At 61.9% G+C, this 56,686-nt stretch carries 55 protein-coding genes (1 of these 55 cut by a window edge); 25 read left to right on the forward strand and 30 right to left on the reverse strand.

What is annotated here, in order from left to right; genetic code table 11:
- The coding region (locus AC0L2M_RS00005; protein WP_473533697.1) for a hypothetical protein at positions 1–190 on the forward strand (190 nt) is incomplete at its 5' end.
- Between the two features lie 106 nt (positions 191–296).
- On the opposite strand, the gene AC0L2M_RS00010 is transcribed toward AC0L2M_RS00005, so the two are convergent.
- On the reverse strand, positions 297–2,816 hold the full coding sequence (locus tag AC0L2M_RS00010; protein ID WP_473533698.1) for a caspase family protein: 2,520 nt from the start codon (positions 2,814–2,816) through the stop codon (positions 297–299).
- 1,292 nt (positions 2,817–4,108) lie between these two features.
- Positions 4,109–4,327, reverse strand: coding sequence for a hypothetical protein (locus AC0L2M_RS00015; protein WP_473533699.1), 219 nt, complete (start codon positions 4,325–4,327; stop codon positions 4,109–4,111).
- A gap of 220 nt (positions 4,328–4,547) precedes the next feature.
- On the opposite strand from AC0L2M_RS00015, the gene AC0L2M_RS00020 reads away from it, so the two are divergent.
- Positions 4,548–4,787: a hypothetical protein gene (locus AC0L2M_RS00020; RefSeq protein WP_236388269.1), complete on the forward strand. Its 240-nt coding sequence runs from the start codon at positions 4,548–4,550 to the stop codon at positions 4,785–4,787.
- Between the two features lie 642 nt (positions 4,788–5,429).
- Here AC0L2M_RS00020 and AC0L2M_RS00025 read toward each other — a convergent pair.
- A complete protein-coding gene (locus tag AC0L2M_RS00025; RefSeq protein WP_473533700.1) occupies positions 5,430–5,789 on the reverse strand; it encodes a response regulator in 360 nt (119 codons plus the stop codon).
- Positions 5,786–8,884: a CheR family methyltransferase gene (locus AC0L2M_RS00030; RefSeq protein WP_473533701.1), complete on the reverse strand. Its 3,099-nt coding sequence runs from the start codon at positions 8,882–8,884 to the stop codon at positions 5,786–5,788. Before AC0L2M_RS00030 ends, AC0L2M_RS00025 begins: the two co-directional genes overlap by 4 nt.
- Positions 8,885–9,250: 366 nt before the next feature.
- Between AC0L2M_RS00030 and AC0L2M_RS00035 the strand changes: the two genes are divergently transcribed.
- Complete coding sequence (locus AC0L2M_RS00035; protein WP_287050427.1) at positions 9,251–9,847, forward strand: response regulator; 597 nt, start codon at positions 9,251–9,253, stop codon at positions 9,845–9,847.
- A gap of 115 nt (positions 9,848–9,962) precedes the next feature.
- On the opposite strand, the gene AC0L2M_RS00040 is transcribed toward AC0L2M_RS00035, so the two are convergent.
- Positions 9,963–10,232: a hypothetical protein gene (locus AC0L2M_RS00040; protein ID WP_473533702.1), complete on the reverse strand. Its 270-nt coding sequence runs from the start codon at positions 10,230–10,232 to the stop codon at positions 9,963–9,965.
- Positions 10,233–10,470: 238 nt separating this feature from the next.
- Between AC0L2M_RS00040 and AC0L2M_RS00045 the strand changes: the two genes are divergently transcribed.
- From AC0L2M_RS00045 to AC0L2M_RS00135, 19 genes are all read left to right on the forward strand, one after another.
- Positions 10,471–11,577 carry an NAD-dependent epimerase/dehydratase family protein gene (locus AC0L2M_RS00045; RefSeq protein ID WP_287318724.1) on the forward strand — a complete coding sequence of 369 codons (1,107 nt, stop codon included), beginning with the start codon at positions 10,471–10,473 and terminating at the stop codon, positions 11,575–11,577.
- Entirely contained in the window at positions 11,574–12,641 is a 1,068-nt protein-coding gene (locus tag AC0L2M_RS00050; protein ID WP_473533703.1) for an NAD-dependent epimerase/dehydratase family protein, read from the forward strand. Before AC0L2M_RS00045 ends, AC0L2M_RS00050 begins: the two co-directional genes overlap by 4 nt.
- A complete protein-coding gene (locus tag AC0L2M_RS00055; protein WP_473533704.1) occupies positions 12,638–13,930 on the forward strand; it encodes a TIGR04295 family B12-binding domain-containing radical SAM protein in 1,293 nt (430 codons plus the stop codon). Before AC0L2M_RS00050 ends, AC0L2M_RS00055 begins: the two co-directional genes overlap by 4 nt.
- Positions 13,915–15,015: a glycosyltransferase family 4 protein gene (locus AC0L2M_RS00060; RefSeq protein ID WP_287258434.1), complete on the forward strand. Its 1,101-nt coding sequence runs from the start codon at positions 13,915–13,917 to the stop codon at positions 15,013–15,015. Before AC0L2M_RS00055 ends, AC0L2M_RS00060 begins: the two co-directional genes overlap by 16 nt.
- 2 nt (positions 15,016–15,017) lie before the next feature.
- The gene (locus AC0L2M_RS00065; RefSeq protein WP_128245351.1) at positions 15,018–16,148 is read left to right on the forward strand and encodes a CgeB family protein; all 1,131 of its coding nucleotides are present in this window, start codon (positions 15,018–15,020) and stop codon (positions 16,146–16,148) included.
- Positions 16,145–17,239, forward strand: a complete 1,095-nt coding sequence (locus tag AC0L2M_RS00070; RefSeq protein WP_128245350.1) for a CgeB family protein — start codon at positions 16,145–16,147, stop codon at positions 17,237–17,239. Before AC0L2M_RS00065 ends, AC0L2M_RS00070 begins: the two co-directional genes overlap by 4 nt.
- Positions 17,236–18,345 carry a CgeB family protein gene (locus AC0L2M_RS00075; RefSeq protein WP_473533705.1) on the forward strand — a complete coding sequence of 370 codons (1,110 nt, stop codon included), beginning with the start codon at positions 17,236–17,238 and terminating at the stop codon, positions 18,343–18,345. The genes AC0L2M_RS00070 and AC0L2M_RS00075 overlap by 4 nt, the downstream gene beginning before the upstream one ends.
- 23 nt (positions 18,346–18,368) lie before the next feature.
- Positions 18,369–19,415 carry a UDP-glucuronic acid decarboxylase family protein gene (locus tag AC0L2M_RS00080; protein WP_287066492.1) on the forward strand — a complete coding sequence of 349 codons (1,047 nt, stop codon included), beginning with the start codon at positions 18,369–18,371 and terminating at the stop codon, positions 19,413–19,415.
- 107 nt (positions 19,416–19,522) lie between these two features.
- Positions 19,523–19,741 (forward strand): hypothetical protein, encoded by a 219-nt coding sequence (locus AC0L2M_RS00085; protein WP_473533706.1) that lies wholly within the window; start codon positions 19,523–19,525, stop codon positions 19,739–19,741.
- 161 nt (positions 19,742–19,902) lie between these two features.
- Positions 19,903–21,006, forward strand: a complete 1,104-nt coding sequence (locus AC0L2M_RS00090) for an inositol-3-phosphate synthase (RefSeq protein ID WP_473533707.1) — start codon at positions 19,903–19,905, stop codon at positions 21,004–21,006.
- A complete protein-coding gene (locus AC0L2M_RS00095; protein ID WP_128180233.1) occupies positions 21,003–21,599 on the forward strand; it encodes a histidine phosphatase family protein in 597 nt (198 codons plus the stop codon). The genes AC0L2M_RS00090 and AC0L2M_RS00095 overlap by 4 nt, the downstream gene beginning before the upstream one ends.
- A gap of 13 nt (positions 21,600–21,612) precedes the next feature.
- Entirely contained in the window at positions 21,613–22,728 is a 1,116-nt protein-coding gene (locus tag AC0L2M_RS00100) for a CgeB family protein (RefSeq protein ID WP_287141308.1), read from the forward strand.
- Complete coding sequence (locus AC0L2M_RS00105) at positions 22,728–23,534, forward strand: sugar phosphate nucleotidyltransferase (protein WP_027153514.1); 807 nt, start codon at positions 22,728–22,730, stop codon at positions 23,532–23,534. The genes AC0L2M_RS00100 and AC0L2M_RS00105 overlap by 1 nt, the downstream gene beginning before the upstream one ends.
- Before the next feature lie 2 nt (positions 23,535–23,536).
- Positions 23,537–24,298 carry a TIGR04290 family methyltransferase gene (locus AC0L2M_RS00110; protein ID WP_027153515.1) on the forward strand — a complete coding sequence of 254 codons (762 nt, stop codon included), beginning with the start codon at positions 23,537–23,539 and terminating at the stop codon, positions 24,296–24,298.
- Positions 24,291–25,223: a glycoside hydrolase 5 family protein gene (locus AC0L2M_RS00115; protein ID WP_128245345.1), complete on the forward strand. Its 933-nt coding sequence runs from the start codon at positions 24,291–24,293 to the stop codon at positions 25,221–25,223. The genes AC0L2M_RS00110 and AC0L2M_RS00115 overlap by 8 nt, the downstream gene beginning before the upstream one ends.
- Before the next feature lie 7 nt (positions 25,224–25,230).
- Positions 25,231–26,082 carry a PIG-L deacetylase family protein gene (locus AC0L2M_RS00120; RefSeq protein ID WP_287185310.1) on the forward strand — a complete coding sequence of 284 codons (852 nt, stop codon included), beginning with the start codon at positions 25,231–25,233 and terminating at the stop codon, positions 26,080–26,082.
- The gene (locus AC0L2M_RS00125; protein WP_473533708.1) at positions 26,079–27,143 is read left to right on the forward strand and encodes a glycosyltransferase; all 1,065 of its coding nucleotides are present in this window, start codon (positions 26,079–26,081) and stop codon (positions 27,141–27,143) included. Before AC0L2M_RS00120 ends, AC0L2M_RS00125 begins: the two co-directional genes overlap by 4 nt.
- A gap of 9 nt (positions 27,144–27,152) precedes the next feature.
- Positions 27,153–28,142 carry a GNAT family N-acetyltransferase gene (locus tag AC0L2M_RS00130; RefSeq protein ID WP_473533709.1) on the forward strand — a complete coding sequence of 330 codons (990 nt, stop codon included), beginning with the start codon at positions 27,153–27,155 and terminating at the stop codon, positions 28,140–28,142.
- The gene (locus tag AC0L2M_RS00135) at positions 28,139–29,173 is read left to right on the forward strand and encodes a class I SAM-dependent DNA methyltransferase (protein WP_128180219.1); all 1,035 of its coding nucleotides are present in this window, start codon (positions 28,139–28,141) and stop codon (positions 29,171–29,173) included. Before AC0L2M_RS00130 ends, AC0L2M_RS00135 begins: the two co-directional genes overlap by 4 nt.
- A 662-nt stretch (positions 29,174–29,835) precedes the next feature.
- On the opposite strand, the gene AC0L2M_RS00140 is transcribed toward AC0L2M_RS00135, so the two are convergent.
- The 7 genes from AC0L2M_RS00140 to AC0L2M_RS00170 form a co-directional block, all read right to left on the reverse strand.
- Complete coding sequence (locus AC0L2M_RS00140) at positions 29,836–30,399, reverse strand: sigma-70 family RNA polymerase sigma factor (protein ID WP_128180217.1); 564 nt, start codon at positions 30,397–30,399, stop codon at positions 29,836–29,838.
- 142 nt (positions 30,400–30,541) lie between these two features.
- Positions 30,542–31,144: a hypothetical protein gene (locus AC0L2M_RS00145; protein WP_473533710.1), complete on the reverse strand. Its 603-nt coding sequence runs from the start codon at positions 31,142–31,144 to the stop codon at positions 30,542–30,544.
- Between the two features lie 226 nt (positions 31,145–31,370).
- A complete protein-coding gene (locus AC0L2M_RS00150) occupies positions 31,371–31,898 on the reverse strand; it encodes a YciE/YciF ferroxidase family protein (protein ID WP_473533940.1) in 528 nt (175 codons plus the stop codon).
- Between the two features lie 480 nt (positions 31,899–32,378).
- The gene (locus AC0L2M_RS00155) at positions 32,379–32,600 is read right to left on the reverse strand and encodes a hypothetical protein (RefSeq protein WP_023799490.1); all 222 of its coding nucleotides are present in this window, start codon (positions 32,598–32,600) and stop codon (positions 32,379–32,381) included.
- Between the two features lie 20 nt (positions 32,601–32,620).
- Positions 32,621–33,025, reverse strand: coding sequence for a SpoIIAA family protein (locus tag AC0L2M_RS00160; RefSeq protein WP_473533711.1), 405 nt, complete (start codon positions 33,023–33,025; stop codon positions 32,621–32,623).
- Between the two features lie 55 nt (positions 33,026–33,080).
- Complete coding sequence (locus AC0L2M_RS00165; RefSeq protein ID WP_473533712.1) at positions 33,081–34,235, reverse strand: DUF3182 family protein; 1,155 nt, start codon at positions 34,233–34,235, stop codon at positions 33,081–33,083.
- A 385-nt stretch (positions 34,236–34,620) separates the two neighbouring features.
- Complete coding sequence (locus tag AC0L2M_RS00170; protein WP_287345921.1) at positions 34,621–35,220, reverse strand: metallophosphoesterase family protein; 600 nt, start codon at positions 35,218–35,220, stop codon at positions 34,621–34,623.
- Between the two features lie 113 nt (positions 35,221–35,333).
- Between AC0L2M_RS00170 and AC0L2M_RS00175 the strand changes: the two genes are divergently transcribed.
- Entirely contained in the window at positions 35,334–35,588 is a 255-nt protein-coding gene (locus tag AC0L2M_RS00175) for a DUF982 domain-containing protein (protein WP_091590175.1), read from the forward strand.
- 106 nt (positions 35,589–35,694) lie between these two features.
- Here AC0L2M_RS00175 and AC0L2M_RS00180 read toward each other — a convergent pair whose 3' ends face one another.
- The 17 genes from AC0L2M_RS00180 to AC0L2M_RS00260 form a co-directional block, all read right to left on the reverse strand.
- A complete protein-coding gene (locus tag AC0L2M_RS00180; protein ID WP_473533713.1) occupies positions 35,695–38,241 on the reverse strand; it encodes an NAD-dependent epimerase/dehydratase family protein in 2,547 nt (848 codons plus the stop codon).
- Between the two features lie 250 nt (positions 38,242–38,491).
- Complete coding sequence (locus AC0L2M_RS00185; protein ID WP_128180203.1) at positions 38,492–38,761, reverse strand: hypothetical protein; 270 nt, start codon at positions 38,759–38,761, stop codon at positions 38,492–38,494.
- 82 nt (positions 38,762–38,843) lie between these two features.
- On the reverse strand, positions 38,844–40,154 hold the full coding sequence (locus tag AC0L2M_RS00190; protein ID WP_287394672.1) for an HlyD family type I secretion periplasmic adaptor subunit: 1,311 nt from the start codon (positions 40,152–40,154) through the stop codon (positions 38,844–38,846).
- On the reverse strand, positions 40,154–41,908 hold the full coding sequence (locus tag AC0L2M_RS00195) for a type I secretion system permease/ATPase (protein WP_287394673.1): 1,755 nt from the start codon (positions 41,906–41,908) through the stop codon (positions 40,154–40,156). Before AC0L2M_RS00195 ends, AC0L2M_RS00190 begins: the two co-directional genes overlap by 1 nt.
- An 84-nt stretch (positions 41,909–41,992) precedes the next feature.
- Positions 41,993–43,384: an endo-1,3-1,4-beta-glycanase EglC gene (gene eglC, locus AC0L2M_RS00200; protein ID WP_128172282.1), complete on the reverse strand. Its 1,392-nt coding sequence runs from the start codon at positions 43,382–43,384 to the stop codon at positions 41,993–41,995.
- A gap of 267 nt (positions 43,385–43,651) precedes the next feature.
- Complete coding sequence (locus AC0L2M_RS00205; protein ID WP_473533714.1) at positions 43,652–44,473, reverse strand: D-glutamate cyclase family protein; 822 nt, start codon at positions 44,471–44,473, stop codon at positions 43,652–43,654.
- Positions 44,474–44,634: 161 nt separating this feature from the next.
- On the reverse strand, positions 44,635–45,447 hold the full coding sequence (sctT, locus tag AC0L2M_RS00210; RefSeq protein WP_128245332.1) for a type III secretion system export apparatus subunit SctT: 813 nt from the start codon (positions 45,445–45,447) through the stop codon (positions 44,635–44,637).
- 9 nt (positions 45,448–45,456) lie between these two features.
- Positions 45,457–45,726 (reverse strand): EscS/YscS/HrcS family type III secretion system export apparatus protein, encoded by a 270-nt coding sequence (locus AC0L2M_RS00215; protein ID WP_023799503.1) that lies wholly within the window; start codon positions 45,724–45,726, stop codon positions 45,457–45,459.
- A gap of 18 nt (positions 45,727–45,744) precedes the next feature.
- Entirely contained in the window at positions 45,745–46,398 is a 654-nt protein-coding gene (gene sctR / locus AC0L2M_RS00220) for a type III secretion system export apparatus subunit SctR (protein ID WP_128245331.1), read from the reverse strand.
- Positions 46,391–47,365 (reverse strand): type III secretion system cytoplasmic ring protein SctQ, encoded by a 975-nt coding sequence (sctQ, locus tag AC0L2M_RS00225; RefSeq protein WP_473533715.1) that lies wholly within the window; start codon positions 47,363–47,365, stop codon positions 46,391–46,393. Before sctQ ends, sctR begins: the two co-directional genes overlap by 8 nt.
- 151 nt (positions 47,366–47,516) lie before the next feature.
- Positions 47,517–48,005 (reverse strand): hypothetical protein, encoded by a 489-nt coding sequence (locus AC0L2M_RS00230; RefSeq protein WP_473533716.1) that lies wholly within the window; start codon positions 48,003–48,005, stop codon positions 47,517–47,519.
- Entirely contained in the window at positions 47,992–49,350 is a 1,359-nt protein-coding gene (locus AC0L2M_RS00235) for a FliI/YscN family ATPase (protein WP_473533717.1), read from the reverse strand. The genes AC0L2M_RS00230 and AC0L2M_RS00235 overlap by 14 nt, the downstream gene beginning before the upstream one ends.
- Positions 49,347–49,967 (reverse strand): type III secretion system stator protein SctL, encoded by a 621-nt coding sequence (sctL, locus tag AC0L2M_RS00240; protein ID WP_473533718.1) that lies wholly within the window; start codon positions 49,965–49,967, stop codon positions 49,347–49,349. The genes AC0L2M_RS00235 and sctL overlap by 4 nt, the downstream gene beginning before the upstream one ends.
- A 5-nt stretch (positions 49,968–49,972) precedes the next feature.
- On the reverse strand, positions 49,973–50,545 hold the full coding sequence (locus AC0L2M_RS00245) for a SctK family type III secretion system sorting platform protein (protein ID WP_473533719.1): 573 nt from the start codon (positions 50,543–50,545) through the stop codon (positions 49,973–49,975).
- A gap of 47 nt (positions 50,546–50,592) precedes the next feature.
- Entirely contained in the window at positions 50,593–51,432 is an 840-nt protein-coding gene (gene sctJ / locus AC0L2M_RS00250; protein ID WP_473533720.1) for a type III secretion system inner membrane ring lipoprotein SctJ, read from the reverse strand.
- Between the two features lie 9 nt (positions 51,433–51,441).
- Positions 51,442–52,104, reverse strand: a complete 663-nt coding sequence (locus AC0L2M_RS00255) for a hypothetical protein (protein ID WP_473533721.1) — start codon at positions 52,102–52,104, stop codon at positions 51,442–51,444.
- 20 nt (positions 52,105–52,124) lie between these two features.
- The gene (locus AC0L2M_RS00260; protein ID WP_287209898.1) at positions 52,125–52,601 is read right to left on the reverse strand and encodes a type III secretion protein; all 477 of its coding nucleotides are present in this window, start codon (positions 52,599–52,601) and stop codon (positions 52,125–52,127) included.
- Between the two features lie 16 nt (positions 52,602–52,617).
- On the opposite strand from AC0L2M_RS00260, the gene AC0L2M_RS00265 reads away from it, so the two are divergent.
- Both AC0L2M_RS00265 and AC0L2M_RS00270 read left to right on the forward strand, forming a co-directional pair.
- Complete coding sequence (locus tag AC0L2M_RS00265; RefSeq protein ID WP_473533722.1) at positions 52,618–53,715, forward strand: L,D-transpeptidase; 1,098 nt, start codon at positions 52,618–52,620, stop codon at positions 53,713–53,715.
- A 39-nt stretch (positions 53,716–53,754) separates the two neighbouring features.
- The gene (locus tag AC0L2M_RS00270; protein ID WP_473533723.1) at positions 53,755–54,714 is read left to right on the forward strand and encodes a LysR family transcriptional regulator; all 960 of its coding nucleotides are present in this window, start codon (positions 53,755–53,757) and stop codon (positions 54,712–54,714) included.
- On the opposite strand, the gene AC0L2M_RS00275 is transcribed toward AC0L2M_RS00270, so the two are convergent.
- On the reverse strand, positions 54,690–56,686 hold the 3' portion of the coding sequence (locus AC0L2M_RS00275; protein ID WP_473533724.1) for a LysM peptidoglycan-binding domain-containing protein. It continues 8,926 nt past the right edge of the window; the window shows 1,997 of its 10,923 coding nt (coding positions 8,927–10,923); its start codon lies beyond the right edge, outside the window; its stop codon occupies positions 54,690–54,692. The two genes, AC0L2M_RS00270 and AC0L2M_RS00275, sit on opposite strands and share 25 nt — an antisense overlap.

The following is a 56,686-nucleotide window of genomic DNA, read 5'->3' on the forward strand; positions in this document are numbered from 1 at the left end:
CCCGCCACCCCCGCCTCCTCCCGAAGAAGGAATGATTACGGGAGGTGCGGCAGCAGGCTCGTCCGCAACCGGTTTGACCACTTTCCTGGCGGCCACCGGTTTGGGAGCCGGGTTGACGATCCGCGGCGCCGCGGCTCTGCGAACGACCTTCGGCGCCGGCGTGGGCGTTGCCACCAGCGGCGTCGGCTGAAGGGGCGGCCAGGATGTGCAGCCCATGACCCCCGCCAAGGCGATGGACAGAGTTATCCCGATTGTTGCCTGCTTCAGATTTCTGCCCACCATTGCCTCCTTGCTGATCAGAACAAATCCCGACGCGGATTGGCTTGTTCCCAGACCGCCCTTGCCACTTTGACCAGTTGCTTGTCGACAGAACCGCTCAACGGAATCTTCGACTTGAGTTCCCCACGCAGTTGCTTCAACGCTGCCGCTTTCGCCTTGGTCCCGAATTTTGCCAACGTCGCCCGGGCATCAGGCAGCTCATTGCGCAGATCTAGCGCAACTGTGAATGCCAGGAAACGCACGGCGACGGCCTGGTCGGCCTTGTCGCCCTTTTGCATCTCGAGGGCCGCGCGATCATAGGCGCCGGACTGGTCACCGCGCGAGGTTGCCAGTTCAAACAGGCGTTGGGCTTCATCAAGGTTCTGCTCTACGCCAACGCCATCACGGTACATGCGCGCAAGACTGCCCGGCGCATAGGGCTGGCCGAGGTCCATGGCCTTCTGAAAAAGCGCCAGCGCAGCCTTCGGATCCTTTTCGACGCCCCGGCCGCTGAGGTAATTGCGACCGAGCAAGTTCATCGAATACATGTCCTGGCGCTGGACGCCGGCCTCCAGGAACGCAACGGCACGGGCCTGATCGGCGGGCACGCCGCTGCGGCCTTCGGTGAAGATCGCCGCGAGATCGTTCATGGCATAGGTATGCCCCATCGATGCCGCCTTGAGCAGCAGATCCAATCCTTTGCCGGTGTCGCGCTCGACGCCGTAGCCATGGAACAAGGCACGGCCCCACGATGTCATGCCGTAGGGATCGCCCTTGTCGGCCGCAGCGGCGTAGAAGGTGTTGGCCTGCTTGCGGTCGACAGCCAGGCCCGTTCCCGTCGCGTAGAGGTAGCCGAGCTCGAACACTGCGCGCACATGCCCCCTGTCGGCGGCCTGTTGTATGGCTTTCCTGGCCTGGTCGACCTTGCCGGCTGCAAGCAGCGCGCGGCCCAGTTCATAACGGAAGCGGGCGACATCGGGATACGCCTTCACCGCAGCCTCGCACAGCTTGACCGCGTCGGCGCCGATTTCATTCGGCAGCAGGCCGGGGACGACGCCTTGAAGGTCGAGAGGTTCGCCGGCAGCCAGGTCGCACGGATCGACGCTCGGCGACAGTTTCATTTTGGCGGGTTTGGCTGCTCCGCTGTCCGCCCGAATTTCGAAGGCGATCTCGACCGGTGCGCTGGCGCCGATCTGGGGTTCATAGCGCAGCCCCTCGACTTCGCCGACCGTCAAGCTCGATTCGGGCGACAGGGTCCGATCCGGCAGGGAGAGTGTCCCCGTTGCCGGATAGTTTGTGACTTTCAGGCTGACCGCCGCATCATCTGTCGGGACATCCAGGTTCAGAGCAACGGCGCCGACGCCGACCGGAACGTCGACGTCCCGGTTCTCGATCGCCTCGGCCGCACCGGTGACATGAATGCCGCGCTGCAGCACCTGCTGCTTCTGCTCGGCTTCGAGCGCGGCCATCACCTGTTCGCCCTCGGCCCCTTCGCCGCTCTTGACCCGGAACACCAGCATGCCCCTGGCTTCGCCGCCCCAACTGTCGCGTGCGGCGTAGGCCAGCATATCCATCTCTTCCGGCTGGCCGGTTCCCTTGGGGACATCCAACTGCAAACGCGGCAGATCCTTGCCCTGGATCAGGTCTCCCGCCTCGACGACCTTGCCGTCCAGCATCAGGCGTCCCAAGGCGGGCGGTCTTTCGATGCTGACGGTTATCGTCCCGCCATCGACCTGGACCGGTTCCGGAAGGTCCAGATCGACGGGGCCGGCCCCTGACAGCACGACCTTCTCCAATACCGGCGGCAGCGATGGGCGGCTGATGCGGCGCATCAGAACGACTTCGTCGATCAGCGACGAGTTCTCCCAGGGAACCTGCAAGCCCTTGGTCGCCTCAACCACATCCCGGCGGACGGCCGACATGACCGTGCGGATCTCCTGGTTCGGGGCGAGCGCGCGACGAGAAAACGCCGATGAGAAAGGACTGAGGTCGCCGGCGCCGTCATAGGCGACCGCGCCGGGTTCGGTGGCGAAAGCAATCAGTGTGTTCAGTGAGCTTCTTACTTGCGCAAGGCCGGTGCCGCTGGCGGTAAGAAGCTGGTCCCTGAGCCAGTAGTCCTTGCGAGGGAATGGATTGTTGCGGCAGGCATCGAGGATGATCACCTGGATCTTCGATTTCGAACGCATCTGCTGCAGCACATCGTTCAGCTTGATTGCCTGGACCTCGACGTCCGCCGCATCTTTCAACGAGGCATCGACAGGGATCAGGAAATTTTCGCCGCCGATCTGAAAGCCGTGGCCGGAATAGTAGACGACAGCCACATCAGCGCCGTCCACGGCGGCAAGATAGTTGCGAAACTGATCTTCAAATTGCAGCTTCGTAAGATTGCTCGCGACGAAAACATCAAAACCAGCCGCTCGAAACGTGTTGGACACGTCCACCACATCCTTGGCCGGGTTCTTAAGGGCCGAGATTTCCTGGTAATCGGAGTTGCCGATTACAAAGGCGACCCTTCGTTCGACTGCAGAAGCGTCGAAAGTCGCGACGCTTGCGAGCATCAAGGCCGCAACGAATCCGCAACGTCGGAGCATGGCAAATCCCTTAACCGTCGTTACCTGGCGACCACAAGAACACAGCTTGCAGTGCCAAGGTCCGTTAGAGAGCATGCTATCTGCCGAGACAGAAAAGAGAGAAAAGCCGTCGCGACAGCGGTATATTCCTCACTTGATCGATCCCTAAATTACATCAGAGGCCGAGTGTCCGCAATGATCGTCAATCGGATTCTCGAGCTGGCTATTTTCCGTGGTCGATACGGTCCCCTCGGGCCGCGCGCGGCCGGCATAGCCTTGACTTGCGCATGCATCACGCGTCAGGGCGCCTGAGGTTTTCCACTGCTAATGTCGGCCTGCCCCTGATTTTTCCTAGCCACCATTTCCGCGACTCAATTAGCGTCTGCTTATGGAGCATCGGCACGCCATTCGACGGAACAAGGAAGGGCTTTGGGAGGTCTACGATATAGACGACGATAGGGTGGTCTTCGCAGAAGGGGTGGCTCTGACAGATTTGCTGGATGAGGAGGCCCTCGACGCCCTGGAGTTGCTAAAGGGTGGATTCCTGGTCCCGAGCAGCGCTCCCAAGGCCAGTTGACAGTTCCCCAAGGGATACGCCGAGGCGCCGCGAGATGGGGCACTGAAGGCGGATCGCCGACACGCAAAGGCGCCGCCGCCTGGCGGGCTCCTGGATGCGTTCTTTCGTCGAGATCTGCCACCTATTTTCGGCCACGTCGCAGCCGCGATGCGGAAGGTTGGATTAATTCGCAATGCTCAGCGCGCCGCAGCGTGTCAAAACGAAAAATTCTCCTTCGTTTGGTTGATGCCGGAACAGTGCTCCGTCCGTAAGTTCGTGCTATATATTAGCAGGAGCTGTTATGAGGTTTTTGCCCGTTCAGGAACCGACCAACACATGGGCCGTGTTCGATACGACCGTGGATGTGCCTGCGTACTTCGCTGGTATTTGCCTTATCGGCTTGCCGCGGGAGCGGGCGGAGTGGCTTGCAGCAAGGGCCAATCAAGATGCGTTGGCAAGAAGCAGCAGGATCGGCCGGCTTTCGTCTCCGGAGACTGAGCACGCCGTGCTTCCCATGCGCAAATGCCAGAAATCGCTTACATCAGCAGCAGGGATTTCAACGACGGAGGAAGAGGCCGCTGCGTTGGCAGCCAGGCATCAGCAGCCACAGTAAGTCCGACATCACCAGCAAACCGATACAGCGATTGGTTGCCGGCGTCGGGCGAGGCCATCCAGCTTGTCGCCAATGCGCTCCCCCGGTTTGTAGCTCTGCCAGGGATCGCGGTTATTGCTGATCCGGCATCTCGGTATTCTCTTGGGGGTTCTTCTCGACGCCCGCGGCAGGCGAGGTGTCGGCCGGGGCGTTCCCGCCTTGGTTTTGCTCCTGGGCTCTTTTGAGTGGCGAGGTGCGCCAGCCCATATCGGCATACAAAAAGCCAATGAGAAAGCCGACGATAATGATCGCTGCTATCGCAAGCGAAAGTATAGCGTTACGTCGCTCCATGTCCGGCTCCTTCCTGCGAGCCGAACAGCCAGTATCGAAAATGGTTCCCATCTACCATGGATGCGCGGGATCAATGCCTTGCCGCATAAATTGCACACCGAAGGAGACTCCTGAAGCCGCAGGTCGTGGAACTTCGCACCGTGCCGGCGGTTGAAACGTAGGCGCTGTGAGCAACGAACGAACCCATCCGTTGTTTCCGTCGCAGCAGGAAGGAGACACCATGGCCAACAAGAATACCACATCGAAGCCGGCAATCCGGCAGGCAAATGCCGCCGGCTTGCGACGTCCAAGGCGGGACGCTGACGATACGGATACCGGAGCGAGGCCGCCGACGCCGAAAACCGCGGGAACATCGAAGCCCTCGACCGCTCCGCTGGACAATCCGGTGGCGAACCGCAACGCCGGCCGGCCGCGCCAGAAAGGCACCACGCCGCGGCCGACCGAAAAGCCGCTGGACTGAAGGGCGATGGCAGCGGCTGCTGAAACGAGCTAGTTCGGCGACACAGTGATTTGACAGATCGGCGATCGGCAGCGAACGTCGATAATTCGCGTCAGTGACAAACCGCAAACCTTGGAGATTGGCCGAAACACCCCTCCACTTCGTCATCCCAGGGCAAGCGAGGAGCGAAGCGACGCGGCGCAGACCCTGGGATCCATGCCGTTACCTCAGCCGAGGAATACAGCGGACCAGAATAAAAGCGCTCCGTAGCGATCCTTCGCGCCCCCCTCTGTCCTGCCGGACATCTCCCCCACTTGGGGGGAGATTGGCAGCTTCGCGGACAGCGTCCTTTTTGCAAAGGTTGGTGGTTGCGAAATCAGTGATGAAGGCCAATCTCCCCCCTTGTGGGGGAGATGTCCGGCAGGACAGAGGGGGGCGCTGGCCCTCGGCGATCAATGGGTCTGCACCGCAGCAGCGCTCCGAGGTAATGGAATGGATCCTAGGGTCTGCGCCGCGTCGCTTCGCTCCTTGCTTCGCCCTAGGATGACGAAGTGGAGGGGTGCTTCGGCTAATCTCAAACGTTTGCACTGAGATCGGCCGTTTGCGGGGGTTATCGACGTTCGCTGCCGATCGCCGATCTGTCAAAATCACTCTGTCGAGGAACTAGGACGTCGGGACCAATTCCGCCAAGGCTCTGAGAATGGCCGCCTGATCTGCCGGCTTGCGAACAAATCTAGCGTTGGCGAACGCGGATGGAACATCGCGCGGCCCAAAGCCGGTCAGGCACGCGAACGGAATATGGCGGGTTTTTAGTTCTTCTGCGATCGCCAGGCTCGTTTCGCCATGCAGTTGAACATCCAGCAGCGCCACGTCGACAGGATTTTCGCCGATAAGACGAAGGGCCGCCGCCACCGAAGGGGCCGGGCCGATCACCTGATGTCCCCAATCGCGCAGACAAGCAGCGATGTCCTCGGCGATGAGCCATTCATCCTCGACCACCAGAACGCGCAGCGGGTCGCTCACGGCGCCTCCTTGCGCATCATCGGGAATGTGATCTGGACCTCAAGACCGTCACGATTGAAGGTGGTCTCGACGTTTCCGCCCAGCCGGTAGGCGATCTCGCCCTGCAACAGCGAAAGCCCGAAGCCGTTAATTTCGGGCTTTCTGACCGGCGGCCCACCTCTCTCGCGCCAGGCAAGCCTGAAAATGCCGCCATCTGCCGACCACGTCAGCGCCACCCTGCCCTCGGGCTTCGACAGCGCGCCATATTTGGCGGCGTTGGTCGCCAGTTCATGAATGGCCATGCTGAGGGAAAGGCCCTGTTGCGGGCTAAGCTTCACTTCAGCGCCGTCAAGTTCGAACCGGTCAATGCTGAAAGCTTCGAGTTCCTGATGCAGCAGTTCGTTGATCGAAGCTTCTTTCCAGCGCTCCTTCGACAGCAGACCGTAAGCCCGCGACATGGCGTGCAGGCGACCGATCAGCGCTTCGGCGAATTCTTCCTTCGATTCCGAACTTTCACGGGTGCGGTTGGCGATGCTGGCGACCACCGCCAGCATATTCTTGACGCGGTGGTTCAGCTCCGAAATGAGCACCCGGTTTTGCTCTTCCGTCTCGGCCAACGTGGTGACATCGACCAGCGTGACCACGACGCCCTGGATCCGGTTGTCCTTGTCGCGATAGGGATTGATGCGAACCATGTAAAACCGGCCCCGATTGTCGCGCGCCAGATGATGATTCAGGGTCTCCCCGGTTTCGAAGACAGCATCGATGTGCTGTTTCAGCTCGGGATAGTCGAGCTGGCTCGAAAGCTCGGTCAGCGGCCGGCCGACGTCGGAGGGACGCAGGCTGAAGAAAGACGAGGCCGCCGGCGTAAAGGTCCGCACCACCAGATTGCGGTCGAGGAAGATGGTTGCGATCTGCGTGCTCTCGAACAGATTGCGCAAATCGCTGTTGGCGCGGTCGAGCTCTTCTATCTTGCTGGTCAGCTCCGAATTTATCGTGTTGAGCTCCTCGTTGAGCGATTGCATCTCCTCCTTCGAGGCCTCAAGCTCCTCATTGGTCGACTGCGCCTCCTCGTTGACGGAGACGAGTTCCTCGTTCGACGATTTCAGCTCTTCCAGCGCCGTTTCGTACTCCTCGATCGTCGACTGCAGTCGCTCCCGGGTTTCGCGCAGCTCCCGCTCGAGATCGGCAGTGCCTTCGCTGCTACGGTTTTCGGGCCCAACATCGGACCGCGCCTGCACCGGCCCCGTCGCTTCGAACAGGACGAGATAAAGCCGTTCGCCCTTGCCGCGTTCCGCCAGGGGCTCGACAGTGAGTTTGATCGACAGGGCCTGTTCGTGGTCCTCGTCAACGACGACATTTTCCCGCACGACGGTGCGGCGCGTCGTGGCGGCTTCCCGCAATGCCGCGCGCAGGTCGAGCCTTAGCCCGGAGCGGGCCAAAGTCAGCACCTGCCGGCTCGGAATGCCTTGCGGCGCTTCGAGATATCGGCCGGTCCGCGCCGAATAGTAGACGACGTCACCGTCGCCATTCACCACGACATGCGGCGGCGCGAAACGCTCCAGCACTTGTGCCTCGACCGCCTGTCGAAGCGGATAGCTGGCGGTTCGCTTGTTCGGCCCCGTTCCTTCAGGCAGGAAGGCGCCTGAACGGCCATCGCCGATCAGCATCGGCAGCCTAATGTGTGGCGAGGCATGCTCGCGCGCCTGAAAAATGCGCTGCTTCTTGTCGACGGTGGCGAAGAGGTTGTCGTGCTGGCCGACGCTTTCGGACGTGCCGAGGAAAAGATAACCGCCCGGCTTCAGCGCGTAGTGGAAGATCGGAATCACCCGGTTCTGGATGTCCGAGCCGAAATAGATCAGCAGGTTGCGGCATGAAACCATGTCCATGCGTGAAAACGGCGGGTCGCGGACGACGCTGTGAGGGGAAAAGACGCACAGCTCCCGGACCTCGTTGGCAAGCACGTGGCTCTCGCCGTCGCTGCTGAAAAAACGCTGCCTGCGCTCGGGCGAGACGCCCTGCAGCAATGCCGCCGGGTAACGCGCCGCGCGCGCCACCGCAAGCGCGGGCTCATCGATGTCGGTCGCAAATATCTGGACGCGTGGCACAACCGAAAGCGTCTCCATGTGTTCGCGCAACAGCATGCCGATCGAGAACACCTCCTCGCCGGTGGCGCAGCCAGGCACCCAGATCCTGACGGCGTCGCTGGCGGTCTTGCCCTCGAACAGCTGTGGTACGACCTTCTCCTCGAGCAGCTTGAACGCGTCGGGATCACGGAAAAAATCGGTGACGTTGATCAAAAGGTCACGAAAAAGGTTCGCCACCTCGCGAGCGTCCTTCTTCAGCCATTCAACATACTCTTCAATGGAATCAAGCTGTCCGATTTGCATGCGCCGCTTGATGCGCCGCAGGAATGTCTTGGTCTTATAGCCTGAGAAATCGTGGCCGGATTGGCCCTGCAGAATGCCGTAGATCTCGTCGCGGAGCCGACCCAGTTCTGCCGTCTCGTGCTCGCCGCCTCCGGCAACCCCGTTCAGCATGTCGAAGCTGCGGGCGAACCCCTCGAGCTTCGCGCCGATCTCCTCCGCCGGCGCCGCAATGTCGATCAGCCCGCTGGAGATCGCACTTTTCGGCATGTCCGGGTTGCGCGGACCGTAGCCGTCGGGAGCCTGGGCGACCGTCAGTCCGCCACGCTCCTTGATCGCCTTGGCGCCAAGCGTGCCATCGGAATCGCCGCCCGACAAAATGACGCCAACCGCATATTCGCCCTGATCCTCCGCCAACGCGCTAAAAAAGATATCGATCGGCTTGCGCTCGCGGCTGAGCACGTTGGATGGCCGCAGGTGCAGCACTCCCCGCTCGATCGTGAGAACGACGTTTTGCGGCATCACATAGACGTGGTCGGACAGGACAGTGGTGCCGTCCTCGACGACAACAACCGGGAGTTGCGTGTAACGTCCGACGACCTCATGAAGCAGGCTTTCGCGCTCGGGGCTGAGATGGGTGACGATGACGAACGCCATGCCGGGCTGGCCGGTGATGCCTTTGAACAGGCCCTCCATTGCAGGAATGCCGCCGGCCGACGCGCCGACGCCCACAATTGGAAATCTCTTCACCTGAGATGTCACCGCAAGCCCTCGGTTGAACAGCCTAGACGACAAGGCCGCCAAATCGACCCAAAGCCCACGACCGGGCTGAACGCAACGCCCAGCATATAACGTGCGCGAGGGCCGGAACAAGTCCGTGCAGACGGCGTTAAAGTCGGGATTATTGTGGAACTCCAATGTCAAAGCGCACACCTGAACTGAAGCTGACAAGACGAGCGTCGTTGCGCTTCGAGGATCTGCTGAGATTGCCGGGAAACGAATCCATTCCGCCGCGCATGCTTGTTTTGGCGAAGCGATTGCAGGCAGCCTTGCAGGAACATTCCGAACAGGCCCGTGCGGACACTTGCAAATCCCGCTCGAAGAAAGGGCGATGAGGTGCGCGATCTCCGAGGAGTGCGCATCCTGATTGTCGAAGACGATTGGGTATTGGCCGGCGATCTTGCAAGATATTTCGGCAATATGGGCGCGGTCGTCCTTGGCCCTGCGGCGACGGTCGAACACGCCTCCATGCATACCGAGGTGGCTGAGGCCGCAATCCTCGACGTCAATCTCAACGGCCGGCGGGTGTTTCCGATCGCCGACGAACTGATGCGCCGCGGCGTTCCCTTCGTCTTTTTCAGCGGTGACGAGGACATCGTCATTCCCGAACGTCTCCGCCACGCCAGCAATCTTCGAAAATCGTCGGATAGCTACGCCGTCTTCGACGCCTTGTTCCCTCCGGAAAAATCCGCCCTTGCCGGTCGCCCTGCCGTGAACTTGTCGGACAACGTGTTTTCACTTCTGCCGAAGCTCAGGCTCGCGGCGCGGCTGCTTCTGGGCGACGTCGGTGCTTCCGATCGGCTGGTCGAGCGAACACTGGAGCGCGCCATCGGCGAGATCGACAGGCGGCGGCCCGGTGTATCGACCGAAGACTGGCTGAACGGCATCATGCGAAACATTGCCGGATCGGGCGGAACCAGCCTGCTGCACTGAGATTGGTTTTCTAACAGTCTGAAAAATATGCGAAAACAGCGAGCTATAGTTAAGTCCTCTATCAGAACGCGAGGTGCGCCTAAGAGCTACCCGACAGCGCTGAGTAGCAGCTTCCTCAGTCGTTCTTGCGGTCGATGAATTTGTTGAACCGGCTGTTTTTTCCGGAGCCGGTTTCGTCCTGGTAAAGGAAAGTCAGATCGTTCTCGTCGAAAATCCGGAAGAACTCATCCCATTCAATGGGTTCGAGCCTCTCCTCGGGCTCGCCAAAATCGATCCGCAAGATGCCGCCCTCGCCCCTGGTTCGTACAACCGCCGGTCGGCCACCACGATCTTCGGCCCATTGGCGGATCTCGTCATGATTGGTGGTTGTCTTCGATTCAGACATTGGAACCTCCTTTGATCCAGACCTTGCAGGCGTGTGGCCTCCTGGCTTGCGCCCACGGACCGGATGACCGCCCCTAACACCAAAGAAGCTGCAATGTTCCAGCGCATCGCCCAAGGCTCGTTCGCCATGCGTTCACCTCAGGTTGCAGCCTCGCCAAAACCATCTTTGTTGAAGCAGAGGGAACAAACCTTTTGCCAAACAGTTCGGGGCGCCAAGGCCAACTGCGTAAGGAGTTGTCGTGAAACGCATACTGGTTACAGGAGGGTGCGGTTTCATCGGCCGCCACGTCGTCCAGGAACTCGTTGAACATGGTTATGCCGTCTGCATTCTCGATGCGCTGCTGGAACAGGTGCACGGCAGCGAGGCGATCAGCCTGCCGGCAGGAGCCGAACTGATCAAAGGCGACGTTCGCGATCGCGCCGCCGTCGCCGAGGCGCTGCAGGGCGTCGACGCCACCGTTCATCTCGCCGCCGAGGTCGGCGTCGGCCAGTCCATGTACGAGATCGCCCGCTATGTCGGCGCCAACGACCTCGGCACCGCCACCCTGCTCGAGGCACTGATCAAGCATCCGGTCGAGAGGATCGTCGTCGCCTCCTCGATGAGCGTCTACGGCGAGGGTCTCTATGCCACGCCAGGCGGTCGGCGCGTCGACAATGCACGGCGGCAGGCCAGCGACGTCAAGAGCGGCCAATGGAATCCGCTGTCGGCGGCGGATGAAAGCCTGTCGCCGCTGCCGACAGACGAGGAAAAGCCGGTCGACCTCGCCTCGATCTATGCGCTGACGAAATATGCCCAGGAGCGCGCCGTGCTGATCTTCGGCGATGCCTATGGCGTCGATGCGGTGGCGCTGCGCCTGTTCAACGTGTTCGGCGCCGGACAGGCGCTGTCAAATCCTTACACCGGCGTTCTGGCGAATTTCGCTTCACGCCTCGCCAACGGCCAGCGGCCGATGATTTTCGAAGATGGCGAGCAGAAACGCGATTTCGTGCATGTGCGCGACGTCGCCCGCGCGTTCCGCCTGGCGCTGGAACAACGCCAGGCGCGCGGCCACGTCATCAACATCGGCAGCGGACGGGCCTATGCGATCAGCGAGGTCGCCCGGCTGCTCGCCGACGCCATGGGTGTGCCGGACCATCGGCCTGAAATTCTCGGCAAGGCGCGCGCCGGCGATATCCGCAATTGCTTCGCCGACATCTCGAAGGCGCGCGAACTGCTCGGTTTCGAGCCGCAGCACCGGCTGGAGGATTCACTCGACGAGTTCGTCGCATGGGTGCGCAACACGGTCGCCATCGACCGCGGCGCCGACATGAAACGGGAACTCGAAGAGCGAGGACTGGTGTCATGAGGCCGGACGGTTTTCGTGAAGCGCCGGTGGCTATCGTCGGCGGCAGCGGCTTCATCGGCTCGAACCTCGCCGACAGCCTGTTGTCGGATGGGGTGCCGGTGCTGGTCGTCGACAATCTCAGCCGCCCGGGCGTCGACCAGAACCTGGCTTGGCTGGCGCAGAAGCACGGCAATCAACTTGCCGTGGAAACCGCTGATGTCCGGGACGAAGACGTGCTGGCGCCGCTTTTGGCGCATGCCAGGGCGATATTCCATCTCGCCGCGCAAACCGCCGTCACCACGAGCCTGGCCCAGCCAAGCGAAGATTTCGACATCAATCTGCGCGGGACCTTCAACGTTTTGGAAGCGGCTCGCCTTAGCGGCAGACGCATTCCCGTGATCTTCGCCAGCACCAACAAGGTCTATGGCGGCCTGCCCGACGTCACAGTGCGCGAAGAGGACGATCGGTGCGTGCCCTGCGATGCCAGCATCCGCGCCAACGGGATAGACGAGGCCTGCGGCCTGGATTTCTGCACCCCCTATGGCTGCTCCAAAGGCGCGGCCGACCAATATGTGCTCGATTATGCCAAGTCGTACAATCTGCCGACCGCGGTCCTGCGCATGAGCTGCATCTACGGGCCGCGCCAGTTCGGCACGGAGGACCAGGGCTGGGTCGCCCATTTTCTGCTCAGCGCGCTTTCCGGCCGGCCGATCACGATCTACGGCAACGGCAAACAGGTGCGCGATATCCTTCATGTCAGCGACGCCGTTGCGGCCTATCGCGGGGTACTTGCCCGGATCGACGACATCAAGGGCCAGGCATTCAATCTCGGTGGCGGACCGGGCAACGCCGTCAGCCTGCGCATGCTGATCGAGGAGATCGGCGAGCTGACCGGGCGGAACCTCGCGATCCGCTACGACCGGGAACGCACCGGCGACCAACCTTTCTTTGTCGCCGATACCGGCAAGTTAGAAGCGACGCTCGACTGGAAAGCGCATGTCTGCTGGCGCGACGGCGTCCGCGATCTCGCCGACTGGCTCCGGCGTCATCGCCTCGAGCCTGAACCAGCGAGGTACGTGGCATGAAAGTCGCCCTGGTCAATCCGTTCTGGACCTACGAGGACAGCATCTATTTCGGCTGCCGCCAGCCACATCTGCCGCTGGAATTGGGCTACTCGAAAGCCTCGCTGGAGGCCGACGGCCATCAGGTGCTGATGCTGGACGGGCAAATCCAGAAGCTCGACAACGCGGCACTTGCCGATCGCGTCGCCGCTTTCGCACCGGCCATGGCCGTCGTCAGCACGGCGCCGACCTATTTGTTTTGGCGCTGCGCGCCGCCCGAGCTGCGTGTACCAGCCGACTTCCTCAACCGCCTCGCCCGGCGGGGCGGCCGCACAGTGGCTGTCGGGCCGCACGGCTCGGCGACGCCGGCGCCGACGCTGCGCAAGCTGGGCGTCGATGTCGTCGTGCGCGGCGAATGCGAAGAGGTCGTCGCAGAACTCGCCCGCCGTCACGATTGGAGCGCCGTGCCACACACCGCTCATCTCGACCAGGGAAAACTTGTCGGCAATGGCGGCGTTCACGCCAGTTCGTTTGTCGATCATCCGCCGCTCAGCTGGCCGTCCGATTGGATTGCCGCGCATTCGCACCATCACCACCGGTTCGACGACGATCAGCTGGGTTTAGGAGCGGAGGTCGAGGCGTCTCGCGGCTGCCCCTACAATTGCAGCTTCTGCGCCAAGATCGATTTCCGCGACGCCTACCGCCGCAGGAACCACGATGCGATCATCGCTGAAATCGATCTGCTGATCGGGCAAGGCGTCGGCTACATCTATTTTATCGACGAGATCTTCCTGCCACAGAAGGCGCTGCTGGAGGCACTGGTCGATCGCGACGTCAAGTTTGGCGTGCAGACCCGCATCGATCTTTGGAAGCCGGAGCTCCTCGAACTGCTGGGTGCCGCCGGCTGCGTTTCGATCGAAGCCGGCCTCGAAAGCCTGACGGTGGAAGGCCGGGCCATGCTGGCAAAGCGTTGCCGGCTGGGCACCGAGGAACTGGCCGCCTTGCTGGTCAATGCACGACGTCACGTCCCGTTCGTCCAAGCCAATCTGATCGGCGTCGTCGAGGACGATCCGGCTCTGGTCGATCATTGGCGCAAGCACCTCATTGACCGCGGCGTGTGGGCCAACGAGCCGGTGCCGCTCTATCCCTACCCCAGTTCGCCCAGCTATCGCGAGCTTTGGGGCGAGCCCGACGATCTCGCCTGGGAGCGCGCCCACGAGCATTACCTGGCCTCTTTCCGGACGTTCAGCGACATCCAGGAGAAGCGCCCGCGAGCGCTGGCCGATTTGGAGGCGACATGTTGCAGTCACTGATCCGCCGCCCGCGGCGAATCCTGATGACCGTCGATGCCGTCGGCGGCGTCTGGCGCTACGCGCTCGATCTGGCGCGGGAGTTGGCTCATGGCGGCGACAGCATCGTGCTCGCCGGGCTAGGCCCGGAACCGTCCGAAGAGCAGGCGAAGGAGGCACAGGCTTTCGCTGATTTGGCGTGGCTCAAGACACCGCCGGACTGGATGACCCGCAATGAGGACGATCTGGAAATGTTGCCGCAGGAACTGCGCGCGCTTGTTGGCGATCACGCGATCGACCTCGTCCATCTCAATGCGCCGACACAGGCCGTTGGACTTGATCTGCCCTGCCCGGTCGTGACGGTCTCGCACTCATGCGTCGTGACCTGGCTCCACGCCGTCAGGGGACAGGCTGTGGACGGCGAATGGGCATGGCAGAAGGACCGCAACAGACGCGGTTTCGATGGGGCCAATGCGGTAATCGCGCCCAGCCGCAGCCATGCCGGCATGCTCGAGGCCTGCTACGGGCCGATCGCCGGCCTGAGCGTTGTCAGCAACGGCACACGGCCGGGTCCAAAGGCAGAGCGACGCGAACCGGTGGTTGTCGCCGCCGCGCGCTGGTGGGACGAAGGAAAGAACGCAGCTACGCTGGACCAGGCAGCAGCGCTGACGAAATGGCCAGTCTTCGCTGCCGGGCCGATCGAGGGCGGCGATGGCCAACGCGTCAGTTTCAGCAATGTCGTTGCTCTGGGCTCGGTCTGCCACGACGAGGTGCGTCGCTTGATGGCGCGGGCCGGCATCTTCGTATCGCCCTCCATTTATGAACCATTTGGCCTTGCCGCACTGGAGGCAGCGACGTCGGCGACACCTTTGGTGCTTGCCGACATCCCGACCTATCGCGAATTGTGGAATGGCGCGGCTTTGTTCTACGACGTCCACGATCCAGGCGATCTCGCCAGACGTGTCGATTGTCTCTCTGACGACGCCCAGTACAGGCGCCGGCTCGGCGACGCCGCCGCACGCCGAGCCCGCAGGTTTTCACCAGCAAGGCAAGCGGCGGCCATGCACGACATCTACGATCGGGCCGCCCTGGCCGTTGCGGAATGCTGACAATGCGGTTCCTGTTCTATACCCATTCGGTCGTTTCCGACTGGAACCACGGCAACGCACATTTCCTGCGCGGCATCATGCGGGAGCTTGTTGCACGCGGGCACCAGGCGATCGCGCTGGAGCCAGCAGACGGCTGGAGCCGTTCGAACCTGCTGGCAGAGAAAGGGCCCTACGCGGTCGAGCGCTTCAGAAAAGATTTTCCGGAGCTGATGTCGGTGACCTACGACGCGTCCTTCGACCATGAAGGCTGGATTGCCGACGCCGATGTGGTGATCGTCCACGAATGGACCGACCCGGACCTTGTCGCGCGCATCGGCAGGGCCAGGGCGAATGGAGGCGGTTTCACGCTTCTGTTCCATGACACCCACCATCGCGCCGTCTCGGCGACGCAGGCGATCTCGGCTCTGCGGCTGGAGCAATATGACGGCGTGCTGGCTTTCGGCGAGGCGTTGCGGCAAAGCTATTTGCGCGCCGGCTGGGGCAAACGTGCTTTCACCTGGCACGAGGCGGCGGATGAGCGCCTGTTCAAGCCTCACCCGGAGATCGACCCGACTGCCGATCTGATCTGGATCGGCAACTGGGGCGATGATGAGCGCAGTGCCGAAATCAAGGAATTCCTGATCGATCCAGTCGAAGAACTTGGCCTGCGTGGCACTGTTCATGGCGTGCGCTATCCACGCGAAGCGCTCGCCGATCTTGCCGCCGCCGGCCTGAGTTACGAAGGCTGGATTGCCAATGCCGACGTGCCCAAGGCATTCGCGGCCCACCGCGTTACCGTCCACATCCCGCGGCGCCCATATCGGGAGACCCTGCCCGGCATCCCGACGATCCGCATGTTCGAGGCGCTCGCCTGTGGCATCCCGCTCGTTTCGGCGCCTTGGGCCGATGTCGAACAACTCTTCAGGCCAGGCATCGACTTTCTTTTCGCGCGCGACGGTTCCGAGATGTGCCGCCATCTTCGCGACGTGCTGGACGATGCTGGCCTGGCCGCCTCTCTGGTGAGATCCGGCCTCGAAACCATCGGGAGGCGACACACTTGCCGGCACCGGGCGGACGAGCTGTTCGACGTGCTCGCCGAATGCGGCAACCGCCAAGCCATCGATCGCATCGCCAAAGAGGAGACAGTCGCATGAAGATTGCATTTTATGGATCGAGCCTGCTGTCGTCCTATTGGAACGGCGCGGCGACTTATTACCGCGGATTGCTGAAGGCTCTTTCTCAACTTGGCTACGAGATCACGTTCTATGAACCGGACGTCTACGACCGGCAGAAGAACCGCGATATCGAGGCACCGGACTGGTGCAACGTCGTCATCTACGAGGCGACCCCGCATGCACTGATGCAGGTGGCAGCAAGCGCCGGCAAAGCCGACATCGTCGTCAAGGCGAGTGGAGTGGGCTTCGAGGACGAGGCGCTGCTGCGCGCCGTGCTCGACCACGCCCGTACGGATGCGCTTACAGTGTTCTGGGATGTCGATGCACCGGCCACTCTTGGCCAATTGCGCGACGAGCCGGATCACCCGCTGCACCACGCTTTGCGGGAGATCGACCTTGTCCTCACCTATGGCGGCGGCGACCCGGTCGTCTGGGCCTATCGTGCGCTGGGGGCTGCCGAATGCGTGCCGATCTACAACGCCCTCGATCCCGAAACGCACCATCCGGTCGCGAAGGACAAGCGTTTCGCCTGCGACCTCGCCTTTCTCGGCAACCGCCTGCCGGACCGTGAAGCACGCGTCGAAGCCTTCTTCCTCGATCCGGCCAACCGTTCGGGCGATCAGCGTTTCCTGCTCGGCGGATCTGGTTGGGGTGACAAGCAGCTGCCGGCAAATGTCGCATGGCTCGGCCACGTCGGGACGCGGGACCACAATGCGTTCAACGTCACCCCCAAGGCGGTGCTGAACATCAGCCGCGACAGCATGGCCGCCAACGGCTTTTCGCCTGCCACGCGCGTCTTCGAGGCTGCCGGTGCCGGCGCATGCCTCATCACCGATGCCTGGCTCGGCGTCGAATTGTTCCTGGCCCCCGGGGAAGAGATCCTGGTGGCGCGCGATGGTAATGATGTCACTGAGATCTTGCGCACCCTCACCCCCCAGCGGGCAAGGGCGATCGGCGCATCTGCGCTTCGGCGTGTTCTCGCCGAGCATACCTATGCGTTAAGGGCCGCTGTCGCCGACGCTGTCTTCAGGCGTCATTTCGAGCGCCCCACCGTGGAGGCAGCGGAATGATCCAGCGGCTCGACATCGTCTTTCTTGGCCTGTCGTTGTCCTCTTCATGGGGAAACGGCCATGCCACGACCTTTAGGGGGTTGCTGAAGGGCCTGCACGAGCTCGGCCATCGCGTCACCTTCCTGGAGCGCGACGTGCCGTGGTATGCGAACCATCGCGATCTGCGCGACCCGGATTTCTGCACGTTGCGCTACTACGAAACGACGAACGATCTTCGTCGGACCTATGCCGGCTGTCTGCAACAGGCCGATGTCGTGGTGGTCGGGTCGTTCGTTCCGGAGGGGCGAGCCGTCATCGACATCGTCGCGTCCCTGTGCACGGGCCAGTTCTGCTTCTACGACATCGACACGCCGGTCACGCTGGCCAAGCTCGCCGCGGATGATTGCGATTACCTATGCCGGCGGCAGATCCCGTATTTCGACGTCTATTTCTCGTTCACCGGCGGGCCAACACTCGCCCGATTGGCGGCGGACTTCGGTGCACGGTGCGCCGAGCCGCTCTACTGCTCCGTCGACCCGGAGCGGCATCGCCGAACGGCCGATCCGATCCGCTGGGACCTTGGCTATCTCGGCACTTACAGCTCGGACCGGCAGGCGACGCTGGATGCTCTCCTGCTCGAACCGGCAAGACGCATGCCGGACCGTCGCTTCGTCGTGGCCGGCTCGCAATTCCCGTCCGAGACCGTCTGGCCAAGCAACGTCGATCGCATCGAGCACCTGCCGCCGGCGGACCACGCCTCGTTCTACAGCCGCCAGCGCTATACGTTGAACGTCACGCGCAGCTCCATGATAGCGGCTGGGTGGTCTCCCAGCGTACGCCTCTTCGAGGCGGCTGCCTGTGGCACAGCGATCATCAGCGATCGCTGGACCGGTCTGGACAGCTTCTTTCCGACAGCCACGATCAACACGGCGGGCCAAGCCGAAGACGTGATCGATATCCTGTCCAGCCAATCCGACCGCGTCAGGCTTGCTTTGGCCAAGCGAGCGTGTGCAACGATCCTGGCGGCACATACAAGCGCCGCGAGAGCCCGCGAATTCGTTTCGCTGCTGGCGCGGCCAAGATCGGCACGTCCAGCGCTCGATCTGAACATCGAAAGTGCAGCATGACTGGCAGACAGGAGAAAATAGAGATGCGGCAATCAAGAAGGACACAACGGACCAGAACGGCGCTTGTCGCCGGCGGCGCGGGTTTCCTCGGTTCGCATCTTTGCGAGACACTGCTTCAGGCCGGGTGCCGTGTGATCTGTGTCGACAATTTTCTTACCGGTCGGATGGAAAACATCGTCTCGATGCTCGACAGTCCTCGTTTCCGGCTGATCGAGCAGGATATTTGCCGACCATTGGACCTTGCTGAGCCGGTCGACCGCATTTTCAACCTGGCGTGCGCCGCATCGCCGCCGCGCTACCAGGCTGACCCGATTCACACCACGCGGACCTGCGTGATCGGAACCCTCAATCTGCTTGAGCTTGCCGCCCGAAACAATGCGCGCCTCCTGCAGGCATCGACAAGCGAAGTGTATGGCGATCCGGAACAGCACCCGCAAACGGAAGACTATGTAGGTCACGTGAACTGCACCGGTCCTCGTGCCTGCTATGACGAGGGCAAGCGAACCGCCGAAACCTTGTGCTTCGACTATTTGAGAACCGAAACGGCCGACATCCGGGTCGCGCGCATCTTCAACACCTATGGTCCGCGGATGGATCCCGCCGACGGCCGGATTGTCTCGAACCTGGTGATGCAGGCGCTCGAAAAGAGGCCACTGACGATTTTCGGCGACGGGCTGCAGACCAGGTCGTTCTGCTACGTCTCCGATCTGGTCGACGGTCTGGTCCGCCTCATGGATCTCGATCCCAATCCGCGCCAACCGGTCAATTTGGGCAATCCTGGGGAATTCACCGTTCTCCAACTGGCCGGATTGGTGAGAGATTTGACCCATAGCAACTCGGTCTTCAAATTCCTGCCACTGCCGCAAGACGACCCTCGCCGGCGGCAACCGGACATTTCCCGTGCAAAAGCCCTTCTCGACTGGTCGCCAAAGGTGCCGCTCAAGCAAGGCCTGATGCAAACGATCAGCTATTTTACGGAGCTCGAAGCCAGCCGCAACGAGGATCAAATTTCCCCAATTGCGACAAGCGTAAGGTCCGCTTCAGGCCGACTGCAAAACCTGCCGGCCTGAGGTCAGGGAGAGCTGCCGCCCGCGGGCATGATCATGGTGAGACGGTGACCCTGCCAACAGGCGCTTTCACTTTTTCTCATTATGGGAACATCCGGTCGAGCTCGCCGTTGGGCGAAGATATCGGCGTGGAGGACGGACCCATGCATCGAAAACGATCCGGCAAGGACATCGAGCAAATGGCCGAAAGGGAGATAGCTGCCTTTCTGAAACGTGCCTCGATCACCTACCTCGAATGCTGTGTGAGCCTGATGATGACGCACCTCGAGCTCGAGGAAGTGGCCACCATCCTGGAAAAAGAAGCGGATATGCTGCGCAGGCTCGACTGAGGCTTGCGGCGCTGAGGCGTGGATCGGCTCAGGCAGCGCAAACCAGCGCGCAGCTTTGATCCGAATAGAAGTTCGTGATTTTTCCAGGTCGCAAGGAACATTCCCGGGAGTCGACAGTTCGGCGCGAGGAACATACCTTCAACAGCGATGGCGGCAGTTTCGTGGGATCAAAAAAGGTACGGATTGGAATAGTCGGCGTCGGCAATTGCGCATCCTCCCTTGTCCAGGGCCTCTCATATTATCGGGACGCCAGAGGCAATGAGCCGATACCGGGCCTGATGCATGCTGATCTCGGCGGCTATCATGTCGCCGATATCGAGGTGGTTTGTGCTTTCGACGTCGCCAAGGGCAAAGTTGGGCGTGATGTGGCGGAAGCCATATACAATACGCCCAACAATACCTTCCGCTTTGCCGATGTTGCGGCAACCGGCGTTCGCGTCGAGCGCGGACCGACACTTGACGGCATCGGCAAATATCTGCGCGATGAGATTGAGGAGGCAGAAGAACCGGTCGCGAATGTCAGCGCGCTGCTTCGGGAAAGCGGCGCCGACGTACTGGTCTCATATCTGCCGGTCGGCTCCGAAGAAGCCACGCGTTTTTATGCAGAGTGCGCGCTCGAGGCCGGCTGCGCCTTCGTCAACTGCATACCGGTCTTTATCGCATCGCGGCCGGAATGGCGCCGGCGCTTTGAGCAGCGCGGTCTGCCGCTGGTCGGCGACGATATCAAAAGCCAGGTCGGCGCGACGATCGTGCACCGGTTGCTCGCCAATCTGTTCCGCGAGCGCGGCGTCCGCATCGACCGGACTTACCAGCTGAATTTCGGCGGCAACACCGATTTCCTCAACATGCTGGAACGCGAGCGGCTGGAATCGAAGAAAATCTCCAAGACACAATCCGTAGCCAGCCAGTTCGACGTCCCCCTGGAGGCCGGCAACATCCATGTCGGCCCTAGCGACCATGTGCCCTGGCTTACCGATCGAAAATGGGCCTACATCCGCGTTGAAGGCACGACGTTCGGCGGCGTGCCGCTGAATGCAGAGCTCAAACTGGAAGTATGGGATTCGCCCAACTCGGCCGGAGTCGTTATCGACGCTGTCCGCTGCGCCAAACTGGCGCTTGACCGCGGCATCGCGGGGGCGCTGACCGGCCCTTGCAGCTATTTCATGAAGTCGCCGCCCGAGCAGTTCACCGATGCCGAGGCACGCCTGCGCACGCTGTCTTTCATAGCCGGAAGGGACGAGCCGATGCTTGATGCCGCGGAATGACGACGACGTTCTTCTTGATCCGCCATGCGGCGCACGACAATGTCGGCGACTATCTTGCCGGACGCATGGCTGGAGTTTGCCTCGGCGAAACCGGCAGGGCACAAGCCTCGCGCCTTGCCAGCCACATGGCGCCGCGGCCGCTGGCGGCCATCTGTTGCAGCCCGCGCGAACGAACACTGGAAACCGCAAAACCGATCGCAATCGCCTGCAATCGCGAGAAGATTACAATCCGCCAGGAACTCGATGAGATCGACTTCGGCGCGTGGTCGGGCAAGACCTTCGAAGAGTTAAGCCAGGACGCCGACTGGCTGACGTGGAACAGTCAACGCCAGCAGGCGAGGACGCCCGGCGGCGAGACAATGCTGGACGTCCAGCAACGTGTCGTCTCGCTGATGCAGCAGCTTCGCAAACGCTACCAGAACCAGTCCGTGGCACTGGTCAGCCATGCCGACGTGATCAAAGCCGCCGTCTGCAAGGCGCTCGGTTTGCCGCTGGGAGACTGTTTTCGCTTCGATATCGACCCCGCTTCGATCACCACGGTCGTGTCCGGTGACTGGGGCTCCAAGCTGATCCGACTGAACGAAGCCGCCTGACGAGGACTGCCGGATGCGTATGGTCATTTTCGGTCTCACCGTCACCTCCTCGTGGGGAAACGGACACGCGACGCTGTGGCGCGGGCTGATCCGTGCGCTCGGTCGCCTGGGCTGGTCGGTCAGCTTTTTCGAACGCAATACCCCGTACTATGCCGGCGCACGCGATCTTGACCATCTCGATGGCGGCAATGTCGTTCTCTATCCGGAGTGGGAGGACATTCGCCATGTCGCGGAACAGGCTATCGGGGAATCCGACGTCGTCATCGTCACGTCCTATTGCCCCGACGCCGTGGAGGCATCGCGCCTGGCGCAGCAGGCCTGTCGCGGGCTGAAGGTTTTCTACGATCTCGACACCCCCGTCACGCTCGCCCGGATAGAACAAGGTCTACGACCGGCCTATTACGGGCCCGAGGGCCTTCACGATTTCGACCTCGCCCTCAGTTATACGGGGGGAACCGCAATCGATGCGCTGAAAACGCTGCTGGGCGCCCGCCGAGTCTTGCCTCTCTACGGCCATGTCGATCCCGACCGACACCGGCCGGCCCAGCCCCGGGCTGAATTCGCCGGGGATTTGTCCTATCTCGGAACTTATGCGGCCGATCGCCAGGCCGGCGTCGAAAAGCTGCTGGTCCGCACCGCAGCGCGCCTGCCGGACCGCCGTTTCGTCATCGGCGGCGCCCAATATCCGCATGAATTTCCGTGGGGCGAAAACATCTTCTTTGTCAGGCACCTTCCGCCTGCGGATCATCCGGCCTTCTTCTGCTCATCGCGCCTGACGCTGAACGTGACGCGCGAGGCGATGGCCAAGAGGGGCTGGTGTCCTTCGGGCAGGCTGTTCGAGGCGGCAGCCTGCGGCGCGGCGATCGTGAGCGACACCTGGCCCGGGCTGAGCAGTTTTTTCCAGCCCGGCAGCGAGATCATCCTGGCGGGCAGCACCGACGACGTGGTCGCGGCAGTCGGCTTGCCTGACAGCGAAGTCGACGCCATCCGGCGCCGGGCGCGCGAGCGGGTGCTGGACGAACACACCTCTGCGCAGCGCGCCAGGGAACTCGACCGCCTCCTGTCCGATTCATTGCCGGGCTTGGGACAGGGCTTGGCGGCGGGCGAGCCGTTGAAGGAAGCAATCTGATGTTGGGCATCGTGCCCGCCGCCGGCCGCGGCAGCCGCATTCAACCGCTCGGCTTCTCAAAGGAGCTCCTGCCGGTCGGCAGCCGCATCGACGGCCAGACCGAGCGTCCTTGCGCGGTGAGCGAGTATCTGGTGCGTCGCATGGTGCGCAACGGTGTCGACAAGATCTGCTTCGTCATCGGATCGGGAAAATCAGACATTCTCGAATACTACGCCGCCGGCTACGGCGACGCCGCCGCATTGTTTGTCGTGCAGCCCAACCCCGTCGGTCTTTGCGACGCGATCTTTCGCGCCGCGCCGCTGGTCGCGCCGGACGAGACGGTTCTGGTCGGCCTGCCCGACACGATCTGGTTTCCGGAAGATGGCTTTTGCCGCCTGCCGGACGACCGGCTGTCGTTTTTGCTCTTCCCGGTGGATCACCCGGAACTCTTTGATGCCGTCGTTCTCGACGGGGATGACCGGGTGAAGGAGATCCAGGTCAAGCAACAAGGCGCTGCATCGAACTGGATCTGGGGGGCGTTCAAGATGCCGGGCCGCATACTTCACCAGCTTGCCGCGCTTTGGCGCGAGCGGGATCAAAGCGACGAATATGTCGGCACCCTTATCAACGCCTATCTGGCGGCCGGCGGTGAGGCTTGCGGCGTCAAGGCAGGCACCGCCTATGTCGACGTCGGCACGTTCAACGGCTACCGCACCGCACTTCGGCTGCTCGAGAACAACGACACTACGTTGGAGGACACGAAAAACCTCATGTTCGTGCTGCCGGGGCAAGCGCAGATACCAAGCCATCCAGGCGAAGGAGGCTAGCCATGCTGCATTCGAACGCCGAAATCCGCCGCCGCATCGATGCCCTTGGCCCGTGGTTCCACAACATGGAACTGGCGGGCGTCGAAACCGCCCCCGACCATTTCCTCGGCAATTATCCGCTGATCAAATGGCGCAAGTTCGCCGACGCCATTCCTGCCGATCTGTCCGGCAAGGCCGTGCTCGACATAGGCTGCAACGCCGGCTTCTACTCGATCGAAATGAAGCGACGCGGCGCCGGCCGCGTCCTCGGCATCGACTTCGATGAAGCCTATCTGGCGCAGGCGCGCTTCGCCGCCGAAATCGCTGACTGCGACATCGAATTCCAGCAGCTTTCGGTCTACGACGTTGGCGCCCTGCGGGAGAAATTCGACATCGTCCTATTCATGGGCGTGCTTTATCACCTGCGCCACCCGCTGCTCGCTCTCGATCTGATCCGGGAGCACGTTGCCGGCGACCTGATGATCTTCCAGTCCATGCAGCGCGGCAGCATCGAACTGCCTGCACTCGATGAGAATTATCCTTTCTGGACCCACGATCTGTTCGACCGGCCGGAGTTTCCGAAGCTGCATTTCGTCGAGCATCGCTATGCGGACGACCCGACCAACTGGTGGATTCCCAATCGCGCCTGCACAGAGGCGATGCTGCGCAGCGCCGGCTTCGAGATCGTGCTGCACCCGGAGCAAGAGGTTTATTTCTGCCGCGCCGCCGGTGAGCCGGCCTGCGGCGGCGCCGTCTACCCGTCGAAAGGACCACTTCATGATTGAAGCCGCGATGATCTGGAACGAGCCGAACAACAAATCCCATTGGGATCCCGAACTCGACCCCGACTGGAGCCGCTTCGCCAACATGGCAATACTGGCCGCCGATGCGATCGCATCGGCAAACCCGGCCGTGACCAGGATACTGGGCGGCATTTCGCCGATCGATGCCGATTTCATGGCGCTCATGAAGCAATACGGGGTGCTCGATCATGTCGATGCCGTCGGTGTGCATGGTTTCCCACTCGACTGGAATCTCTGGCAGATTCAGGAATGGCCGCAGAAGATCGGCGAGATTTCGACCGTTACCGATCTTCCCGTATGGGTCAGCGAAGTTGGCGTGTCGAGCTTCGGGGCGGAGGAGGTGCAGCTCTGGGGTTTGCGTCGGAGCGCCGAACTGCTGCTCGGCAATGCCTCGCGCGTGCAATGGTACAGCCTCTACGATCTTCCGCGCGAATGGGGGGCAACGACGCGTCATCGCGAGGCCGAAGGCTCCTCCTACTATCGCCACTTCTACATGGGCCTGCTCCGCGAAGATGGCACGCCCAAACCCGCGCTCGAAGAATTCCTGCGTTACTTACCCGGGATGGGGCTGGTGCAATGGTTCCACTTTGAAGATCCCCGGCTGGACGACGCCGTCGCCTGGATGAAACGGCTGGGCGTCACCAATCTGCGCACCGGGCTTTCCTGGGCCGACAGTTTCAGGCCGAATGCGCTGGATTGGTACGACCGGCAGATGGAAGCACTTGCCGATTTCGACGTGACCATCACCTTCTGCTTCACGCCGGAGCACCGCGGAGTGATGCCGCATCACACCAGTCCGCCGCTGGTGCCGGAGGAATTTGCGGAGTTTTGCGCGACGATGACCCGCCGCTATGCTCCCGCCATCGCTGCCTCGCCGGTCAGAGCGGTGCGGGCTTCGGCAGCATGAGTGTGTCATGCAACACGCAGCTGACAGATCCGGACCGCTTGCCGAATTCGCGGCCTTGTTGCTAGGTGCTGCTCCGCACCGCGCAGACGGTGCTGAGATCATGATCGTTGTCGCGCATCCGGACGACGAAACCATCGGCATCGGCGGGCATCTTGCCGGCTTGCGCGGATCTCGCATCGTTCATGTCACCGATGGCGCGCCGCGAGATCTTGAAGACGCGCGAGCATACGGCTTCGAGACGTGGCAGGACTATGCCGAGGCCCGCCATCGGGAGTTGGAGGCGGTGCTGGCGGCAGCGGGATTGCCATCGACGGCCCTGATCAGCCTCGGTTATCCCGACAAGCAGGCCGCCGGAAATCTTGGCTCGCTCGCACGGGAACTGACCGGCCTTTTGGCCGAGCGCGATGTCAGCTTCGTCTGCACGCATCCTTATGAAGGTGGTCACCCCGATCATGACGCGACCGCCTTTGCCGTCCATGCGGCCTGCCATTTGCTGCGCCGCGACGGACGCCAGGCACCGGCCATCGTCGAAATGGCGTTCTATTCGGCCGGGCCTGAGGGTGCGGTCCTTCAGGATTTCAACAGTCATTCCGGCAGCGAGCGCATCGAATTGCACCTTACGGAAGCGGCTTTCGAACGGAAGCAGTGCATGCTGGCCTGCCACCGGACACAGCAACGGACGCTGGCGCCGTTCACGGCGCGCATCGAACGTTTCCGGGTGGCGCCTGCCTATGATTTCCTGGCGCTGCCGAACAGCGGCAGGCTTTATTACGAGGCGCTGCCGCTCGGCTTCGAGCCGGCGGTTTGGCTTCACGCCGCGGCCGCTGCGCATGAGGAGCTTGGGCTCGACCGGCCATGACCCTCACCGTCCTGAACGTCGCCTACCCTCTCGCGCCAGTCGGCCCGGATGCGGTTGGCGGTGCCGAGCAGGTGCTGTCGATGCTCGACCAGGCACTCGTGCGCGCCGGACACGCTTCCATCGTGATCGGTTGCCAGGGCTCGAAAGCGGCGGGCGTGCTCATCGAGACGCCTGCTGAACCAGGTGTGCTTGACGATGCGGCGAAGAAACGGGCACAGCGCTCTCACCGCACCGCGATAGAAGTCGCACGCGTCCGTTGGCCTATCGACGTGGTTCATCTGCACGGCATCGATTTTGATGCCTATCTGCCTGATGATGGCCCGACCCTGGTAAGCCTGCACCTGCCGCTCGACTGGTATCCCGCCGATGCCTTGCGCACGGTCCGCGACGATCTATGGCTTCACGCCGTCTCGATGGCCCAACAGAGGACCGCGCCGCCGGGTGCCAGGCTGCTGGCACCCATTCCAAACGGCGTGGATATCGATGCGCTGAGCGGTCGGCAGTTCAAGCGCGACTTCGCGCTGGTGCTCAGCCGCATTTGCCCGGAAAAGGGCATCCACCTGGCACTGGACGCGGCCAAACAGGCTGGCGTGCGGCTGATCATCGGCGGCAAGGTCTACCCTTACGAAACGCACACGCTGTACTTTCGTGACGAAGTCCAGCCGCGCCTCGACCAGCGCCGCCGCTTCCTCGGTCCGCTCGGCTTCGTCGCGAAGCGGCACTTTCTCAACGCCGCCCGCTGCCTGGTCATTCCCAGCCTTGCCGCGGAAACCAGCTCGCTTGTCGCGATGGAGGCTCTCGCCTGCGGCACGCCGGTCGTCGCCTTTCCAAACGGTGCGCTGCCGGATGTGGTCGAACACGGCAAGACGGGCTTTCTGGTCAACGACATCCATGAGATGGCGGAGGCCATCGTCGCAGCCTCCGGCCTGAATGCCGAGACATGCCGGGCCGAGGCGCGGCGGCGCTTTTCGCTCGACCAAATGATTTCGTCTTACATGGACGCCTACCAGGCGCTGGCAGGGGTTGGTGCCGGCCGCAGGCGCCTGGCGGCGGTGCAGTGAGCGGCTTTCATGCTCCGCTCCGAGATCATCGACGATCCGGCCGCCTTTGAGGCGCTGGCGCCGCGCTGGCGGGAGCTGTGGGCGCACAGCCGGACAGCGACGCCGTTCCAAAGCCCAGCCTGGCTGGTGCCGTGGTGGCGCGCATTCGCGCCCGGAGAGCTGGCGACGATCGCCGTCTGGCGAGGCGACGATCTGGTGGGATTGGCACCGCTTTACCTGGAACACGCAACTTGCGGGTCGAGACTGCTTCCGGTTGGGATTTCGTTGAGCGACTACCTGGATGTCCTGTGTTGCCCCGGCATCGAAGCGGCTGTCGCCGCCGTCATCGCCGACCGGGTTCTGGCGATCAATTGGTCGCAATGGATCTTACCGGACCTGCCGGCCGGTGCTGCCGGTCTCACTATCGCGCACCCTGCGCTGGAGGCGGATCAACCCGTCGATCACGCCGCTTGTCCCGTGCTGCCGATCGCTGGCGACGATGCGCTCGCGGTCTGCATTCCGGCGCGGCGAAGACGCCAGTTGCGCCGCGCGCACAATGCCGCACGCCGGCGCGGCTGCGTCTCCATCATACCGGCGCAGGCCGATCTCAAAACGTTTTTCGATCACCTGATCCGCCTTCACGGCGCGCGTTGGGCCGGGCGCGGCGACGGCGTCCTGGCCGATCCGGCTGCAGAAGAATTCCATCGGCAGGCGCTTCCCATGCTTGCCGCACAGGGTCTTGTCCGATGCTGGCTTGTTGCCATCGACGATGCTGTCGTCGGCGCCTATTACGGATTTCATCATCGCCACCGCGCCTACGCCTACCTTGGCGGTTTTGATCCGGCCTATGCCGAGGAAAGTCCCGGCGCAATCCTGATCGGTCACGCGATTGCCGAAGCGGCTCGTGAAGGGGCGCGGGAGTTCGATTTTCTGCGCGGCCAGGAGAGCTACAAGTATGGCTGGGGGGCCGTCGACCAATGGACAATGCGAAAGGTCTGGACGCGGAGCATGGCTCGATGAGCGCCACCGGACGAAAGCCATCGCCCCAGGCGGCATCGACCGTAAAAATGCTGATCGAGGAGTGCATGGCCGACGGCGCCTGCGTCGACGCCATCATTGCCAGACTGGCGCTGCGCTTCGAGACCGGGGTCGATGCCGCAGAATTGGCCGATGTGGCGCTGGAGATGCGTTCAGCCGACCTGCGAAAACGCGACAGACTGGAGCGGATCGCCGATCTGCTTCGTCACAGGCCTGACATCTTCACCACGCTGCGCCAAACAGGTGCCGCCGTCCGCCACGAACGCGATGAATGGGAAACTGACGCCGCGGTCGTCAGGCGGCTGGCCGCCGGCTTTGATGCGGCGGCGACGATTTCCCAGGCGGCGAGCGTTCAACTGTCTTCGCTGGGAGACGAGGAGAAACTCACCGCCGCCACCGACGAGATCGTCGCATGGTTGCAGCGGCAAGGCTTCACCGGCCCCGACCAGGACATACTGGACATTGGTTGTGGCATCGGCCGCTTCGAAAGCGCGCTCTCGGATGCCGCGCACCGGATCGTCGGCATCGACATATCCCTGGAGATGATTTCGGTCGCTCGTCGGCGATGTGCCGGGCTGCGCAATGTGGATCTGCGGCCGACCTTTGGTCTCGATCTCGCCGATTTTACCAACGCAAGCTTCGATTGCGTGCTGGCTGTCGACAGCTTCCCCTACCTGGTGCTGGCTGGCCTGGCGGAGCGGTATTTCGAGGAAATTGCGCGTGTTCTGAAACCGTCAGGCGTGGCAGCACTTCTGAATTACTCCTATCGCGGATCGACGGCGCTGGATCGTGCCGATGTTCACCGCCTCGCCGAAGCCCATGGCATGCAGGTCGTGGCTGACGGCGCGAAGCCGTTCCGGCTGTGGGACGGCAATGCCTTTCTTCTTGTGGCATCCGAGGGAACATTACGGCGCAATGATTGTTCGGGCGTCAAAGAGACGAGGACGTCAAAGAGACACGCGCACCAAACAGACAGGGCACCTGTGAGTGCCGACAATCCGAAGGAGGACTAGAAGGCATCCGGCGGCAAGATAGACATCACCTCTGCCGTCAAGATAAAGGCTCCGGCGGCCGGCGCGATGACCCATTTGGCCAAGGACAAGGTCAAGGAAACGCGGCTTTGCTTTGTCCAGCAGAGCCTGGGAAGCAGCACACCGAGCAACGCCGGCTCGATGGCGGATCAACTCCGATCAGTATCACGCCGCAGATCGTCTCTCCCAAGACTGACTGCTGCAACCGCAAACGCCAATCATGACCAGTGGCCAGTCGAGGTCACGAGAGTCGAAATGTCGAGCGCACCCGGCAACAGCGCCGGGAGGACCCGAGGGGAAAGCATAGGCTTCCCCGACGAGACCGGCAGCTTCGATACACAATGCTGTGCAAGGGACGGGCTGTGCAAGGGACGGCGCTGACTGTGAGGCCGCGCGAATCCTTGCAAACTCTGATTGCCGTCACCACACTGGTGAAGGGACTGATTCGTTAAGAGAACACTATGTCTCGCTCGAGCGACGATAGCATCAGCCCGAAACTCCGGCTGGCAATAGACCGGAAGATTGCATCTCTGCTGACTGCTATCGAGCAGGAAAAGGTCCCCGACCAGCTGACCGACCTTGCGGTGCAATTGCAGAATGCGCTTGTCGAGAAGCGTCGATGCAAAGCAAAGAAACAGGACTAGCTATCGGCGCCGGTCGACTGCGAAGTTTCCCTGTGTTGCTGACAGGTGATTGCGTCGTTCCACCAATGTCTGCAAGGAACTTTCGCCGAGGTATTCCAGCACGCTGGCACGCGCTCGGTTAAGGCGGCTTTTTACCGTTCCAACCGCGCAACCGCATATTTCGGCAGTTTCTTCATAGCTGACGCCAAGGACCCCGATCAGCATCAGGACCTCGCGCTGATGCTCCGGCAACCTCTGGACCGCGTTGGAGACTTCCTTGCTCTGAACGGACCACTCCTGCGTCGCTTCGGTAATCGGGATTGCGGAGGCGCAGTCAAGCAGGCCCGGCTTTTCCCTGTCGGCGGCCTTGATGCGCGTATAATAGCTATTGCGCATGATGGTGAAGAGCCATGACTTCATACGCGTTCCGGGCTCGAACTTGTCGATGTTGGCGAGCCCTTTGGTCAATGTCTCCTGGACCAGGTCGTCGGCATCGTCGGGAACCCGGCAGAAGGTGCGGGCGAAGGCGCGCAAGGCAGGTATCAGGTCAACGATGGAAACGTCATCCGTTTCCTGGTTGGCCAAGGGGTAGCCCCTGGAGGACAATGGCCCAGCTCCCAGCAAGAAAGAGTTGATGAACGCAGACCTAGCTAAATGCATGAAGGTTTGGATCGTTCCGGACATCGAAATAAGGTGCTGGAAAATCTCGGATTGGGCGGGCGGCCGTCTATGACCGGTCGTTGTTCTTGGCCGCCTCTTCCCGCTGCTTTTTCAGGACTTCGTCAGTCCCGACCAGCTTTTTCGCCCCGCCGGATATCGCTGTTGACACCACCGCCGGCGGGTCGCTCGCGGGAAAAGAATCCTCAAGCCCGGCCTGCAACTGGTCTTCCAGGGTCTTCGGCTCTTCCGACCGACCAGGCGTCCTTCGGGCTTCTGCTCCCTCCAGCGGCTGTTTCATGTCAGGCGAACTACCGACCTCGCGAACGCAGGCGTAAAGCTGTTCGATGGCAAATTCCTTCATTGTCTCGAAATCGGCCCTCTCATCGCGCATTGCCTCGATCTTATCGACCATGGTCTTCTCGAACCGGTCAAGGCTATCGCGTCCGCAAGCCTGGCAAAGACGCAACAATGCTTCGTGGAGCACTTTCGGACCAAAATAAGCAGACGCCTCGAGCTTGAGCCGCTGCAGATGCTCTGGAGTCACCGCCTGAAGTTTTGACATATGCAGCCCCTTTTCGCCTGCCGAGCATATCAACGGCGTTGGTCGGCAGATGTTCCAATCACCCGCGACCGGGCTCGCTAAACGGGTCGCTCGGCCACTCAACGCCATGCCGAACGCCAACGCCAACGATAGCGGGCTCTCTCACCTGACATCTGCGCAATGTCTTTGAACCCATTGGTCTTCTTGAAGATTCCGGTTCAAGCTAATTCAAGCCTCTCAATGGCCAGTCGGCCACGCCGGTTCAAGAATCCCGGCCGGCAAGGCACTACCTGGATCTTGCGAGCGGAGCCTGGCGATCTTCGCCTGGGCTCCGCAAGCCTGTCACCACCGGGAATCAGGCGGCGGCTTGGAGGGCACGTTGGTTGACACCACCCTCGCCTAACCCGGTCAGCGCTTCGTTTGTCGCGACCTCTTCCTTGAGCGTTGCCTTGAGAAGGGCGGCGACATCGGCCTTTCCCATCTGTTCCGCCCAGGCGACAAGAGTGCCGTACCGGGCGATCTCGTAATGTTCGACGGCTTGCGCCGCTGCGACCAGTCCGGCATCGAGCGCAGGAGCACCGTCATAGTCTTCGAGGATCTCGGAGCCTTCTTCAATGATGCCGTCGATCGCCGGGCAGGTCTTGCCGCGTGCCGCCTTGCCAAATTTCTCGAACACCTCCTCGAGCCGGTCGACGTGAACTTCCGTCTCCATGCGATGTTTTTCGAAGGCAGCAGTTACTTTTTCCGACTCCGCGCTTTTGGCCATTTTCGGCAGCGCCCTCAGTATTTTCTTTTCGGCGTAGTAAAGATCTTTCAGCCCGTCGAGGAACAGGTCCTCAAGGCCCTTGGTTGTCGCTTTCGCAGCTTTTTTCGCAGTTGCCATGGTCGTCTCCCGCTGAGGTTTGGAGCTAGCCTCCCTAACTGGGAAGGCGACCGATAACCCCGCCGGCCGGCAACAAGTTCCCTGATGATTCGAGCCGCTGGAAATTTTTCGCCTCAGGCCGCGCAGGTGCTGCAAGGCTTACGCTGGCGAGACGGCGGTGCGAGCAAATGGCTTCGCCAGCAATCGGCTCAATCGATCCGCTTGATACGGCCCTTGTCGAGACGGAACACTCCATCCTGGCCGCCCTGCCTCTCAAAATCGGTAAGCAGATCGTCCCAAGTCCCGAGGAATTCGCCACAGTCGTCGCAAGAGATCCGGTCGTCAGGACCGGCGTCGGCCGGAATCCTCAGCCTTATCGTCAAGCAATAAGGGCATTCCAACTGGTGGTTAAGATACTGTGTGGTCATCGACGACAGCAAGAATGCACTGGAAACGTGGCCCCTGCAACCTGCTCGCGCCGGGGCAGGACGCTTGCATTGATTATATGCCGTCTTTGGTCGGAGGCCAGCCAGACTGGGCAGTCGGCGGAATGTTGTCGGAAGTCACCTCACCCCGCTTGAGTTTTCGAATGGCCTCATTGGCTTCGAGTTCATCGAGGCCGGAAAGCGGCATGCCGTCAACCACGACGGCTTCCTCGCTCTCGTCGTCATAGACTTCCCACAGGCCGTCCGAATTCTGTCGTTTGTTGTAGATGGTTGGCATGGCCGCTCCCCTCGATACCGCTATTGAACGCGTGCTACCCACTCCAGAGCCTGGGTCCTTTCGTCCGCCGGGAACACCCGCGCCTCGATCTGCGGGAACAGTGCGCCCGTCATTTCGGTAGCTGCCTTGATCCACTGTTTTTCGGACACCACTGCGGCACGCTGGAAGCGGTGGAGTTCGCCAAGTTTGCTCAAGCCGTACTGCAGATCGCGGCGCAACGCGTCGCCCGTCATGTCCTCCAGATCGGTAAGGTCGGCCAGGATGCCGATCTCTTCATGTTCGCTCAGTTTCTCTTCGATGGTCGGGATGATCTTGTCGTAGTCCTCCGCGGTCACGGTACCGGCAACGCGAAATGCGGCGACATTCTCAGGAGCAGAAATAACCTCGATCACTTTTTCATCCTTCGGATTGGTTTTCGGGATCATGCCGAACAACTCAAGCCGCCGACGGATGTTCCCTGGTCCTAAGCGTTTTTAGACCCTAACCCACCGCTTTCCTTGGCGGCTCCCGGGTCGCATTCGTGACGACGGTATAGCGCGTGATCGGACCCTCATCGGGGTCTTCTCCCTGAAAGTGAACGTCGGCGTTGTCAGGCAACCGGCTGGTATTGCCGAACGTCTTGACCGCGGACGCACGCACCAGTTGGATGTCCGGGTCCTGCTTCATGATCTTTATTGCCGCAAGCTCGGCCGTGCTGCTGCCGCCAATGCGCCAGCTGGCCTCGAGCACACCGGATCGCCAGATACCCGACGAATCGACACCCTGGCCGATATCGTAGTTGCGCCGCGAGGCGAAAAATCCAGGATACTCAGCCATCGCCGCGTCATAGGCTCTCGCCTGCGCAATTGCCGAAGCCAGTGCGCGGGGAAGCTGAAGGTCTTCGAGAGCTTCCCATCCGCCGCGCACGACAATGAGGTCCGACCCGCCATAAACGGATTGTCCCGCATTATCGGTCGTCGTCGTTTGAGTGCCGTAGTAGGCGACCATGATTTCGTCGATCTCGGTTCTGCCAACACTCAAAGTGACGACGTCACGAAGGTCAGCTTCGAGCACCAGACCGTACTCGTCCAAGTCGGGGGAGCAGTATCGCTCGAGCAGTCTCTCGACGTCAGCGACCGTGCGAACGATGTGCTGGTCCTGGCCTCGCGAGGCAAGCGGTGGCTTGAGCCGGGCCAGCCCATGCCTCAGCAGGCGTTGCGCTGCTCGCAGCGCATCGTGCCGCGAAAACACGGTGTAGCCAGGCAATACTGCGGCGGCGACAGTTCTGCCGAAGCCGGTTGACCATTCCTTCGGTCGCTCGGCCAGGTCGTCGACCAGTTCGTGGGTTATCGCCTTGGTGGTCGCGAATCGCCAAGACACCACGCCGCCGAAGAGGTCTTGCGGCCCGTTGATACCCAGCCGTGCCGCATCGCTGGCAAGCAAGCTGTCGTCCGGCACGAAGTACAAGCGCCCGCCATTGCCGCTGCTGTGGCCTAGACCCTGCCGGAAGGCAAACCCCTTGAGGGTGGCAATGGTGCGGGCGACGGCAGCTATGGCTTCCCGCTCGTGAGCGTAGAGAGGCTCGCAGCCCGGCGCGGAGAATGCGATCACGGTGCCTTTTGGCTGGCTCGGCTGAGTGCCTCTGTGCTCGGTCATCTCGCTCGTTCCGGTGCTTCCTCGTCATGGCCATTGGGCGCCGATGTTGCGGTCGCTACGCGCCCTGCCCCGGGAGAACGCAGCAGATGGCAGAAACGTTCAGCCCGGCTTGGCAGGCTCGCCGCGCGGGCGCAGACGCTGGTATCCAGCCGTGACCTTGGAGCGCGCTGCGGTGCAGAACCTTTGATCGCCGAGGGACAGCGCCCCCCTCTGTCCTGCCGGACATCTCCCTCCACACGGGGGGAGATCGGCAGCTTCGCGGACAGCGTCCCTTTTTTGCACGGTTGGTGGTTGGCGAAAATCAGTGATGAAGGCCAATCTCCCCCCTCGTGGGGGAGATGTCCGGCAGGACAGAGGGGGCGCGAAGGATCGCTACGGAGCGCTTTTATTCTGAGCCGCTGCATTCTTCGGCTGACGTCACGGAATGGATCCCAGGGTCTGCGCGCGTCGCTTCGCTCCTTGCTCCGCCCTGGGATGACGAAGTGGAGGGGTGCCGGCGTCGGCTTGCAAGGATGGCGGAAAGGGTGACCGGGCGAAAATCCCAGCTGTCGACGCCGGCGTCGTACTGGCGCGTGACCGGGCTCAGCCTGCCGTGGGAATGGCCATGCAGATTGATCGATTTCTTGCCGATCTGATTCCAGGTGCGAAAAGGATAGTGGCAAAGGATCAGCAACCTGCCGTCTATCGTCAGTTCCTTGTAATGCTGTGTGCTGGCCCAACCCGCAGCCTCTATGGTCGCCGCGCCATCGTTGTTGCCGACAATCAGATGCTTCTCGCCATGAAGAGACGACAGCAGCGACGCAACGAATTCGGCCGATCCCCTGGCAAAGTCGCCGAGATGCCAGATCTGGTCATCCGGGCTGACCGTTTCGTTCCAGAGCGAAATCAGCGCTCGATCGTGTTCGGCCAGCGAGCCGAACGGGCGGCGATCGATGCGCAGAATGCGGGGATCGCTGAAATGTGTGTCGGCCGTGAAATAGATCATGGTCGTTCACAGCCTTTGCGGACGTTGTCCGAACCTCGCCTTCCCGCAATTAACATTTGAGGTGGCCAACAAGATCAGACGCGGCTAACATACTCCTCGCTTTGGAGAGTGTCGTGCGCACGAGACGTTTCAGAAAGCCAATTGTCGTTCAACCCGGTCGGATCGATCGTGACAGGGTTGTTTTGTCTGTCTCCGATGCGGCTGAAGTTCTGCTGAAGGACTGGCCGACGCCAGCGTCCAAGACGCGACTGGCTGCAATCGCAGCCTGCCTTGCTGTTATCCGCGGCGAAAAGCCGCCAAGGGTCGCACGCCAGGCGTTCATCGTCGCGGCCAAGGACGCGAGGATCCTGCTCGGCGAACAAATCTAGCCCCGTCAGGCAGAGCCTCGTCAGGCCATTCGATCTCTTCTTTGACCTGCTCCTGCAGATCGGCACTCGGCGCGCTTCGCCTCGCCAGGTGCTGAAGTCGAGTTGCTCAGACAATCGCTCGATCCCAACCGCCATAGTGCTGGTCGCTGCGCGTGCCGCGCGGCAGGCTGAGCACGATCAGCGCCAGACCGATCGCAACGTCCGCCACCATCGCCAGGGTTTCACCGCCGGCAAGCACGAAGGGGGACACCGCGATCCATGCGCCAAGCACGACATTGAGGAAGCGCAGCGGCCGGACCACTTCGGCCATGGCCGTGACTGCGACCATGATAATGAGACAGCCGACGACGTGATCGCTGAAGTAAAGCGGTGGCTGCGTGCCGAAGATCAATGGCGTGGTCATCAGCAAGGCGCCAAGCAGCGTGCTCGCTGCCAGCGTCCACGGGAAGTTGACGCCGCCGGTGACAAATTCCTTCAGCACCTCGAAAACCGGACGGTCGAGGTCGGCGCCGGGCGTCTGGTTCTCCGACAGCGCCGGTCCGCCCATCCAGAAGGTACGCCAGAACGGCTCGCCTGCCCTCGTCGCGCCCCAGAGATACTGGATCGTCGCCAGCACCTCGTCGACGGAGTAAGGGATCAACACCACCGTGACGGCGGCCTGGAGAATGCAGAGCGTGCACAGCGCGCCAATCAGCGGTGGCTGGATGATGATGAAGGACACGCTGACCACGCCAAGCGGAACGATCAGCAAGCCGAAGAGGAGCACCATCCACGGCATGGTGCGCCAGCGCCGGCGGTCGCCGATCGCGCCGGCGAGGATATCGAGGCAATAGGCGAAGGCGCCGAGCCCGGCATCGGCGATTGGAAAACCCTTTGAGACCCATGACGTCACCACCGCCTCGCTGCCGTTGCGCACCGGCGCGCCGCCGGGGCCGAAGAACGGATCCCACAGCCCATCCGCGTGGCCCATCTGGAAGGCGGCGAGATAGCGCGAGACGAACAGGCCGACGAAGGCCAGCGCCACGATCGGTATCCGCTGCGTGAAGGTCGATGGCGAATAGGTCCAGCCCAGCGGAATGTCGTCGTCGGCCGCCAGCGCGCGGCGGCTGATGCCAGGGGTCGGCGGGATCATCACCGCAAAGGCGACGATCAGCATGCCGACGAGCGTGTCGATGGCATAGGCGGCGGCGCTGGTCGTCCAGAACAGCAACGGCGCCAGCATCACCCAGACTCCGAGCGACGCCGTGATCCACTGCACCCAGCGCCAGCGTCGGGACATGCCGATCAACGCAAAGACCGTCACCAGCAGGCCGGAAACGATCTCGCTGACGCCGAGGCTTGCGTTGCGCAATTGCGGCTCCGCGACAGCGTGCCCCAGAGCGGGTGGCATTGCGGCTGTGACGGGATCGAACAGGCCAACTGTCATCGGCGAGGTGACCAGCCACAGTCCGAGCGCAGCGTTGGTCATCGGCGCCCAGAGTGTCCTCGACCGATGCCGTTTCATTGCCGCTTCGACGTCTTCCTTGCTTCGCTCGAGCGGTCCCTTGAGACGCCTTTCGGCCTGCTCGATCTCGGGGTCCGAAGCCGCGACAACCGGCGGATCGAGCTTGTTGGCCGTGTACCAGTCCGTCGGGTCCTGTTTCAGCCGGCGGATCATCTCCGGCAATGTGTCCAGCAGATTGTGTCTGGGCGCCCAGCCCAGCAGGGTTTTGGCCCGCGCGATGTCGATCTCGTAATGATCGTCCGAGTTCTCGATCATCCACGGTTTGATGTCGGTGTCCTGGTCGAGCACCTCCGTCTGCACCCACGCGCCGAGCTTCGTCAGTTGCTTCGGCAGCGCCAGGGTGCGCCAGTCCTCGCCATGGATGAGCCGGCCGATGCGCTTCTGCATCTCCTCGTATGACGGTGTGTCTTCTTCGCCGATCAGAAGCACGGTCTCGGCCGGAAGTTCGGCGCGCCGGTCGACGGTGCGCACCACCGCATCGACGAGATCGTCCTTGTGCAGATAGGGCTGGCCGGCGGTGATATCGCCGGCGAACAGATACGCGGTCGGCAAGCGCTCGAAGATGCGGGCGATCTGCTGGGCAATAAAGGCCGCCCGGCAGTCTTCGTCATAGACGCCGGCGAGCCGCAGGATCACCGTCTTGATCTGGCCGCGCTCCCGCGAAATCAGCGCCTCGGTTTCGGCTTTCGATCTTGGGTAGGCCCAGGCCGGGTCAAGCGGCGAGTCCTCATTGATTTTCGCGCCCTTCTCCGGGCTTGGCGCATGGACGAGAAGCGTGCTGGAGAACACGAACTGTTCGCTCTCGACCGCCGTCAGCGCCTTCAGGAGCCGGCGCGTGCCCTGCACGGTGACGGCGTCATATTTCGGGTTGTCCTCGCCGGTCGTGTCATAATAGGCGGCAAGATGGACGACCGAAGCGATGCGGCCACCGCTGCGCTCCCATGCCGCCTGCACAGCCCTGCTCACGCCCTCATCGGAGGTGAGATCGATCTCGATCGTCTCCATGCCGGCGGGGGCATGCTTCGGTTTTGCGACGTCGAGGCCGATGACGCGATAGCGATCGATCAAGCCTCGCGCGATCGCCTGCCCCAGGAAGCCGCTGCTGCCGGTGACAAGAACCGTCGGAAGGGTCGTGCCGTGATTTGCCACGGCTCAGGCCTGTTCGCCAAGCCGTCTGAACTTCAGCCCGGCAACCTGCCGGTTCGGATCACGGTTAGCCGCAGTTCCATTCAGCCGGATGTGGGCGATCTGCAATGTCTTGTCGAAGCTCATCATTGCCTCAAAGAAGGAAGCGCCTCGCGCCCCACTCAGTGAGTAACACCGCATGGCGGAAATGTTTCCTCGTCAGGTCGGGAAAATTGTTGCTATCCATCCGGAGAGACGGATCTGTTCCGCCTGCCTATTCGGCATTCCATTCCGCCTTGCGTGCCCGCGCTTCCTCGAAGATCAGCTTGAACTCCCGCATCATCGCGCTCTCAATGGCGAATGCACGGCTTGGCACGGCGCCGGGGTCTTCCTGATTGTTCTGGAATTGAAAGCGGGCTTCCAGTTCGGCCCATATTCGCTCGGAGGTCTTGTCGGGGCCGGCAAGCAGCGCGACGACCAGCGCCAGAGTCTCTCGCTGGGCATTGAGCCGACCCTCGATCTCTTCATTCGTCAACTCGGACATGTGGGATCGCTTCCGGTTTCAGGCGAAACGGCAAAATCGCATCCTTGTTCCGGAATTCAGCTCGTCGGCTCGCAGAGAGAGCCTACTGCTCCCTGAAAGCTCGCTGGATCTGATCCGCCAAAGGTTTCACGAGATAGGACAGCATGGTGCGGTTGCCGGTCGAAAAGAACACCTCGACAGGCATGCCTGGCGCCAGGGCCACGCCCTTGAGCCGGCTAAGCTCTGTGCGCGGTAAAGCAACATGCACGGTGTAAAAGCCGGTGCCTGTTTTCTCATCGACATTGAGGTCGGCGGAAATCTTGCTGACCGCACCATTCAGTTCCGGCGTCGTTTGCTGATTGAATGCCGACAGCCGCAGGGTCGCGCCTTGCCCTGGCGTCAACTGATCGATGTCTTGCGGAGCCACGCGCGCCTCGACGGTCAGGTCGTCCGTCACCGGGACAATCAGCATGATGAGCTCGCCTGGAGATATAACGCCACCGACCGTGTGCACGCCGAGCTGATGAACGACACCGTTCTGCGGACTGCGTATGTCGATGCGTTTGAGCTGATCTTCGGCCGAAACCTTGCGCTCGACGGACTCGGAGATCTTTGCCTGGACGTCTCGCAGTTCGCTTGCCACTTCGCTGCGCAAATCCTGGTCGATCTGGATGATCTGCAAACGGATTTCGGAGGTACGACCCTTCGATTGCGCTATGGCCGCAGTCAGTTGCCCGTGCTCGCCTTTAAGCCGCACGGCATCGCGTTCAAGCGCAGTAATACGATCGATCGAAACCAGCTTGCGTTGCCAAAGTCTGCGCATGCCTTCGAGCTCAAAGCCGATCAACTTGATTTCCTGGCTCTTGGCATCTCTTTGCTCGGTCAAGCCGGAAACCTCTTCGGCAAGCTGCGCAATGCGCTCCTGCAACTGAGCCTTCTGACCGGCGCGTGCCTGTCGGCGAAATTCGAACAGAGATTGCTCGCCGGCCATCGCCCGACCAATCTCGGGGGTATCCTGGCGTGACACAAGCGAAGCTGGAAAGACGATGCTTGCCTTGCCGTCGCGCTCGGCCTCAAGGCGAGCCAGCCGCGCCTCGAATTCGTCCAGGCTCTTTGAGACGATCGCCAAATTGGCCCGGGTGATGGTCTCATCGAGGCGGATCAAGACCTTGCCCGATTGCACGGCATCGCCTTCCCGGACGAAGATTTGACCGACAACGCCACCCGTCGGATGCTGCACCTTCTTGACGCTGGAATCGACAACCAGCTTTCCCGAAGCGATGACGGCTCCGGAAATCTCGGTGACGGCAGCCAAGCTCCCCGCCCCGCCAACCAGCAGGATGCAGGTTGCGACACCGCCAAGCAGATAACGTCGAATGGTGCGATCGGCCGCGAATACTATGCGTTGCGCCATCAGGATGCCGTCTCTTCTAGTCCGGAAACGACTTTCAAGGGAACGCCCGCTGGGCGGGTTATCTTGTTCAAGATCTCATTTTTTGGGCCAAAGGCCTGAACACGGCCGTTCGCCATCACAAGAACCTGATCCAGGCTGGCCAGCGCGCTTGGCCGATGTGCGACCACGATGGCAATACCGCCTCGCGCGCGCACGCCTTGAATCGCCACCGTCAACGCGGCCTCGCCTTCCGCATCGAGGTTGGAGTTAGGCTCGTCGAGAACAACCAGAAACGGGTCACCGTAGAGAGCCCGGGCAAGCGCCACCCGCTGCCTCTGGCCAGCCGAAAGCGCCGAACCGGCCTCGCCGATGCGCGTCTCGTAGCCTTCCGGCAGGTGGATGACGAGTTCATGAACGCCGGCCGCGCGCGCAGCCGCCAATATCTTGTCGGAAGGCGCTTGCGGCTCGAAGCGCGCGATGTTCTCGGCAATGGTGCCGTCGAACAGTTGCACATCCTGCGGCAGATAGCCGACATGCTTGCCCAGTTCTTCCGGCGACCATTGGTCGAGTGTTGCGCCATCCAGCCTGACGGTGCCGCGAACCGGGAGCCATATGCCGGCAATCGCGCGCACGAGCGATGACTTGCCCGAAGCGCTCGGCCCGACGATGCCGAGGCCGACGCCCTTTTCAAGTGCAAAGGTGGCTTCCTGCACGACCATACGGCGCTCACCCGGCGGTGCGACACTGATACTTTCGACCGAAAGAGCAGATCTCGGAGCAGGCAGCGAGACACTTGTCGCAGTTTCGGGAAGCAGGACCAAAAGCTGGGTCAGCCGGGCCCAGGCCTGGCGGGCGGTGACGAAGCCCTTCCAGTGGGCGATAGCCAGTTCGATCGGTGCCAGCGCCCGGCTCATCATGATCGAACTTGCGATCATGATGCCGCCGGTCGCCTCCTGATGGATGACCAGATAAGCGCCGATCGCCAGGATGCCCGATTGCAGCATCATGCGCAGGATCTTCGCGATCGTTGCGAGCGTCCCGGCAAGGTCGCTGGCCGTTGCATTGGTGTCGAGATAGCCAGCATTGATCCCTGACCAGCGCTCGGCGATGCGCGAGCCAAAGCCCATGGCCTGCAGAACCTCGACATTGCGACGTGTCGCTTCGGCAAGTGTATTGCGCGCTGCCGCTTGACTGTTTGCCTTTTTGGCGGGCTCTCTCGTGCGAATTTCGGCAAGCAATGCCAGGCTGAACAGAATGACCACGCCGGCCAACGCCGTCATGCCGATCCAGAAGTGGAACAGGAAGCAGATAGAGAGGTAGAGCGGCATCCACGGCAGGTCGAAAAGCGCGGTCGGACCGGCACTCGACATGAACGATCGCACCTGGTCAAGATCCCGCAAGGATTGAAGGCCGTCGCCTGCGAGCTTGGTTCGCAGCGGCAAACGCATGAGGGCGGCATAGACCTGTCCGCTCAAGCGCGCGTCCAGCGCCATCCCGATGCGCACCAGCAAACGCGACCGGATGAGTTCGAGAACGCCCTGAAAAACGAAAAGTGTGCCGGCAAACACGGCGAGCCCGACGAGCGTCGGCACGCTGCGGCCGGGTATGACACGATCATAGACCTGCAGCATGAAGAACGAGCCGGTCAGCGCCAGGACATTGACGACGCCGCTCATCAACGCAATTCCGGCCAACGCTCGCCGGAAGGAAGCCAAAACCGCCGCGAGTGTCGTTCGCGGCGGCTCGGGTGGAATGGGATGCGACGTCGGCTTCACATCAGTTCCAGTTCGGTCTCAGGCGGCAATGGCCGCGCCCGAAATGATGACGAACGTGTCGGTGCCGAGTCCATCTGTCAAATGTCAGATAACCCAGTCTTGCAACGCATAGGCATGGATGTAGTCGATCTGCATTTCGGCAGGCGTCGCAAGCTCGTCGGCGGGCTCTCCCGCCTGGCCACCAATCCCCATATTCACCAGCATATACATCGGGTCATGCATGTCGGCAGGCGTTGCGGCACGAGCGACTTCGACGTCGTCGAAATACCAGACGAGTTCGTCTTCTGTCCAAAGCACACCATACGTATGGAACCCTTCGGTATCCGCGGCATAGGCCGTCGTGCCTACTGTTGTATGAGTTCCCGTCGCGTTCGAGTGGCCTGTCAGGATGAGCTTGTTTGGATCTTTACCGAACATCTCGATGACGTCCAGTTCCGGTGGCCAGGAGCCGTCCGCCGGGAGAAGCCAGAAGGCCGGCCAAGCACCTTGTGTTTCGGGCATGTCGGCTCGAATTTCAAAATAGCCGTAGGTCTGCGCGAAGGATTCGTAGGTCGTCAGCAACCCTGACGTGTATTCGTAGTTATTTATATAGGGACGGATCGCCTCAGGAGCCCGGGCGGCGGTAATGGTGAGAACGCCGTCCTCGATGCTGAACGGATTGACGGAGCGTGTCGGGGCGTAGTCGGTATCGATGTACCATTGAAGATCATTGTTGCTCGTGAGCGTGCTGCCGTTCTCGGCCCCCCACCAGTAATTCGAATCCCAGGTGCCGCTCGAGCCGTTCCACAGGTCCAACGTATCGAACTCGTCCGAAAAGGTCAGTTCCAGGGCAGACCTGTCCACGGCCAGCTTGAACTGGCTTGCGGTGAAATCGCCGATGGTCTTGTTGGCGAAGACGAGAAACTCGCCGTCGGACAGATTTAGGCGGACGTTGGCTCCCGACTGGACCATGTTGGCGCGCACCTCTTCGAAGGAGGTGAAGCCGTAGCTCCCGACGCGAACCGTATCCGTCGCGCCAAGGTCCAGGATTAGGTCACTGCCGTTGCCGGGGTTGACGACGAAAATGTCCGCCCCGGATCCGCCCTTGAGCACGTCATCGCCCTGCAAGCCGTCGAGCGTCTGTTGGCCGGAGCCGCCGGTAACGATGTTGTTCAGCTCGTTTCCGAAAGCATAGCGCTTGTCGCCGGTGACCGTCAGGTTCTCGAAATTCGCCGGGAGTTTGTAGCTCATCCAGGTCGAGATGGTGTCCACCCCTTCGCCGGACAGCTCGACCGCCTTGTTTTTCGCGGCATACAGATAATAGATGTCGTCGCCCTTGCCGCCACGCATTGTGACGGTGACGGCAGCGTCGCCATACATCGAGTCGTTGTATGTGCTGCCATAAAGTGTCGGGCCGGAATTCGTCGCCGAATACCACTTTACGGAGGATCCGCTGTAGGGAAGTGGAACGCCTTTGGCGTTCAGTACCGTGGCCATCCCGGTCCTTTCTCCTTTGTCTCGCTCGATACCAGCCCTAACATCTATCGAGGGCAAAAGTAGCCAGTACTTTTTCACTTTCCAGTTCGGAAGGTTACCAAATGGTTATCACCTAGTGGGAGCACTTGCCGGGGAGCTTCACTGCCTCGAGTGCACAAGGTTGGGCCACTGCAACATGATCGAAGATGTGGTGAGGCAGATCGAGACCGACTCTCACCGCATTTCGCATCTCGAATAGCATTAACGCTGACCGGTGATGAAGAACTGCTAGTAGACTTTGAAAGCGCCCGCATCGGCTCGTGCATCGACATCGGTGATCAGCATGTGCCCCGGCGATACCGTGATCGAGGTCGCCAGTTCGGCGCGAGCAAGCGCATCCTGCGCGGTGATGCTGCTGGCCCAGAACACAGCGACCTCCCCGTCGATGATTTTGACCGCATCGCCCCAGTCGGGAGCCATCAAATCGGCTATTCCGATGATCGTGGGATCTCCGACATGGATGGGAGAGCCGTGGGCATGCGGGAAGCGTGCGGTGAGAGCGCGAACCCTGTCGACATCGCAACGGCTTATCGGACGCATCGAGACGACCATTTCGCCACCAAACGGTCCGACGCGGCACGTCTGAATCCTGGTTCGAAACTTGGGCGAGGCCTTCCCGCAGCCGATGCGGCTCAGTTTCTTTTCGGCAAGTGCAGCTTCGACGGTCAGCGAACTGCCGAGCGCGAAAGCGGCAAAATCATCCTGCCACAGGTCGATGATGTCCGTCCTCCGACGGGTCAGCTCGCCGAAATGATAGATGTTGTACTGGGGGGCATCGGTGCGGATGTCGATGTCGCCCAGCGCTGGGATCAATGGGCTGCCGGCGCGATTAACGCCGACCAATGGACAGGGTTTCGGGTTGCGGATGCAGAACTGGTGGAAATCGCTGGCAAAGCTGCGCGGCACAATCACAACATTGGCCTGGAGCTTGCCGTGCGCCAGCCCCCCCGTGTGCCCCTCATAGGCGCCCATTCTGACAAGCCTGCGCAGCCTGTCCGCATCGACCAGTCGCAGGTCCTCGAAGATCGGTGAAGTGGTCAGGCGAGCCATGGCTTCCGGTTCAGAGACAAGTCGGGAGGGCGTAAGATCGTTGGCGGCTCGGCTGCTTGTCAAATTGTCAGAATCTTTCCTCAACGATAAATTGTATTTATTGGCCGGCCAACGATTGCTTCATCTTACGAACGACGCTTGCGCAAACCTTCCTGGTGTCATTAACAGCTGCGGCAGCCGATCGCTTCTATCTGTCGGCCTGCCTCGCGCAGGAAGCCAAGGTCCCGCTCCATGTAGAAGAGCAGGAAAGCAGAATAGAGGACAAAGACGAGGCTAAACACCAGCGTCTTCACGATCAGCGAAAGCGCAAAAACGTTGAGGTGCGGCGAGGCGCGCGCCAAAAAGGCCAGCACAAGGTCGGACAACAGCATGCTGATGATGAGCGGGAAAACCAGGGTCAATGCCATCATCAGAATGCGGTTCAAGAGATCGAGGAAGATGCCGGCTGCATCCTTGCTGAACACCGGCAGAAGCTGGTCGATCGGCCACAGGCCATAGCTGTCGTAGAGGCTGGTCAGGGAAAGTTCGAGGCCGCCGGCGGCCAGGTAGACCGTGACCATGATGACGGCGAGCAAGGTGCCGGTGGCGCTCGTCTCATGGGTCATCATCGGATCGATCAGCGTGCCCATCGTCGAGCCGCGCTGCAGGTCCAGGATATCGCCGGCAGCCTCGGCCGCCCAGAACGGAATGCCCATCGCCAGCCCGAGCGTTACCCCGACGACGACCTCCTTGAGCATGTAGGCGACGATCATCGTCGTCGCGATGTCGGTGTTTGTCAGCTTGTCGACGATCATCGGAAAGACCGGAACCGCCAGCGCCAGGGCAACGCCGTTGCGCAGAAGGCCCGACAGCGGCACGCGCGAAAAGAGCGGCATCAGCAGCATGAACCCGGTCATGCGGGCGAGCGCGAAAGCTCCCGCCAGAAGAAACAACTGAAGCTCCTTGACCGACGCGAAGAAGGGTTCGACCGGCATCCGCGCGCCTCAACGCGTAACGACGGGGAATTCGTCCAGCGCCGTCGAGGCCTGCTCGGCGATCTGCTGGCCAAGCAGCGGGCCGAAGACGATGATGACCAGCAGGATCACGACAAGCTTGATCGTCTGCGGCAGCGACTGGTCCTGAATTTGCGTCAGCGCCTGGGCCAGCCCGACCAGGATCCCAACGGCCAGCGCCGCGACGATCGCCGGGCCCGACGCGAACAGCACCGTCAGCAGCGCGCCCTGGACCTTCGCCAGGATGAAGTCATTGCTCATGCAAACCTCCCAGCGGCGTCAGACGTAACTCAGGATCAGGCCGTGCATCAGCCGCGACCAGCCATCTATGGCGACGAAAAGGAATAGTTTCAGCGGGACCGAAATGAGGACCGGCGAGACCATGATCATGCCGAGCGTCATCAGAATGTTGGCAACGACGATGTCGATGATGAGGAAGGGAAGATAAAGCAGAAAGCCGATTTCAAATGCCCGCGTAAGCTCTGACGCGACAAAGGCAGGAACGAGTATCGAAAGATCGTCGTCCTTCAGATCTTGTCGTGCCTGTTCCGGCCACAGGCGGTTCGTCCCATCGAGAAAGAACTGCCGCTCTTCCGGCTGGGTGAACTTGATCAGGTGCTGCTGCAATGGTTCCCTCACCAGTTGCGTCGCCCTGGCGAGGTCCTCGGTCGTCTGGAACTGAACCTGTCCTTCCTGGAGCCGTCCCGACATCTCGCTCAGCAACGGCGTCGTGACATAGACCGTGAGCACGAGCGCTATGCCGTAGAGCACCAGATTGGGCGGCATCTGCTGGACGCCGAGCGCATTGCGGATGAGGAACAGCACGACCGAGATCTTCAGGAAACCGGTCATGGTGACGACTGCCAGCGGCAGCAGACCGACAAAGCCGACGGCAATCAGGATCCCAAGCAGGTTGGGCGAATTGTCAAGCATTGTCGAACATACGGGCGATCCGCACGCCCAGGCTCTCCCCAATCCGGACGATCTCGCCACGGCCGACGCGTTTGCCATTGGCGATAATGTCGACCGTCTCCTTCGTCACATTGGCGAGCGGAACGATGGCGCCGGGCGCAAGCTGCCTTACCTCGCCGAGAGGCAGCGCCGTGCGGCCGAGTTCGAAGGCAAGCGCAACCGGCAGCTCGTCCAGAGTTGCCTCCTCCAATGCCTGATCGGCGTGCGGCGGCGTGTCTTGGTTCATGGTCCACTCCCATTTCGATCCAGCGATTGCAGTCGGCGCGGCAAGCAGTTGCGGCCCGCTAGCAGTCAGCACCGCCGGGGCATAAAGCCGCTCGGCAATGACCAATGCCGCCTCTTCCTCTTCGTCATCGAAAAGCACCACATCGCCAGGTTGCAGGCTTTGAAGCTCACCAAAGCTGATTGTAAGCGCGTTGCGCCAGAGGCAGACCGGCAACGGGAATTCGGCAGGAACCGGAGGTCTTGCTTTGCCGATCGCGTCGAGAAAGCGCCCGGCCCGCACCGCCAGACCGACGCTGTCGGTGTGCAAGGCGCAACCTATGGTTTCGTCCTTGCCGGCCAGGACGAAAGCCAACGCGGTTTGGTCCAGAACGCTGTCTTCTTGTTCGATCGACGTAATAGCGATCGTCTCGCCCAGCTTGCTCTCGATCCATTCGAGATCTTTTTCGAATTCGGACTCCAGCAGCAGTGCGGCGTGAGCGGGTGCCGGTCGTTTCACGTCGATCAGCTCGTCAGCCTTGGCAAGGCCTCGTTCGACAACAGATAACGGCAAGCGCAATTTGCCCGCCATGTCTCCGAGAGTGAACGCAATCGTGCATATTGGCTGGTCCACAGGGTTTGGCGCCGGCCAGACGGCGGCGATCGCCATGGTTTTCCCGGCAATCGTGATCTGCGCGGCAGCACGACGGCGGTAGAAGGCGTTCAATGCCTCAACCTCCCCAGCCGCAACAGATTCCAATGTCAGCGGCTCGCCAACGCTCGAGCGTGTGCGTCTGACCGGCTCTGCGCGCGCTTTCTTTTTTGCCGACGCCAAGGCCTGAGGCATCACACTTCCATATTCACGATCACGGATTGGACTATCGTTCTGCGGGCAAGCGCATTGGACTGCGCTCGTCTTCCTCGAAAAGCTCGGCAAGCGCCAGGCTGCGACGCGCAGTGCGTTTGGTCAGATGCTGCAGCAGCCCGTCCAGCTTCGTCACCGCCTTCATGCTGGCGCGATGAACGTTGCGGGCGGCCGATAACTCGGTTTTGCGTCGTTGCTCGGTGACGCCGGCCATCTTCTCGTTTTCCCGGAGCTGCTCGGTTTGCCTGGCGGCGTTCTCGAACTGTCCCTGAAGCCGGTAAAGGCTGGCGGCCTTCACCGGTTGTCCAACAAGCGAAGCGAATGCTGCATCCTCTGCGTCGGCTGTGTGCTGCAGGTGTTTGCTGACCGCGGCGGCTGCCTCCCGAACCGTCCCGGCGGCGCGCTGCGCAGCGGCGTATCGCCTTATGACCGCTTCGTTTGCGCGCTGTTCACCGTGGCGCCTGAGGTCGCGCAATCGTGCGATCATGTCACGATCTTTCATTGACGATCCCCCGCATACGTTCGCGTGTCTGCTCGATTGTCTCGTGGGTGGCGGACGGTTGTCGCAGGAAGGCGTTGATGGTGTCGATCTTCGCCACCGCCTCGTCCGCCACCGCATCGCTGCCCTTTTCGTATTCGCCGACGCGCAGCAGCAATTCGACGTCGGCGTAGCGGGCGAGCAGCTCCCGCAAGCGGCCGGCGTCCGACCGATGCTCAGCCGGCACCACCGTGTCCATGAGGCGGCTGCGGCTGCGCAGCACGTCGATGGCCGGGAAATGGTTGCGCTGCGCAAGCTCGTTCGACAGAAAGACGTGGCCGTCGAGAAGCGCCTGGATTTCTTCGGCAACCGGATCCAGCGTGCCATCGCCCTCCAGAAGAACGCTGTAGAGGCTTGTAATCGAGCCGACGCGGCCAGGCCCTGAGCGCTCGAGCAATCGGGGCAGGACAGCAAAAAGCGAAGACGGAAAACCGCGACGCGTCGGCGGTTCGCCTGAAGCGAGGCCAATCTCGCGCTGCGCACGGGCAAACCGCGTGATGTTGTCCATTGCCAGCAGCACATGCTTGCCCTGGTCGCGAAAATATTCGGCAATGCTGGTTGCCACATAGGCGGCCTTGACGCGCTCGATCGCCGGCCGGTCGGACGTCGCGACGACGATGACTGCGCGCGCCAGCCCTTCCGGCCCAAGCTGATGCTCGATGAATTCGTGCACTTCACGTCCGCGTTCGCCGACAAGCGCAACCACGGCAACATCTGCGTCGGTGCCGCTGACGATATCCGAAAGCAGGATCGACTTGCCGACGCCAGGCTCGCCGAAGATGCCGACGCGCTGCCCACGCGCGCAGGTGAGAAGCCCATCGAGGGCGCGGATTCCTAGCTGGATAGGCTCGGAAATCAAACTGCGCTCCAGCGGCGACGGCGGATAGGCGTTGACCGGATAGCTGCCGGTAATGCCATCCGGCGCAAGCGGCTTGCCATCCAATGGCTCGCCGAACGCGCTGATCACCCGACTAAGCAGGCCAGGCCCGACAGGCACCGTCTGGGTCTTTCCGGTCGCAATGACCTCGGTGAGGCTTGAAAGGCCGGTGAGATCGCCAAGCGGAACAAGGATCGCCATCTCGTCCATGAGCCCGACGACTTCCGCCTTGGTCGCCGTGCCGGTCCTGGGATCGAGGAGTTCGCAGATCTCGCCGATCCGAACCTCCTCCACGGTCGCGTGAATGACCGTGCCGGTGACCCGCCGTACACGCCCTTTCCTCGGCCGGCTGGCATCTTCACGCAGGCCGGAACGCAGGTTCGGAACGATCGATGCGAGGCGGCTCTCGAGCTTGGTGGCGGGACTTGTCATGCCGCCGCCTCGGCCTTTGATGAAATCGCAGCGGCAATGGCGTTGAGCTGTGCCTCGATGCTGGCGTCGATGACGGCAATGTCGGTCGAGAGGATGCAGGCGTCCGTCGCCAGCGTATCGTCGGCGTCGATCTCGATCGTCATGCCCAACTCACTCTCGCGCAGGACCGCGTTCAGTTCGTCGCGAACCCTGTTAACGGAAGCAGGATGAAGTCGGACTTTGAGATATTTGGCGCGGCGAATTTCAGTGACGGCCTGCGCGGCCGCCTTGGCGACCAGCATGCTCGCGTCGAATTCTCCCAGCACGCGCCTGACCACATCGAGAGCCAGAGTGATGATTTCGGCTTCCAGCCCACCGAGATAGCGATCTACCTTGACCGCGGTCTCGCTCACCAGACGCGCCGCATCCTCGTCGCCTCGGGCCTTGCCGTCTTCATAACCCTGCGCATATTCGGTCGCATAGGCTCGCCGAGCGGCGTCACGCAACTGCTGCGTATCACGCCTGGCTTCGTCGAGAAAAGCGTGCCCATCCTGCCAGGCGCGTGCCTCGGCAGCGCGCAGGATGCGGGCGACGGGGCGCCTCGGCACGGCAGTGGTCACTTTGTCCGGTTCGACCATATCGCCTAACCCATTGCCCGTCGAACGATTGCCGGACCAGCTTCGGCAAATGGTTCGGCTGTCGGCTGGTCGACAAGCGCATGCGGCATCAGCTTCAGACGGACCCGCATGCTCGTTTCGCCCGGCATCGCCTGACACCAGGCGCCAAGGCAACGCAGGCCGTCGGCATGGACACGACCATAAATGTCTTCCAGGGGCTCCAACGGCTGCATTGGACCGGCCAGATCGCGGTTGGCGACTGCGAAAGCGCAGATTTCCGCGCCGAGCGCTGTCTGCAACGCGGCGGCCTGGCGTCCATCAATGACGGCGGCCAGACCGCCGGCCCAGTAGATCGCGCCGGCGCGAAGCGCAAGGTCCTCCAACTCCTCACCCGACGACAAGGCAATCGCCAGGTCTGTCTCATCGGCTGGTTCGTTGGAGACGGCGCCGCTGAGGCCGTAACGGTCGAGCAGAAGCACTGACAATCGCTCATGCAGGCGCTGCGACCGCAACATACGCTCGCAGGCAGCCTCGCCGATCGTGCCGCCAAAGCATTGTGCCAGCCGGGCCGCATCCGCATAGCCTGCGGGACTGGACATGAATGTCTGCCATTCCGGGCTGGCAGTTTGCTTCGAGCCGGTTTGGGTCATGTCTTCTTCACAGGCATGGCCGAAGCGTCGAGCGCATAAACGCCGGGTCGTCGATACCACTGGACGTAAGCCAGGCGGGCAGCCAGCGCCGCTATAGCCGCCGTCATGCCGTAAAACAGCCACATCGCGGCGGCGACGCTGTCGGGATGCAGCCAGAGGCCGAGGAACGTCGTGAAACCTGGCTCGCCGGCTGCGTGCTCGGGAACTGCCGCAGTCACCGGAATGAGCGTGACGGACACATTGTCATAAGTCAGCCCGGCGATGCCTTTGGCCACTAGCATCTTGACCTGCGGGATCAGCTCATTCATCGGAACGGATGCGCGATGCCGGATGAAAACGGAGGCGGACGATGGCACCAGCCGCTGTCTCAGCGGATCGTTTTCGGGCAGGACGAGATGAACGCGCGCGGAAAGCACGCCGTCGATGTCCGAAATCGTCTGCGACAGTTCCTGGCTCAGGCCATAAATCATCGTCGCACGCTCTTCGACCGGCGAGGATACAAGCCCGTCGCGCTTGAACACCTCGCCGAGCGTCTGGAATTCCTGTTTGGGCAACCCGCTTTCGTCGAGAATCGCCATGGCCTCGGCGAAACGGTCCTTCTGTACGGAAACCGTCATTTTGCCGTCCTTGGCCGCCTCGCGTTGGGCCGGGATGCCATGACGCATCAGCGTGGCCACGATCTCGTTGGCCTGCCGCTGGTTGAGGTCGGAATACAGCTCAACCGAGCACGCCTGGAGCACAAGCATGCTCACCACGACGAGCGCGACGCGGCACCGGACGCCGCATCGATCAAATAGTGTCGACCGCCGCGGCAAGGATATCGTGTGCACGAACACTCCGTAGGCTTACTGTTGCTTGATCAGCGTGCTGGTGGACGACGTAACGGCCGTTACGCTGCTCGTGACCACTTCGAGATTGGCGGCTGCCCACATCACCGAAATGGATCGTTCGAGCAATTGCTCGGCATTTTTTGCGGTGGCGTTTTCGTCTTCCTTGCCTGACGGGGCCTTGCCTGACGGGACGGTCTTCCCGGCGCCATCCTGCATGGCGGCCGTTTCAGCACTCACGGTGGCATTTGCCTGGGGGGCATTTGCCTGGCCAAGGGCCCTCTGGACCTGCTGCATGGTCCCTTCCAGCGACTGAACCGCAGAACCGAACAATGCAGACGGATCCGTGAGCGCTCCGCCCCCAGCCTTCTCCACCTCGGCCAGATAGTCGAACAGCTTGTGTTCGGCGATCGGCTCCGGCTTTTCCAGTTTGGACGATTGTCCGGCCATCGCCGGATTGGCTCCCGAAGACGACTGCGCCACCTGCTGGCCTGCCCGCGCGGCGACATCACCGCGTTCAGGCATACTGACCTTCGCGGCATCATGTTTTTCCTGATTGGCACCCACCATCCGGTTACCCGGCTGCGCTGTCGCGCCGGCGGTGATCTGCTGCTGCGAAGCCATGCTGGTGGTCAAGTTCGCCAGCGTGGCTTCCAGGGCTCCAATCGGCGCGATTTGCATGAACCTGCCCTCCTGCTTGCTTAGTTCGGTTTGCCGGAGGGAACATTCTGCGCCTCCGCCTGCCTGCCGCGGAAAACGCGGACCGGCACAACTTTGCCAACATCCTGCTTCGTGCTCGGCGCCGCAGGAACTCCCAGTGTTTTCCTGACAAGTTCAACATAGGACGGCGGCCCCGATACCGAGACAACATCGTCCTGCCTGGACACCTTGATCGGAAACTTCGGGTCAACGACCCCCAGCCGCGAAAGCCGATCTTCCGCACCGGCAGCCGTGTTGGCATCAAGCGCGATCATTTCCGTCCGGACCTCGGCTTCGGTCGCAACGTTCATGACGATGCCATCGAAATGCCAGACCAAGCCGTATCGATCGCAGATCTCTTGCAGGAACTCGCGCGCCGTTCCAACCGGCATGCCGGCGCTTAAACGCCCCTTTACGAGTTTGCTGACACGCATCGGCACCCGCATGTTGCGGCCTAGCTCGACCAGCGCGTCGGCCACCGACTGATCGACGGTGATGTATTTGTACGGGCCGGCAGGCCAGCGCGGTTCGGCGGCGTTGGCCTGCGACGAGGCAAGGCCGAACGCCAGGATCATCGCAAGACCGCAGGCGACAAAAGCAGCCCTGGCTCCCGAGAACCAATCCGCATGGCAGGTGTCGCGTCCCGTCAACATTGGTCCTATCGCAAAGGGACGCACGAGCGATGGCCCGCGTCGCTGGTTTCATGATTTACCCGCCGATTCACTCTATCGTGCACATTGCAGAATTGGAAGTCCAATTGGATTGCGCACGAGCATTTGGTGCCAAATGTTGCGAACCGCCTGCAAAGCGATATGGTGCGCGCTGGAATCAGGTGATCGTCAGCTGGACGCCTGGATGCAGAAGAGATCGGTCTTGGCGGCAATCATGATCCTGCTTGCGAACCTGCCTGTTCCCGTCAAGGTTGCGGGACGCAAAGTCCGGGTCGCCCCGCGCCTTAACCAGAGGTTGCGTGCATTTCTGATCGCTGCCCTATCGATTGCCGCGATGGCGCCGGCGCAGGCCCAATCGAATAGCGGTTATGACCCACGAAGCTGGACCTACGATCCGGCAAGAAATGTGCTGGTCTCCCCTTCCGCACCCGACCAGACTTCCGATGGAGAAACCCGGAGCGACTGGTCAGCAACCCCCAGGGAGATCGTGCATTTCAGTGAGGCTCAACCGAAGGGATCGATCGTTATCAGCACCACGGAGCGGCGGCTTTACTACATTTTGGGCAACGGAAGGGCGCTGCGATACGCGGTGGGCGTTGGAAAGGAGGGCTTGGAGTGGGCCGGCCGCGACACGATTTCGAGCAAGAAGACCTGGCCGGACTGGCGGCCGCCGGCCGAAATGCGATCCAGGGAAGCGTCAAATGGCCGCTTCCTGCCTGCCCATGTCGAGGGAGGACCGAACAATCCATTGGGCGCGCGCGCATTGTATATCGGCAACACGCTTTATCGCGTCCACGGCACCAACCAGCCATGGACCGTCGGACAGGCCAACTCCTCCGGTTGCATTCGCATGACCAATGACGACGTCATCGATCTTTATGACCGCGTGAAGATCGGCAGCCAGATCATTGTGCGGCATTGATGGCCGTTCCCGAAAGCCGCAAATGAGTGATCCCCAGTCGTGATACCTTTCAATATCAAGCAGCTCGAAACCTTTCTCCTGGTGGCGACGTTCGGAAGCTTTCGCAGGGCGGCTGAACGCCTGAACACCACGCAGCCGGCGGTGTCCACCCGAATTGCTGGGCTGGAGGAAGCGCTTGGCGCCAAGCTGTTCGAGCGACAGAGCAGCACGGTCAGGCTGACCGCCGAGGGACAACGGCTGCTGCCGCCTGCCCAACGGGTTCTGCGTGTCGCAGAGCGGCTGCAACTGATGGCCAGCTCTCTTTCAGGGACTTCAGGGACGACGAGGGTGCTGAGGCTTGGGGTCGCCGAAACGATCGTGCACACCTGGCTGCCGGATTTCCTCACGGCACTGAAGGCAAACTTTCCGCTTGTCGATACCGATATCGTCGTCGATGCGACGACGACCCTTCGCAACGAGCTCATGTCACACCGGCTCGATCTTGCGGTGCTGATGGGCCCTGTCCTGGAGTACAGCATCGAGAATATCGAGATGCCGTCCTTTCCGCTTGTCTGGGTCTGCTCGCCGCAATTGGAATTGCCCAACCGGCGCAAGGTGACGCTGAACGACCTGATGCAGTTTCCGATCATCAGCTACGCCCGCACCACGCGACCCTACAGCGAACTCTACCGCAAGCTCACCGGCGAATTCGAAGAGACGCCGCGCATCTTTCCGGCCAATTCGCTGGCCGCTTCCATCACGATGACACTCAACGGAATCGGCATAGCCTCGCTGCCCGAGGGCGTCGTCCAGGACTATCTCGCAAGCGGAAAACTGCGCATCGTCGAATGCGAATGGCACCCCTCAGACCTGCAGTTTACCGCCTCCTACTCTTCCGAACCCTCCAATCCGATAGCGGAGCGGGCGGCAAAGCTGGCCGGCTGCGTCGCGCATGCCTATGCTGCGAGAACCGACAAGCTCAGGCCCGCGGTTTCTCAGCCCAGGGTGGCCGGCAGGTAGATGCGGTCGCCCGAGAAGATCACATCCGGGCTCATTATATGATCCATGTTGAGCACGACCGTCTCGGCCACGTCCGCGGAATGGGTCCTGGCGATCAGGCGAATGCTGTCGCCGTTCTTGACCTCGACCCACTGGTAGCCGTCTTGCTCCAGCGTTGGATTGGTGCGGCCCGCAGGATTGCTGCTGCCGTCGGCATGCGCCTCGACATGGTCGCCGGAAACCCAGCCGCTATGCATTTCGCCGTCCGGCCCGAAACCTTCGACCGGTATCCAGGCCTCCCCTGACTGATCAGTCGAAGGCCCGGCGGTCTGCTCGACGAAGGTTCCGGGTTGCAGAACCGTCACCACGGTCGAATCCGCGTCAGGTTGGGTCCGCAAGTTCAGGCCGTCATCGGCCAGCACGGTGAGCTGCGGGAAGTCCTGCGGCGGGGTTTGCGTCCCGGGATCAGGCTGCTCGGTGTTTTCGTCCGGCGGCGCACCATCGACGCCGGAAGGATCGTTACCCGGCGGGGTCTGTTCGTCCGGAGGCGCGCCATCGACGCCGGAAGAATCGTTGCCCGGCGCGGTCGGGTCGGTTGCCGGCGTCTTGCCGGTGTTGTTCCATGGCTGGTCGTCCAGCGTATCCCAGGCAAACAGCAGCATGCCGACGCCGAAGGTCACGCCAAGCGCGATGCGATCGGCGATCCCCCAGCGGGCGTCGGACTTTGCGCGGGCGTCGATCTGCTCTGGCGTCCTTGGCACGGCCCGGCGATTGAGCAGATCCGTGCGGGCGGCCGACACCCAGAACTCGGCGCTGCCGACGGTGAACAAGGCGCCCGCCGTCGCGGCCAGCGGCGAGTGCAGGTTCTGTGCCGTGTAGAGAACGGAACCAAACACATAAGCCGGACCGCCCAGATGCTCGGCCACGTTCCGCAACACCGGCCGTCCGGCGATCGACTGCAGCGCGGATTTCGTGCCGTAGATCACATTACCCAGCGAGAAGGAGCCGTTCAACCAGACATTGTCGCCGCGCAGCAGCCCGGCGGCCGAGCCTGGAGACGAGAAGATGAACGACGCCCCGCTCGCGGCATTGAGGGCGCGTCCCAGCGGCTTGTGATTTGCCGTGGCATTCGGAAACACCGATTGCGCGCTGAAGACGATGCCGCGCACGCCGAACGCTACGCCCGCAGCCGTCGCGGCCCAATGCGGTGGCAGGATCTGCCATACCGTGTAGGAGGAGCCGGCCATCGGACCGAAGGTGGCGACCAACTGCGCGTTCTCGTTGAGGCGGGCATGGCTCAGCGCCTGATCAACAGCCGCAGTTTGATGCGGCGTCATGGCCTTCTTGTGGGTTGCCCGATAGGTGGTCATCTGCAGCACCGAAAGCGCATTTGTTTGCTCGGTCGACATCCAGGCAAACTGCTTGGGCGTGAACTTGCGCAACTGGCCGGGGCTCAATTCGCCAAGCTGCTCCGGCGTCAGCGCCGCTACCTGTTGTTTCGTCGGCGCCTCGATCTGATGAATGGTCAGAGCGCCAAGCTGCTCCCGCGTCAGCGCTGCGATGTGGCCTGGCGACAGCTTTGCCATTGTCGCGGGATCGTGCGCCGCGACGAGAGCTGGGTCCAGCGCCGCAATCTGGGTGGTGTTGAGATGGCTGAATTGGGCAGGCCTCATGGCGGCGACCTGTTCCGGCGTAAGGGCGTTGCGCTGCTCGTCACTGAGCTTGGCGATCTGGTCGGGGGTCAGCTTTCGCACCTGCTCGGTGGTCAGTGCGGCGAGCTGCTCTTGTGAGAAGGCTGCGACCTGATCCGGCCGCAAGCCGGTGATCCGGCCAGGGGCGACGGCCTGCAATCTGCTTGGCCTGATCGCCTGGAGCTGTTCGCCACCCAGCGCCCGCAACTGCGTCGGCCGAAGTGCGGCAAGTTGATCGAACGTCAGCTGCCCGACCTGCTCGGGGCTGAGTGCAGCAACCTGTTCAGGCGCCAGCTTGGCGA

This window comes from Mesorhizobium sp. WSM4806, from assembly GCF_055811635.1.

What these genes read in the sequence shown, in the direction of transcription:
- AC0L2M_RS00010 (WP_473533698.1), bottom strand. Translation starts at nt 2,816, where the DNA reads ATGCTCGCAAGCGTCGCGACTTTCGACGCTTCTGCAGTCGAACGAAGG.
- AC0L2M_RS00015 (WP_473533699.1), bottom strand. Translation starts at nt 4,327, where the DNA reads ATGGAGCGACGTAACGCTATACTTTCGCTTGCGATAGCAGCGATCATT.
- AC0L2M_RS00020 (WP_236388269.1), top strand. Translation starts at nt 4,548, where the DNA reads ATGGCCAACAAGAATACCACATCGAAGCCGGCAATCCGGCAGGCAAAT.
- AC0L2M_RS00040 (WP_473533702.1), bottom strand. Translation starts at nt 10,232, where the DNA reads ATGTCTGAATCGAAGACAACCACCAATCATGACGAGATCCGCCAATGG.
- AC0L2M_RS00050 (WP_473533703.1), top strand. Translation starts at nt 11,574, where the DNA reads ATGAGGCCGGACGGTTTTCGTGAAGCGCCGGTGGCTATCGTCGGCGGC.
- AC0L2M_RS00055 (WP_473533704.1), top strand. Translation starts at nt 12,638, where the DNA reads ATGAAAGTCGCCCTGGTCAATCCGTTCTGGACCTACGAGGACAGCATC.
- AC0L2M_RS00060 (WP_287258434.1), top strand. Translation starts at nt 13,915, where the DNA reads ATGTTGCAGTCACTGATCCGCCGCCCGCGGCGAATCCTGATGACCGTC.
- AC0L2M_RS00065 (WP_128245351.1), top strand. Translation starts at nt 15,018, where the DNA reads ATGCGGTTCCTGTTCTATACCCATTCGGTCGTTTCCGACTGGAACCAC.
- AC0L2M_RS00070 (WP_128245350.1), top strand. Translation starts at nt 16,145, where the DNA reads ATGAAGATTGCATTTTATGGATCGAGCCTGCTGTCGTCCTATTGGAAC.
- AC0L2M_RS00075 (WP_473533705.1), top strand. Translation starts at nt 17,236, where the DNA reads ATGATCCAGCGGCTCGACATCGTCTTTCTTGGCCTGTCGTTGTCCTCT.
- AC0L2M_RS00080 (WP_287066492.1), top strand. Translation starts at nt 18,369, where the DNA reads ATGCGGCAATCAAGAAGGACACAACGGACCAGAACGGCGCTTGTCGCC.
- AC0L2M_RS00095 (WP_128180233.1), top strand. Translation starts at nt 21,003, where the DNA reads ATGACGACGACGTTCTTCTTGATCCGCCATGCGGCGCACGACAATGTC.
- AC0L2M_RS00100 (WP_287141308.1), top strand. Translation starts at nt 21,613, where the DNA reads ATGCGTATGGTCATTTTCGGTCTCACCGTCACCTCCTCGTGGGGAAAC.
- AC0L2M_RS00105 (WP_027153514.1), top strand. Translation starts at nt 22,728, where the DNA reads ATGTTGGGCATCGTGCCCGCCGCCGGCCGCGGCAGCCGCATTCAACCG.
- AC0L2M_RS00110 (WP_027153515.1), top strand. Translation starts at nt 23,537, where the DNA reads ATGCTGCATTCGAACGCCGAAATCCGCCGCCGCATCGATGCCCTTGGC.
- AC0L2M_RS00115 (WP_128245345.1), top strand. Translation starts at nt 24,291, where the DNA reads ATGATTGAAGCCGCGATGATCTGGAACGAGCCGAACAACAAATCCCAT.
- AC0L2M_RS00120 (WP_287185310.1), top strand. Translation starts at nt 25,231, where the DNA reads ATGCAACACGCAGCTGACAGATCCGGACCGCTTGCCGAATTCGCGGCC.
- AC0L2M_RS00125 (WP_473533708.1), top strand. Translation starts at nt 26,079, where the DNA reads ATGACCCTCACCGTCCTGAACGTCGCCTACCCTCTCGCGCCAGTCGGC.
- AC0L2M_RS00130 (WP_473533709.1), top strand. Translation starts at nt 27,153, where the DNA reads ATGCTCCGCTCCGAGATCATCGACGATCCGGCCGCCTTTGAGGCGCTG.
- AC0L2M_RS00135 (WP_128180219.1), top strand. Translation starts at nt 28,139, where the DNA reads ATGAGCGCCACCGGACGAAAGCCATCGCCCCAGGCGGCATCGACCGTA.
- AC0L2M_RS00145 (WP_473533710.1), bottom strand. Translation starts at nt 31,144, where the DNA reads ATGGCGTTGAGTGGCCGAGCGACCCGTTTAGCGAGCCCGGTCGCGGGT.
- AC0L2M_RS00150 (WP_473533940.1), bottom strand. Translation starts at nt 31,898, where the DNA reads ATGGCAACTGCGAAAAAAGCTGCGAAAGCGACAACCAAGGGCCTTGAG.
- AC0L2M_RS00155 (WP_023799490.1), bottom strand. Translation starts at nt 32,600, where the DNA reads ATGCCAACCATCTACAACAAACGACAGAATTCGGACGGCCTGTGGGAA.
- AC0L2M_RS00160 (WP_473533711.1), bottom strand. Translation starts at nt 33,025, where the DNA reads ATGATCCCGAAAACCAATCCGAAGGATGAAAAAGTGATCGAGGTTATT.
- AC0L2M_RS00165 (WP_473533712.1), bottom strand. Translation starts at nt 34,235, where the DNA reads ATGACCGAGCACAGAGGCACTCAGCCGAGCCAGCCAAAAGGCACCGTG.
- AC0L2M_RS00170 (WP_287345921.1), bottom strand. Translation starts at nt 35,220, where the DNA reads ATGATCTATTTCACGGCCGACACACATTTCAGCGATCCCCGCATTCTG.
- AC0L2M_RS00185 (WP_128180203.1), bottom strand. Translation starts at nt 38,761, where the DNA reads ATGTCCGAGTTGACGAATGAAGAGATCGAGGGTCGGCTCAATGCCCAG.
- AC0L2M_RS00190 (WP_287394672.1), bottom strand. Translation starts at nt 40,154, where the DNA reads ATGGCGCAACGCATAGTATTCGCGGCCGATCGCACCATTCGACGTTAT.
- eglC (WP_128172282.1), bottom strand. Translation starts at nt 43,384, where the DNA reads ATGGCCACGGTACTGAACGCCAAAGGCGTTCCACTTCCCTACAGCGGA.
- AC0L2M_RS00205 (WP_473533714.1), bottom strand. Translation starts at nt 44,473, where the DNA reads ATGGCTCGCCTGACCACTTCACCGATCTTCGAGGACCTGCGACTGGTC.
- sctT (WP_128245332.1), bottom strand. Translation starts at nt 45,447, where the DNA reads ATGCCGGTCGAACCCTTCTTCGCGTCGGTCAAGGAGCTTCAGTTGTTT.
- AC0L2M_RS00215 (WP_023799503.1), bottom strand. Translation starts at nt 45,726, where the DNA reads ATGAGCAATGACTTCATCCTGGCGAAGGTCCAGGGCGCGCTGCTGACG.
- sctR (WP_128245331.1), bottom strand. Translation starts at nt 46,398, where the DNA reads ATGCTTGACAATTCGCCCAACCTGCTTGGGATCCTGATTGCCGTCGGC.
- AC0L2M_RS00230 (WP_473533716.1), bottom strand. Translation starts at nt 48,005, where the DNA reads ATGAAAGATCGTGACATGATCGCACGATTGCGCGACCTCAGGCGCCAC.
- AC0L2M_RS00235 (WP_473533717.1), bottom strand. Translation starts at nt 49,350, where the DNA reads ATGACAAGTCCCGCCACCAAGCTCGAGAGCCGCCTCGCATCGATCGTT.
- sctL (WP_473533718.1), bottom strand. Translation starts at nt 49,967, where the DNA reads ATGGTCGAACCGGACAAAGTGACCACTGCCGTGCCGAGGCGCCCCGTC.
- AC0L2M_RS00245 (WP_473533719.1), bottom strand. Translation starts at nt 50,545, where the DNA reads ATGTCCAGTCCCGCAGGCTATGCGGATGCGGCCCGGCTGGCACAATGC.
- AC0L2M_RS00255 (WP_473533721.1), bottom strand. Translation starts at nt 52,104, where the DNA reads ATGCAAATCGCGCCGATTGGAGCCCTGGAAGCCACGCTGGCGAACTTG.
- AC0L2M_RS00265 (WP_473533722.1), top strand. Translation starts at nt 52,618, where the DNA reads ATGTATTTGTACGGGCCGGCAGGCCAGCGCGGTTCGGCGGCGTTGGCC.